Annotated in this window: 55 protein-coding genes (1 of these 55 running past the window's edge); 13 read left to right on the forward strand and 42 right to left on the reverse strand. The window is 49.0% G+C overall.

Annotation, left to right across the window (positions count from 1 at the left end; genetic code table 11):
* From V7D78_RS00060 to V7D78_RS00070, 3 genes are all read left to right on the forward strand, one after another.
* The coding region (locus tag V7D78_RS00060) for an OmpW/AlkL family protein (protein WP_333606372.1) at positions 1–403 on the forward strand (403 nt) is incomplete at its 5' end.
* 124 nt (positions 404–527) lie between these two features.
* The gene (locus V7D78_RS00065) at positions 528–2363 is read left to right on the forward strand and encodes a GNAT family N-acetyltransferase (RefSeq protein ID WP_333606373.1); all 1836 of its coding nucleotides are present in this window, start codon (positions 528–530) and stop codon (positions 2361–2363) included.
* Complete coding sequence (locus V7D78_RS00070) at positions 2363–3280, forward strand: histone deacetylase family protein (protein ID WP_333606374.1); 918 nt, start codon at positions 2363–2365, stop codon at positions 3278–3280. The genes V7D78_RS00065 and V7D78_RS00070 overlap by 1 nt, the downstream gene beginning before the upstream one ends.
* On the opposite strand, the gene V7D78_RS00075 is transcribed toward V7D78_RS00070, so the two are convergent.
* Both V7D78_RS00075 and V7D78_RS00080 read right to left on the reverse strand, forming a co-directional pair.
* Positions 3277–4200 carry an amidohydrolase family protein gene (locus V7D78_RS00075; RefSeq protein ID WP_333606375.1) on the reverse strand — a complete coding sequence of 308 codons (924 nt, stop codon included), beginning with the start codon at positions 4198–4200 and terminating at the stop codon, positions 3277–3279. The two genes, V7D78_RS00070 and V7D78_RS00075, sit on opposite strands and share 4 nt — an antisense overlap.
* Positions 4197–4934 carry an SDR family NAD(P)-dependent oxidoreductase gene (locus V7D78_RS00080; protein WP_333606376.1) on the reverse strand — a complete coding sequence of 246 codons (738 nt, stop codon included), beginning with the start codon at positions 4932–4934 and terminating at the stop codon, positions 4197–4199. Before V7D78_RS00080 ends, V7D78_RS00075 begins: the two co-directional genes overlap by 4 nt.
* Positions 4935–5118: 184 nt before the next feature.
* Between V7D78_RS00080 and V7D78_RS00085 the strand changes: the two genes are divergently transcribed.
* Positions 5119–5292, forward strand: coding sequence for a DUF3545 family protein (locus V7D78_RS00085; RefSeq protein ID WP_333606377.1), 174 nt, complete (start codon positions 5119–5121; stop codon positions 5290–5292).
* A gap of 102 nt (positions 5293–5394) precedes the next feature.
* Here the strand turns inward: V7D78_RS00085 and ung are convergent, their stop codons facing one another.
* The 7 genes from ung to V7D78_RS00120 all read right to left on the reverse strand — a co-directional run bounded on the left by ung (position 5395) and on the right by V7D78_RS00120 (position 12963).
* Positions 5395–6060 (reverse strand): uracil-DNA glycosylase, encoded by a 666-nt coding sequence (gene ung / locus V7D78_RS00090; RefSeq protein WP_333606378.1) that lies wholly within the window; start codon positions 6058–6060, stop codon positions 5395–5397.
* On the reverse strand, positions 6060–7343 hold the full coding sequence (thrC, locus tag V7D78_RS00095) for a threonine synthase (RefSeq protein WP_333606379.1): 1284 nt from the start codon (positions 7341–7343) through the stop codon (positions 6060–6062). Before thrC ends, ung begins: the two co-directional genes overlap by 1 nt.
* Before the next feature lie 9 nt (positions 7344–7352).
* Positions 7353–8318 carry a homoserine kinase gene (thrB, locus tag V7D78_RS00100; protein ID WP_333606380.1) on the reverse strand — a complete coding sequence of 322 codons (966 nt, stop codon included), beginning with the start codon at positions 8316–8318 and terminating at the stop codon, positions 7353–7355.
* Between the two features lie 5 nt (positions 8319–8323).
* Positions 8324–10783 (reverse strand): bifunctional aspartate kinase/homoserine dehydrogenase I, encoded by a 2460-nt coding sequence (gene thrA / locus V7D78_RS00105; RefSeq protein ID WP_333606381.1) that lies wholly within the window; start codon positions 10781–10783, stop codon positions 8324–8326.
* Between the two features lie 262 nt (positions 10784–11045).
* Positions 11046–11987: a sensor domain-containing diguanylate cyclase gene (locus tag V7D78_RS00110; protein ID WP_333606382.1), complete on the reverse strand. Its 942-nt coding sequence runs from the start codon at positions 11985–11987 to the stop codon at positions 11046–11048.
* Positions 11987–12601, reverse strand: coding sequence for a chemotaxis protein (locus tag V7D78_RS00115; RefSeq protein WP_333606383.1), 615 nt, complete (start codon positions 12599–12601; stop codon positions 11987–11989). Before V7D78_RS00115 ends, V7D78_RS00110 begins: the two co-directional genes overlap by 1 nt.
* Positions 12598–12963 (reverse strand): response regulator, encoded by a 366-nt coding sequence (locus V7D78_RS00120; protein ID WP_333606384.1) that lies wholly within the window; start codon positions 12961–12963, stop codon positions 12598–12600. The genes V7D78_RS00115 and V7D78_RS00120 overlap by 4 nt, the downstream gene beginning before the upstream one ends.
* Positions 12964–13163: 200 nt before the next feature.
* On the opposite strand from V7D78_RS00120, the gene V7D78_RS00125 reads away from it, so the two are divergent.
* Positions 13164–14912, forward strand: a complete 1749-nt coding sequence (locus V7D78_RS00125) for a sensor histidine kinase (protein WP_333606385.1) — start codon at positions 13164–13166, stop codon at positions 14910–14912.
* Between the two features lie 44 nt (positions 14913–14956).
* Positions 14957–15865: a recombination-associated protein RdgC gene (locus tag V7D78_RS00130; protein WP_333606386.1), complete on the forward strand. Its 909-nt coding sequence runs from the start codon at positions 14957–14959 to the stop codon at positions 15863–15865.
* Positions 15866–15867: 2 nt separating this feature from the next.
* On the opposite strand, the gene V7D78_RS00135 is transcribed toward V7D78_RS00130, so the two are convergent.
* From V7D78_RS00135 to V7D78_RS00195, 13 genes are all read right to left on the reverse strand, one after another.
* A complete protein-coding gene (locus V7D78_RS00135) occupies positions 15868–16704 on the reverse strand; it encodes an HDOD domain-containing protein (protein WP_333606387.1) in 837 nt (278 codons plus the stop codon).
* Positions 16701–19364 (reverse strand): ATP-binding protein, encoded by a 2664-nt coding sequence (locus tag V7D78_RS00140; protein WP_333606388.1) that lies wholly within the window; start codon positions 19362–19364, stop codon positions 16701–16703. The genes V7D78_RS00135 and V7D78_RS00140 overlap by 4 nt, the downstream gene beginning before the upstream one ends.
* 115 nt (positions 19365–19479) lie before the next feature.
* Positions 19480–19692 (reverse strand): (Na+)-NQR maturation NqrM, encoded by a 213-nt coding sequence (nqrM, locus tag V7D78_RS00145; RefSeq protein ID WP_333606389.1) that lies wholly within the window; start codon positions 19690–19692, stop codon positions 19480–19482.
* Positions 19693–19699: 7 nt separating this feature from the next.
* Positions 19700–20719, reverse strand: a complete 1020-nt coding sequence (locus V7D78_RS00150) for an FAD:protein FMN transferase (RefSeq protein WP_333606390.1) — start codon at positions 20717–20719, stop codon at positions 19700–19702.
* A gap of 70 nt (positions 20720–20789) precedes the next feature.
* Positions 20790–22016, reverse strand: a complete 1227-nt coding sequence (gene nqrF, locus V7D78_RS00155) for an NADH:ubiquinone reductase (Na(+)-transporting) subunit F (RefSeq protein WP_333606391.1) — start codon at positions 22014–22016, stop codon at positions 20790–20792.
* A gap of 19 nt (positions 22017–22035) precedes the next feature.
* On the reverse strand, positions 22036–22644 hold the full coding sequence (nqrE, locus tag V7D78_RS00160; protein WP_333606392.1) for an NADH:ubiquinone reductase (Na(+)-transporting) subunit E: 609 nt from the start codon (positions 22642–22644) through the stop codon (positions 22036–22038).
* Between the two features lie 10 nt (positions 22645–22654).
* A complete protein-coding gene (locus tag V7D78_RS00165; RefSeq protein ID WP_333606393.1) occupies positions 22655–23284 on the reverse strand; it encodes an NADH:ubiquinone reductase (Na(+)-transporting) subunit D in 630 nt (209 codons plus the stop codon).
* Positions 23277–24068 (reverse strand): Na(+)-translocating NADH-quinone reductase subunit C, encoded by a 792-nt coding sequence (locus V7D78_RS00170; protein WP_333606394.1) that lies wholly within the window; start codon positions 24066–24068, stop codon positions 23277–23279. The genes V7D78_RS00165 and V7D78_RS00170 overlap by 8 nt, the downstream gene beginning before the upstream one ends.
* Positions 24061–25272, reverse strand: a complete 1212-nt coding sequence (locus tag V7D78_RS00175; RefSeq protein ID WP_333606395.1) for an NADH:ubiquinone reductase (Na(+)-transporting) subunit B — start codon at positions 25270–25272, stop codon at positions 24061–24063. The genes V7D78_RS00170 and V7D78_RS00175 overlap by 8 nt, the downstream gene beginning before the upstream one ends.
* Before the next feature lie 2 nt (positions 25273–25274).
* Positions 25275–26609, reverse strand: a complete 1335-nt coding sequence (locus V7D78_RS00180) for a Na(+)-translocating NADH-quinone reductase subunit A (protein ID WP_333606396.1) — start codon at positions 26607–26609, stop codon at positions 25275–25277.
* Between the two features lie 342 nt (positions 26610–26951).
* On the reverse strand, positions 26952–28145 hold the full coding sequence (gene fabV / locus V7D78_RS00185; protein WP_333606397.1) for an enoyl-ACP reductase FabV: 1194 nt from the start codon (positions 28143–28145) through the stop codon (positions 26952–26954).
* 129 nt (positions 28146–28274) lie between these two features.
* Positions 28275–28607: a BolA family protein gene (locus V7D78_RS00190; RefSeq protein WP_333606398.1), complete on the reverse strand. Its 333-nt coding sequence runs from the start codon at positions 28605–28607 to the stop codon at positions 28275–28277.
* A gap of 130 nt (positions 28608–28737) precedes the next feature.
* On the reverse strand, positions 28738–29361 hold the full coding sequence (locus tag V7D78_RS00195; protein ID WP_333606399.1) for an alpha-ketoglutarate-dependent dioxygenase AlkB family protein: 624 nt from the start codon (positions 29359–29361) through the stop codon (positions 28738–28740).
* 32 nt (positions 29362–29393) lie between these two features.
* On the opposite strand from V7D78_RS00195, the gene V7D78_RS00200 reads away from it, so the two are divergent.
* The 5 genes from V7D78_RS00200 to V7D78_RS00220 all read left to right on the forward strand — a co-directional run bounded on the left by V7D78_RS00200 (position 29394) and on the right by V7D78_RS00220 (position 33547).
* On the forward strand, positions 29394–30563 hold the full coding sequence (locus V7D78_RS00200) for a methyltransferase (RefSeq protein WP_333606400.1): 1170 nt from the start codon (positions 29394–29396) through the stop codon (positions 30561–30563).
* Positions 30564–30565: 2 nt separating this feature from the next.
* Positions 30566–31120: a YajG family lipoprotein gene (locus V7D78_RS00205; RefSeq protein ID WP_333606401.1), complete on the forward strand. Its 555-nt coding sequence runs from the start codon at positions 30566–30568 to the stop codon at positions 31118–31120.
* Positions 31120–31698, forward strand: a complete 579-nt coding sequence (locus V7D78_RS00210) for a peptidylprolyl isomerase (RefSeq protein ID WP_333606402.1) — start codon at positions 31120–31122, stop codon at positions 31696–31698. Before V7D78_RS00205 ends, V7D78_RS00210 begins: the two co-directional genes overlap by 1 nt.
* A 54-nt stretch (positions 31699–31752) precedes the next feature.
* A complete protein-coding gene (locus V7D78_RS00215) occupies positions 31753–32073 on the forward strand; it encodes a hypothetical protein (RefSeq protein WP_333606403.1) in 321 nt (106 codons plus the stop codon).
* A 103-nt stretch (positions 32074–32176) separates the two neighbouring features.
* Complete coding sequence (locus V7D78_RS00220) at positions 32177–33547, forward strand: AmpG family muropeptide MFS transporter (protein WP_333606404.1); 1371 nt, start codon at positions 32177–32179, stop codon at positions 33545–33547.
* Positions 33548–33644: 97 nt separating this feature from the next.
* Here the strand turns inward: V7D78_RS00220 and guaA are convergent, their stop codons facing one another.
* Together guaA and guaB are read right to left on the reverse strand one after the other, a co-directional pair.
* Positions 33645–35222: a glutamine-hydrolyzing GMP synthase gene (gene guaA / locus V7D78_RS00225; protein ID WP_333606405.1), complete on the reverse strand. Its 1578-nt coding sequence runs from the start codon at positions 35220–35222 to the stop codon at positions 33645–33647.
* Positions 35223–35299: 77 nt separating this feature from the next.
* Positions 35300–36769, reverse strand: coding sequence for an IMP dehydrogenase (gene guaB / locus V7D78_RS00230; RefSeq protein WP_333606406.1), 1470 nt, complete (start codon positions 36767–36769; stop codon positions 35300–35302).
* A gap of 152 nt (positions 36770–36921) precedes the next feature.
* Between guaB and xseA the strand changes: the two genes are divergently transcribed.
* Both xseA and V7D78_RS00240 read left to right on the forward strand, forming a co-directional pair.
* Positions 36922–38259 (forward strand): exodeoxyribonuclease VII large subunit, encoded by a 1338-nt coding sequence (xseA, locus tag V7D78_RS00235; protein ID WP_333606407.1) that lies wholly within the window; start codon positions 36922–36924, stop codon positions 38257–38259.
* Between the two features lie 239 nt (positions 38260–38498).
* Complete coding sequence (locus V7D78_RS00240; protein WP_333606408.1) at positions 38499–39071, forward strand: gamma-glutamylcyclotransferase; 573 nt, start codon at positions 38499–38501, stop codon at positions 39069–39071.
* Between the two features lie 92 nt (positions 39072–39163).
* On the opposite strand, the gene V7D78_RS00245 is transcribed toward V7D78_RS00240, so the two are convergent.
* From V7D78_RS00245 to cysE, 18 genes are all read right to left on the reverse strand, one after another.
* Positions 39164–41419 carry an arginine/lysine/ornithine decarboxylase gene (locus V7D78_RS00245; RefSeq protein ID WP_333606409.1) on the reverse strand — a complete coding sequence of 752 codons (2256 nt, stop codon included), beginning with the start codon at positions 41417–41419 and terminating at the stop codon, positions 39164–39166.
* Between the two features lie 16 nt (positions 41420–41435).
* Positions 41436–42920 (reverse strand): ribosome biogenesis GTPase Der, encoded by a 1485-nt coding sequence (gene der / locus V7D78_RS00250; RefSeq protein WP_333606410.1) that lies wholly within the window; start codon positions 42918–42920, stop codon positions 41436–41438.
* A gap of 73 nt (positions 42921–42993) precedes the next feature.
* Entirely contained in the window at positions 42994–44178 is a 1185-nt protein-coding gene (bamB, locus tag V7D78_RS00255; RefSeq protein ID WP_333606491.1) for an outer membrane protein assembly factor BamB, read from the reverse strand.
* A gap of 6 nt (positions 44179–44184) precedes the next feature.
* The gene (locus tag V7D78_RS00260; protein WP_333606411.1) at positions 44185–44814 is read right to left on the reverse strand and encodes a YfgM family protein; all 630 of its coding nucleotides are present in this window, start codon (positions 44812–44814) and stop codon (positions 44185–44187) included.
* A 38-nt stretch (positions 44815–44852) separates the two neighbouring features.
* Positions 44853–46118 (reverse strand): histidine--tRNA ligase, encoded by a 1266-nt coding sequence (gene hisS, locus V7D78_RS00265; RefSeq protein WP_333606412.1) that lies wholly within the window; start codon positions 46116–46118, stop codon positions 44853–44855.
* A gap of 69 nt (positions 46119–46187) precedes the next feature.
* Entirely contained in the window at positions 46188–47291 is a 1104-nt protein-coding gene (gene ispG, locus V7D78_RS00270) for a flavodoxin-dependent (E)-4-hydroxy-3-methylbut-2-enyl-diphosphate synthase (protein WP_333606413.1), read from the reverse strand.
* A gap of 1 nt (position 47292) precedes the next feature.
* Complete coding sequence (locus V7D78_RS00275) at positions 47293–48192, reverse strand: RodZ domain-containing protein (protein WP_333606414.1); 900 nt, start codon at positions 48190–48192, stop codon at positions 47293–47295.
* Entirely contained in the window at positions 48189–50270 is a 2082-nt protein-coding gene (gene pilW / locus V7D78_RS00280; protein ID WP_333606415.1) for a type IV pilus biogenesis/stability protein PilW, read from the reverse strand. The genes V7D78_RS00275 and pilW overlap by 4 nt, the downstream gene beginning before the upstream one ends.
* Positions 50271–50285: 15 nt before the next feature.
* The gene (locus V7D78_RS00285) at positions 50286–51413 is read right to left on the reverse strand and encodes a bifunctional tRNA (adenosine(37)-C2)-methyltransferase TrmG/ribosomal RNA large subunit methyltransferase RlmN (RefSeq protein ID WP_333606416.1); all 1128 of its coding nucleotides are present in this window, start codon (positions 51411–51413) and stop codon (positions 50286–50288) included.
* 145 nt (positions 51414–51558) lie between these two features.
* The gene (gene ndk, locus V7D78_RS00290; RefSeq protein ID WP_333606417.1) at positions 51559–51990 is read right to left on the reverse strand and encodes a nucleoside-diphosphate kinase; all 432 of its coding nucleotides are present in this window, start codon (positions 51988–51990) and stop codon (positions 51559–51561) included.
* Between the two features lie 133 nt (positions 51991–52123).
* Entirely contained in the window at positions 52124–52462 is a 339-nt protein-coding gene (gene fdx / locus V7D78_RS00295) for an ISC system 2Fe-2S type ferredoxin (RefSeq protein ID WP_333606418.1), read from the reverse strand.
* A gap of 3 nt (positions 52463–52465) precedes the next feature.
* Entirely contained in the window at positions 52466–54322 is a 1857-nt protein-coding gene (gene hscA / locus V7D78_RS00300) for a Fe-S protein assembly chaperone HscA (RefSeq protein WP_333606419.1), read from the reverse strand.
* 8 nt (positions 54323–54330) lie between these two features.
* A complete protein-coding gene (gene hscB, locus V7D78_RS00305; protein ID WP_333606420.1) occupies positions 54331–54855 on the reverse strand; it encodes a co-chaperone HscB in 525 nt (174 codons plus the stop codon).
* Between the two features lie 29 nt (positions 54856–54884).
* Positions 54885–55208, reverse strand: a complete 324-nt coding sequence (gene iscA, locus V7D78_RS00310) for an iron-sulfur cluster assembly protein IscA (RefSeq protein ID WP_333606421.1) — start codon at positions 55206–55208, stop codon at positions 54885–54887.
* A 6-nt stretch (positions 55209–55214) separates the two neighbouring features.
* On the reverse strand, positions 55215–55598 hold the full coding sequence (gene iscU / locus V7D78_RS00315) for a Fe-S cluster assembly scaffold IscU (RefSeq protein WP_333606422.1): 384 nt from the start codon (positions 55596–55598) through the stop codon (positions 55215–55217).
* A 34-nt stretch (positions 55599–55632) separates the two neighbouring features.
* On the reverse strand, positions 55633–56847 hold the full coding sequence (locus tag V7D78_RS00320; protein WP_333606423.1) for an IscS subfamily cysteine desulfurase: 1215 nt from the start codon (positions 56845–56847) through the stop codon (positions 55633–55635).
* Between the two features lie 19 nt (positions 56848–56866).
* Positions 56867–57349 carry a Fe-S cluster assembly transcriptional regulator IscR gene (iscR, locus tag V7D78_RS00325; RefSeq protein WP_333606424.1) on the reverse strand — a complete coding sequence of 161 codons (483 nt, stop codon included), beginning with the start codon at positions 57347–57349 and terminating at the stop codon, positions 56867–56869.
* 149 nt (positions 57350–57498) lie between these two features.
* Positions 57499–57671, reverse strand: the 3' portion of a protein-coding gene (gene cysE / locus V7D78_RS00330) for a serine O-acetyltransferase (protein WP_333606425.1). Its footprint extends 637 nt past the window's final position; 173 of the gene's 810 nt are visible here — the last part of the coding sequence; its start codon lies off the right edge, out of view — the gene reads right to left on this strand; the stop codon is at positions 57499–57501.

Genomic DNA, 57671 nt, shown 5'->3' on the forward strand with positions numbered 1-57671 from the left:
TGATGGTTTAAAAGTAGGTAAAACTAAACATTTACCACCTACCTTATTAGCGCAATATTACTTTGCCAGCAAAGATAGCAACATCCAGCCCTTTGTTGGCCTTGGCGTAAACTATACTCAATTTTTCAGCACCAAAGTTGATGATCAGCTAGTCAGTACTTTAGTGACGCTGGGTGTACCTGAAAATGCCAATGTCAGCATGTCTCTAAAGAGCTCTTTTGGCCTGGCAGCCCAAGCAGGTGTTAATATCAAACTGGCCGACAATTTGGGCTTACACCTGATGGTCAGTAAGATAGATATCGACACTAAAGCCCAGGTTAAGGTTAACGGTACCACTATACAGGCCGTTGATGTTGCCATAGATCCGCTGGTAGCCATGATTGGGTTACGCTGGACGCTGTAATCTACAAACGCTGTATATAAGGCGCCACTCCTACCATAGTCGGGGTGGCGTCTTTGTCTTTGCTCAAGTACATTACATATTTGCAATAGGGCTCTAAGCGCTTTCAACAATATGATGACGAGTTATGACGCCAAAACTTAACTGGCAACAACTGCTCAAATCAGGCAACCGGATTTTTATTGGCTCCCATGCGGCCGTGCCCACGGCACTAATCGATGATCTGATTGCTAATGCCAAAAGCCTGCACGACATTGAAATTGTGCAACTGGTCACCTTGTCTGATAACAAATGGGCCGAGCCGCGCTTTGCTTCATTGTTTAAGGTAAATACCTTTTTTATTGGTGGCGACACCATCCGCCAGGCCGTGGCCGAAGGCCGTGCTGATTACACCCCCTGCTTTATGACCGATATCCCGGCGCTCTTTACCGACGGTATATTGCCACTGGATGCTGCACTGATTATGGTCAGCCCGGCCGATGAACATGGCTATCACTCACTTGGCGTATCGGTTGATGTGATAGCCGCCGCAGCCAAAGCAGCAAAAATAGTGATTGCCCAGGTCAACCCACAAATGCCCATCACCTATGGTCAGTCTTTTATTCACCGCGATGACATAGACGCGCTGTTTTATGCCAAGCAAGCGCTGCCAGAGGTGAGTCTGCCAGAGCTGGATCCACGCACAGAGCGCATTGGCCAGTATGTGTCCCTGCTGGTAGAAGATGGCGCTACCGTGCAACTGGGTGTCGGTAAAATTTGTGCGGCCGTTACCCGTTATCTGGCGAATCACAAAGATTTGGGCCTGCATAGCGAAATGTTGACCGATGGCATGCTGGAACTAATGAAAAGTGGGGTCATTAATAACCGCCGTAAAACCTTTCATCCGGGTAAGAGTGTGGTGAGTTTTTGTATTGGCAGTAAAGCACTGTACCAATTTGTGCATCAAAACCCCCATATCGGCTTTTACCCCAGCGAATATGTAAATTCTCCGGCCAATATTGCCCGCAATGAGCGCATGGTGTCGATTAACAGCGCCATTGAGGTGGATTTAACCGGCCAGGTAGTCTCAGATTCGATTGGCCATCAATTTTACAGTGGTGTCGGCGGCCAGGTTGATTTTAGCCGTGGCGCCTCTATGAGCCCCGGCGGTAAACCGATCATCGCGCTGCCTTCCACCGCTAAACAAGGCAGTATTTCCCGCATTGTGCCGCATATCCGCGAAGGCGCAGGCGTGGTGACGACCCGGGCCCATGTGCACTATGTAGTTACTGAGTTTGGTGTCGCCTCACTGCGCGGTAAAAGCATTCGCGAGCGGGCACTGGAGCTTATCCGGGTGGCCCATCCTAAATTTCGTAATCAGTTATTGGCAGAAGTCAGAAAACATTACTGGGTACCGCATTATCAGCTGCAAACACCGGTAGAAGTACCTGAGCTTGGTGCCGTGGGCTTTAAAACCCTGACTGTGAATGGCGATAGTTTTGATTTAAGGCCGTTAAATCCCTCTGATGAGCGGCGTTTGCAGGAGTTTTTTTACTCTCACACCAAAGAAACCCTGCAAATGCGTTATAACTCTGTGCCCACTCAGATGAACCGCGAAAAATCCTGCACTTTGGTCAGCGTCGATCAATCTAAAGATTTAGCGCTGTGTATTGTTAAACAGCATGGCTCTATCGTCGAAATTCAGGCGGTAGGCCGTTATTACCTGATTGAAAGCCAGAATAGTTGTGAAGTGGCCTTTGTCACCCGCGAAAAATTTCAGGGCAAAGGCATGGCCAAGCGCTTGCTGGCCGAGATGATTGCCATCGCAAAAATACGCGGTTTCAGTTCGATGCAGGCCTATGTAAGGTCAGAAAACAAACCCATGTTAAAAGTCTTTGAAAGTGCTGGCTTTGTGCGTTTGCGCAGTGATGAACCTTCCGAAGCCTATTTACAATTGGATTTAGCAACGACAGGAGCCAGCTGATGCCGATTACGATTTTTAGCCACCCCAGCTGTTATTACCATGAAAACGGCGTAGACCATCCTGAATGCCCAGAGCGGCTGTCGGCCATTAATGATCAGCTTATCCGCTCCGGTATGGATTATGTAGCGATGCAGCAAGATGCCAGCCCGGCCAGCATAGAGGCGCTGTATCTGGCCCATGGTAAACGTTATGTCGATGAGCTATTTGCCAAGGCACCCGCCGAGGGGCATATTTGGTTAGATCCAGACACCATTATGGGCCCGAAAAGCCTCACTGCAGCGCTGCATGCTGCCGGCAGTGGCATTAATGCAGTGGATAAGGTGCTGGCGGGCATTAATCAGCAGGCATTTTGTGCGGTGCGCCCACCCGGCCACCATGCCACGCGCGAGCAGGCCATGGGGTTTTGTCTGCTTAATAATATCGCCGTCGCCGCTGAGCACGCACTTAATCAATATCAGCTTGAGCGTATTGCCATTGTTGATTTTGATGTGCACCACGGTAATGGCACCGAAGATATCTTCCGGCATGAGCCAAGAGTGTTGTTTTGCTCTTCCTTTGAGCACCCATTGTACCCTTACACTGGCGTGGAGGATCAAGCTGACAACAGTATTAATCTGCCGCTGCCCGGCGGCTGTCGGGGTGCCAATTGGCGCGAGCAGGTGAACCGTCACTGGCTGCCGGCTATTGATGATTTTGCACCACAGCTTATTTTGGTATCGGCCGGTTTTGACGGCCACGCTGAAGATGACATGGCCCATTTTATGTTACGTGAAGACGATTATCAGTGGATAGCCACTGAACTGAAGCTACTGGCAGATAAACACTGTCAGGGCCGCATAGTGGCCATGCTCGAAGGTGGCTATGCGCTCAGTGCCCTGGGGCGCAGCGTAGTGGCGTTTTTAAAAGGGCTGAGTTAGCGCACAGCCTCAGCCAACTGATACCAATGCGCGGCGGTTTCGCCACTGAGTTGCCGCCAATCGTCACCGCTCAATCCCTCGTTCTGACACAATTGATGATAGCGCTGCCACAGCTGCTGATAACTGCCCTGCCATAAACACAGCGGAAAATTACTGGCCAGCATCAGTCGGCTACCTGGCCAGTAGTGCAACAATTCGCTCAGCACCCGGCGCTGCCAGTCTGGATCGGCCTCAGTGCTTTCTCCCGCGCGCTGAAGTTCCCAACCACTGAGTTTAAGCGCAATATTCGGATAGGCCGCCAGCTGTTTTATCGCACTCTGCCAGGCCAACCACTGTGCATTTTGTACCAACCCCGCGTGATTCAGCACCAGCTTAAGCTCAGGATACCGCTGGGCTAGCTGTTCAATAGCGTTAACATTTGCTATCGACGCCAACTCACACTGCACTTCAAGTAATAACTGGTGCTGCTGCAATAATCTGGCAATCTGCAGCATCTGGGGCTGCTGCAGTAAATGCTGGTCCGTCCCTTCAAAAATATGCCGCACCCCTACCGGTTGATAAGCAAGCAATGCCTGCAAAGCTGTCTCTATTGCCGGTAAGGGCTGAGCACAATCCAAAAAAGCCACGGCGCGATAAGGGCAACTAAACTGGAGTCGACGAAGCCAGGCCAACTCCCGCTCTGGCCTGGCATTATCAAAGCCTGCTTCAATATGCACCAGCCCGGCCAGTTGAAAGGGCGCGGTTAACTGCAAATCTTCAGGCAGAAAATCTTGTTGTAACAGGTTTTTTTCTGGCCAATATGGCGGGTTATGCTGGCGCAACCAGTGATAATGACCATGACTTAACTGCCACAGATGCAAATGGGGGTCAACAATCGGCAGTTGCTCGACAGCCTGAGCTGTTTCAGTTATCCCGTTCATTGCGCCGTGTAACCGCCATCGATAAGTTGCAGGCTACCGCTGATAAAAGCGGCCTCGTCACTGGCTAAAAAGGCCACCAGCGCCGCCACCTCTTCGGGTTGCCCTAAACGGTTTAAGGGTTGCAGCGCCGCTTCTTCAGCGACTACCTGAGCTTTATCTGCGCCGCTGTTAGCGCAATAACGATCTATTGCCTGATGAAACAATGGGGTTTCAATGGTACCGGGGCAAATCGCATTAGCGCGGATTTGATAAGGGGCATAATCCAGTGCCGTGGTTTTTGCCATTGAGGCCAGCGCATGCTTGGTCAGGTTATAAGCAAAAGAATGGCGCTTGCCAATCAGCGCCTGATCTGAAGCAATCAACAGTACCACCCCCTTTTGCTGCGCTTTCATTTGCGGCAATACCGCCTGAATTGCCGCATAGGCCCCCTTTACATTCAGCGCAAACAACGCATCCAGCATAGCTTCATCGGTCTGTTCAATAGTCGCACTTAAATGACGCCCGGCATTAGACACCAACAAGTCCAGGCGTGCTGTCTGTTGCAATACAGTGGCAATCGCCTGGTGCACTGCAGCCACCTGACTGACATCACACTGCACATAGTGGCCAACCCCAGAGGGTTTAACATCTAAATTAAATACCGCATAGCCCTCTGTCAGCAGCCGTTTTACTATCGCCAGGCCAATACCCGAGCTGCCACCGGTTACCACTGCCACTTTACTGCTACTGGTCATATTGTCTCCTGCTCATCGGCTCAGCCATGCATTTTTTACTCGTTGTAGTGTAAAGGTCCCGCGCGCCGACAACCAGAAAAAAATCAGCGTCTGTCATCACAATGTCACTAAAGTGTTTTATTTTGAGGAAAAATGTGGTAGAAGTTTTGTTGAAAATAACAACAACATCAGAAGAGGCCGTATTATGGAAAGCTTCGAAGACTTACTGAATATGTTGGAGCGCCCCGCTGCCAAACCTAAAGCAGTAAAGCGTAAATGGCGTGAAATTGAAGAGCTGAAAGATCGCCAGCGCCTTAAAAAGGAACTGTGCGACATTGACTGGACCATAGAGCCAGAACTCGCTGATATAGAGTTATAGTTAACAAAGCCCAATAGCAATATTGGGCTTTGTTGCTTTATTCTGTCACTTAAAACAGTGAGCTGTTGTCTAAGCGGTTTGCAATTTACGCTTATGGCAGAGCTATTGGCAAACTGAATGCCAGTTAATCGCGCCTTTACCAGAGGCAGTTAACAGGCTATTGGTTTGCAAAAAATGGCCACACCCCAAAAAACCGCGATGAGCAGACAGCGGTGACGGATGCGGCGCCTGCAAAATAGCATGCTGTTCGCCATTGATTAAGCGCGCTTTCTTTTGCGCGTGTGAACCCCATAACAAAAAGACGGTGTTTTCGGTTTGCGCACTGATTTGCCTAATGACCTGATCAGTAAATTGTTCCCAGCCCAACTTACGATGTGAATTTGGCTGATTGGCCACCACCGTCAACACGGTATTGAGCAGCAACACCCCTTGCTCCGCCCAACTGCGTAAATCGCCATGTGCCGGAATAGTAAAATCGGCATACTCCAGCGCCAATTCTTTATACATATTGGCTAGAGACGGCGGCACCCGCACACCAGGACGCACTGAAAACGCCAAACCATGCGCCTGATTAGGCGCATGGTAAGGGTCCTGCCCGAGGATCACTGCCTTGAGTTTATCCAAAGGCGTCAGCTTAAACGCATTAAACACATCGGCTTCTGGTGGATAAATTACGGTGCCCGCGGCGCGGGCTGCCTGCAACTGTGCTTTTAACTGCGCAAAGTATGGCGCTGCTCTTTCTTGTCCCAGCAGAGGTTGCCAACTCATCAGGCAGGTTCCAACTGACGGATAGCCTGCTCCAGCGCACTGAATTCAGCCGGAATATCCTTGCTTAAGCCCGGCTCTGCCGCACAGGCCGCCAGCGCGGCTGGCAGCGCAATAGGCGTTCCCAGGATATTCTCTACCTGCTCTTTAAATTTAGCCGGATGCGCAGTTCCCAGAAAAATGCCGTATTCGCCTGCTTGCAGGCTACGCTTTAGCGCCTTATAAGCAACAGCCGCGTGCGGCTCACTGGTATAGCCTTGCTGAGCCAATTGACGCATACCCAATTGGGTATCATCTTCATCCACCACCACAGCTTCAATGTCGCTACGCTGAATAACCCCCTGAGCTAACAGTGCTTCGACTCGGGGCCAGTTGTTAGGCGCGCTGACATCCATGGCATTAGACAAGGTCGCCACTGTTTTATTAGGCAGCCATTGGCCATCACGCCAATAGCGTGGCACCGTATCATTCAGATTGGTGGCAGCAATCAGGCGCTTAATGGGTAAGCCCAACGCCTTGGCAATCAGGCCGGCGGTCAGGTTACCAAAGTTGCCACTGGGAACCGCCACCACAACTTGCTGGCGTTTTTCTGCAGGCAACTGGGCAACAGCTTCAAAGTAATAACAAATTTGTGCAAATAAGCGACTGATATTAATAGAGTTAGCTGAATTTATATTGTACTCACTGACCAGCGCCCGATTATCAAATACCTGCTTAACCAATGCCTGACATTGATCAAAGTCACCCTCTACGGCCAGCGTGTGGATATTTTCGCCAAGGGTAGTAAATAATTTTTCCTGCAAGCTGCTGATTTTGCCCTTTGGAAATAAAATGACGACATTAACCCCCGCCTGACGATAAAAAGCATGGGCCACCGCCGCACCGGTATCCCCTGAGGTGGCAGTGACAATAGTAGTACGACGTTGCCCCTGAGCTTTGGCCAGCGCCTGCGCCATAAAACGGCCGCCAAAATCTTTAAAGGCCAGTGTAGGACCATGAAACAACTCCAGGCAGGCCAATTGCTCATCTACCGGTACCACGGGTGCGGCAAAGGTAAAGGCCTGCTCTACCATCTGCGCAACCGCCTCGGCTGGCAGCTCATCACCAATTAAGGCGTGTAAAATCGCACTGCTACGCTCAACTAAAGGCATAGCTAATAGTTGTTCCACATCTAGCTTTGGCCAGACGGTGGGAAAAAACAACCCTTGCTGCTGGCCCAGGCCCTGACGTACTGCTTGTAAAAAACTCACCTGCTCGGCAGGCACTTTTAAATTTGTTAATGGCATTCTGACTTCCTACAGCGCTCTGGCGCCAACGGGGGATAAACGGCAAATATGAGTTAAGGCATCCTGATTTTTAGCATAATGCTCTGCTAAGTAGGCTGCTGCTTCAGTGGCACTATCATCATCCTGACACAGTGCAAACAAGGTTGGACCGGCGCCAGAGATGCCTAAATGCAGCACTCCTTTGGCCAGCAACACCTGTCTTAACGCGGGCAATTCAGGAATAAGTGGTGTGCGCGCCGGCTCAGCGATAAGATCGCGCAAGGCAGCCACCGCATCGGCTTCATCCTGACAGTACAGCGCACTGACAAAACGGCTTAAACAACCAGCAAACTCAATGCTCTGTGCCAAACTGAGTTGCTGTGGTAATACGGCACGCGCCGCTTTAGTCGATAACACTGTGCCAGGATAGCTTAGCACCACCCGCCAATGCGAAAACCATGGCAAGCCACGACTGATAAGCGGACTGCCTGGTAACATCAGTTGCAAGCCGCCCAGGAAACTAGGCGCCACATTATCATAATGCACACTGCCACTGACGCCGCCCTCAGCCTGCGCCATTAACTCCAGCAGCTGCGCCTCGGTTAACGGCTGGCCAAAATATGCATTAAACGCATACAACGCCACTACTATAGAGCAGGCACTTGAGCCCAGACCGCTTCCTACCGGCAAGTTTTTATCCAGTTGCAACGCCAGACGCGGCAAGGGCTGGCCACCTGATTGCAATACTGCCTGCTCAAAGGCATGGTAGCATTTAAGCACCAGATTATCTGTGCTGTCCTGCGGTAACTGATGCCGGTAGCGGCCAGTGATATTAAGGCTTAACTCTGGCTGCTGCCGCAAAATATGCAACACATCCCCCAGCAAGTCGCCATTTAGCGGCTCAAAAGCCGCTCCCAGCAAATCAAACCCCACTGAGACATTGCCGGTTGACGCCGGTGCGAAATAACTTTTAGCTAAAGCATCTTGTTGTTGCATCGTTATTACACCTGTTGTTGCCAGCTAAGCGTACGCATCACATCACTGAATACGCCGGCGGAGGTCACAGCGGCACCGGCACCATAGCCCCTTAATACCAGCGGGATCGGCTGATAATAACGACTTAAGATAGCCAGCGCATTTTCACCCTCTTTCACCTTAGCCAACGCATGCTGTTGATCCAGCGCCTTAATGGCAACCCGACACTTACCCTCACGTATTTCACCAATATAGCGCAGCACCTGTCCTTTGGCGTTAGCCTCTGCCAGCAGGCCGGCAAAATAGCTATCCAGACTGGGCAAGCGCGCCATAAAGTCCTCTACGCTGCCACTGGCATCAAAATCAGCCGGCAACACAGACTGCACTTCTACATCAGCTAAATCCAGCATTAACCCAGACTCGCGCGCCATGATCAATAATTTACGGGCAACATCCATACCGGATAAATCATCGCGCGGATCCGGCTCGGTAAAGCCCAGCGTTTTGGCTTTCGCCGTCACTTGCGATAACGCCGCACCGGCTTCCAACTCACCAAAAATATAAGATAAAGAACCGGATAAAATGCCCTCAAACGCCAGTAATTCATCACCGGCATTCAGCAGACCTTGTAAAGTATCAATCACTGGCAAGCCAGCGCCTACGGTGGTTTCATATAAAAACCGCCGCCGCTGTTGCTGTGCTGCAAGGCGCAGTTGCCGGTAATAGTCCAGACTGGCCGTATTGGCCTTTTTATTGGGCGTCACCACATGAAAACCCGCTTGCAGAAAATCAACATATTGCGCAGCAATCTGCTCTGAGCTGGTACAGTCGACTAATACCGGATTGGTCAGGTGCTGCTCTTTTACAAAACGGTTGAGCGCCTCAAGAGAAAACTCCGCTTTAGCTTGCGACAATTGCTGCTGCCAGTCAGCTAGCGGTATGCCATCTTTGGCTAGCAATAACTGCCGGCTATTGGCAATACCATAGACGTTTAGCTTAACCTGACGCTGCTGTAAAAAACTTTGCTGACGGCCAATTTGCGCCAGCAACTCACTACCGACAACGCCACAGCCTACCAAAAAGACATCGATCGCCGGTGTGTGACTGAAGAAATTCTCATGACACACTTTTACCGCATCCTGACACACTGCTTGCTCGACCACCGCCGAAATAGATCGCTCGCTACTGTCTTGTGCTATGGCAACAACATTAACGCGAGCCTGAGCCAGTGAGGCAAAAAATTTAGCGGCCACGCCGCGATGCTGGCGCATACCATCGCCGACTAAACTGACAATCGCCATATCTGACAGAATAGATAAAGGCCGTAATAATTTACTATGTAGTTCGAGTTCAAATTCCTGCTCCAGCGCTTTTTTTGCCGGAGCCAGATGCAATTGCGATACACAAAAACTGATACTGAACTCAGAGGAGGACTGGGTAATTAAACTAACGGAAATCTGCGCCCGAGCCATAGAGGCAAACACCCGGCTAGCCATACCAACCACGCCTTTTAAACCTGGACCGGAGACAGTAATCAGCGACAAATGCTCTAAACTGGAGATACCTTTGACTAAGGCTGCGCCATCACCTTCGGTATCAATGCAGGTGCCGGGGGCGGCCGGGTTAAGGGTATTTTTGATATAACAGGGAATAGTAAAGCGGGCCAGCGGTCCTATGGTTTTGGGGTGTAATACCTTGGCACCAAAATAGGACAGCTCCATTGCTTCATCGTATGATAAGCGGTCAATCAAGCGGGTTTGTTTTACCTGACGCGGATCGGCGCTGTAAACGCCATCAACATCGGTCCAGATTTCGCAGGCTGAAGCGCGCAAACTGGCGGCAATAATAGCGGCTGAATAATCTGAGCCATTACGCCCCAACAAGGTAGTTTCACCCTGGCTGTTACTGGACACAAAACCCGCCAGTACATATACAGCAGCTGCTTTGGCGGCAATCGCCAGCTGTAATGCTGCTGCTGAGGCCTCAATATCGGCGGTGGCGTTTAAGTAATCACCCTGGCTTTTCACCAGTTGCACCGCATCCAGCGCCAGTGCATCAACATGTTGGGCTTGCAACAGCGCGCTCATCAAAGCCACACTGAATTGTTCACCAAGGCCGAGCATTTGTGCTTTGATATGATCAGGACAATAGCGTAACAATTGAATACCTTGTAACTGCCCGGCTAATTGCTGTAATTGCTGGCTAATTAGGTGCTGCAGGGATTGTTGTGGCAAAGCTGGTGCTATGGCCAGTGCTTCGCTGAGTAACTGCTGGTAGCGCTGCTCAAGTTGCTGCAATAAGCTCTGATAATCGGCCCCTAAATAGGCCAGATCGGTCAATTCAACCAGTAAATTTGTGACCCCTTGTGGTGCAGATAACACCAGACATACCGGCTCAGTGACGGCTTGCTGTTTCACTATCTGCGTCACTTCTGAAAATCGCTTCAGCGATGCCAGTGATGACCCACCGAATTTTAGCACCCTCATGTTATACCCCTTTGCGCGTTAGCTATTAATTACGTTGTTTACGCAGACCTGGTGCCAAATGGCAAAAAAAAGACCCGTGACAGTTGAGGTCACGGGCCTTTATACAGACAACACACCGCCGACCTCCTACCCCGCAGGGTTGGTGGTAATAATAATGGTTGTGAGTACAGTTGTTTTTATTTTCATCGACACACTATGCACAGACTTATAGACGTCTGTCAAACGTTTTTGTACGCTAAGCGCATTTCAGACTAATACGGGGCTAAACTAACGGAGCAAACTGTTTAACCTGATTACGTCCGGCTTTTTTTGCCGTGTACAGCGCCACATCGGCTTGTTGCACCAGCTCATCGGCTTGCTGGCCGGCACTATATTCACTGACCCCTATGCTTATGCTGGTAGTCAATACTTGCTGCTGGTAGTTTAAGCGTAAGGCGGCCACTTCTCGGCACAAACGCTGTGCCAGGGTAATGGCACCTGACAGCGGCGTATCTGGCAAAATAATGGCAAACTCTTCACCACCATAACGACCAAACAAATCAGTATCACGCAATAAAGTCCCCACCAGTCTGGCGACTTCAATCAGCACCAAATCACCAGCTTGATGACCATAGTGGTCATTTAACAGTTTAAATTTATCTAAATCAAATAACAGCAGCGACAGCGGATGCTGATAGCGATCGGCGCGCTGCACTTCATAGCTCAATTGCTGTTGCCAATAACGGCGGTTGAGTACGCCCGTCAGACCATCAGTGCGGTTAGCGAGCTCCAGTTGCTGGTTGCTCTGCTGCAACTGGCTCTGGTAGACATAGGCATCAGTGGCATCTTCAATTAACAAACACAAATAAGCGGTACCATCGGTAGCATCATTTAACGGCAGCATGGTGCAATTTTGTGCCATCACATCTGCGCCATGGCTCAAAGGCCGCAAATGTGGCAGTTTTATCACATACAGCCGCTGTTCCCAGGAACTAAAAGCCGCGCTCTGCAGCGCTAAAACCGTCGACAGTTTGCGACTTAGCCAGGCTTCTGGCGCTTCAGGAAACACCTTAAATAAGGATTTGCCCTGCACGTCCGCTAACTGTAAACCAGCATGGCGGCATATAAATTGATTTAAATACACAATAGAAAATTGTTGATCCAATACCACAACGCCAACATGAAATTGACGCAGTAAAGGCTCTAGTAGGCTGGAAAGATTCATTAAAAGTCAGCCAGGATCTTATCCAGCATACCTTGCAATTTAATCACCGCTTCACCGGGTATAAGTAAAATCATATTGCAATCGAAACTGTGCGCCGTTAACTGATAGCGGATATCAACCTTTAAGGCGAGATCCCAGTTAAACGCCGTTTGCGCCAGCTTATCCGCAAAGTTAGCGTCACCAGAAGAGACGATGCGCGGTGCAGCATAAGAAAAATTATTATTCAGTTGCTCAGCCAGGCCATTTAAAAAGGTAGTAGTTAATACTGAACTGATATCGGTTAATAATTCAGGCTCAGACATTTCTTCTGCCTGATAACCCAATAAAGCGGCAATTTTTTGCGAGTTATCCAGTTGATACAACAAAATGGTTTCACCGCGAAGACCATCATCACCAAAAAACCCCAAGCTGACCATAGCGGCACGACGATCAGGAAACTGTAGCCGGAATTGCTCAGGGATTTGATCGGCCCGCACTAAATGAATGGCTGGCACCTGTAAATGCACCAGGGTGCTTAAAAATCTCGCCAACTTATCACTGGCCAGCCCCATAGCCACATTAATCAGCTCTTGCAGGCAATCGCGTTGTTCTTCCGTGAAACTGAATACTGTCATAGGATGCCATACTGCTTCAAAACCGCACCCAGCTTATCGCTATTTACTGGTTTATGGATAAAAGCCAGCGCACCAAGTTCCATCACCCGCTGTTGCATTTGCGGCTGAATATCAGCTGACACCACAATCGCAAAAGTATCGATCTGTTCAGCTTTTACGGCTTCCAGCACACCAATGCCATCGAGCTCGGGCATGGTTAAATCCAAAAACATAATACCCACTTCCTGTGAACGTAAAATAGCCAATGCTTCCAAGCCATTACTGGCGGTCAGGATAGTCGCATCAAAATCAGCTGGTAAGGATTTTTTCAGCTGATTACGGGCTAGCATGGAATCATCACATATCAAAGCGGTTAACGGCATGAATAGGGCCTGCTTATTCTGGTTGTTATGAGGCTATAAAGTGAAAAAATATATAGCTATGCCCGGCTTAATGCAACCGCAGTGGGCTAAAAAGCGGGAAATACTGCTGACTATTTTTGAAAAGCTATTTGCATTACCAAGGTTATTGGTTAAGGTAAGCTTAGGCTAAACCTATATAAGAATGAAGACAAGGCACTGGCATGCAGCAAAAGAGTTTGTCCCGTAAGCTGTTAACAAAAGTATTGTCGGTCTATTTTATTCTGACCTTTATGGTGACGCTTGGTCAGATCGTAGCGGAATATTACAATACCAAAAATTATATAAATAGCGAACTGGAAACCCTGCAGCAAACCTTTTCCGGAAGTTTAACCCGCGCTATCTGGGAGTTGAACACCCCTCAGGCACTGGTAATTGCTGATGGATTACTGGCTATCCCAGCGATAGAAGGCATTATTGTGCGTGATGATAGCGGTACCGTTATTACGCAATTGGGCCGCTATATTGACATCCAGGAACGCTTCAGTACCCAGCTGGTACGTGAAGGCTTGCGCCTTACCGAACAGAAATCAGGCATCTTTGGCTATACTTTTCCGCTTATTTTCGAGTTTTCTGGCCGCGCGACCCAAGTTGGTGATGTGACGCTGTTTTCCAGCCGCGCCATCGTTATTGATCGCATAAAAGTAGGCATTTACTTTCTCATCGGCAATGCCATGCTGAAAACCACTTTTTTAATTATTTTATTTTTAATCGCCTTTCGTCAGCAACTGACTATACCGCTTGCGCAGCTAAGCCAGCAAATTGAAGATTTAGAACTGGATCAGCTGGACGGTGCCAAGGTGGATATGCCGCCCGGCCAGGCCACTGAACTGAGTTTGATGGCCGAAGCCTTTAACCGCTTGATCAACCGGGTGCAAGATTACCGGGCGCAGCTGCAAAATACCCAAAAACAATTAATGGTATCCAATGAAAAGTTGGATCAGCAGAATTTGCTGCTGGAGCAAGAAGTCTCGCGCAAAACCTCTGGTTTAAGTCAGGCGATGATGGACTTGCAACAACAAAAACAAGAGTTAGAGGTTAAACAGCAATCGCTGCGTGAAGAAATAGAGCGCCGCAGACACACTGAAGCGGCCTTGCGCGGTAAGCAAGCAGAGCTGGAAAGGCTGGTCGAAGACTTAAAGCAAGCACAAGACCGGCTGGTGCAGTCTGAAAAGATGGCGGCGTTGGGAGGTCTGGTAGCGGGGATCACCCATGAAGTAAATACCCCTGTAGGTATTGGTGTAACGGCTACCAGCTTTTTAACTGAAAAACTGCAGGCCCTGTCTCAGGCATACCAGGATAAAACCCTGACGCCAAAAGCACTGGAGCATTTTATTGATGAAGCCAGCCAGGGTGCTGAGTTGCTGCAATCCAATCTGGAGCGCGCGTCAGAGTTGATAGCCAGCTTTAAACAAATTGCTGTTGATCAAGCCAGTGAAGCAATACGTACCATCAATTTAGCCGAATATCTTCAGGAAATTATTCGCTCGCTGCAACCTAACTTCAAAAAAACCAAACACCAGATTGAGGTTAATTGTCCGGATAATATCATTCTGAGTTGCCCGGCCGGGGCTATTTCGCAAATCTTCACTAACTTACTGATGAATTCGCTTATTCATGGTTTCGAAGACACTGATGAAGGTTCTATCCGCATTACCGTGCTGGAAGAGGATGACAATGTCGATATAAAATACAGCGATGATGGTAAAGGACTATTACCAGAGCAATTGGAACAACTGTTCCATCCGTTTTTTACCACTAAACGCGATCAGGGTGGCAGTGGTCTGGGTACCCATATTACTTATAATCTGGTACGACAAACTTTAGGTGGCAGCATAGCGGTTACCAGTGAGCCGGGCAAAGGCCTGCATTACCATATGCACTTCCCAAAAAAGCTCAAACTTAAGTCTTAAACCACGTTATACTCGCCGGCTTGAGTGATAAGGAACAAGCTATTATGTGGTTTAAAAATGTACGGGTTTATCAGCTGGCTAGCCCGCTGACACTGGATCAGGCAAGCTTAGAGCAAGCGTTTGCAGAATATAAATTTGTGCCCTGTAGCGGCCAGGAAGCCGTTCGCAGCGGCTTTAGTTTTCCATTGCATCAAAGCATTACTCAGTATTGTCACCTGCAGGCCAATCGCTGGTTTTTTGCTGTAAAGCGCCAGGAAAAAGTCTTGCCTGCGGCGGTGATCAACGAAGAGTTACAACCTAAAATTGATTCGATGGCGCAAGAGCAGGGGCGTCCGCTCAGTCGTAAAGAAAAACAGGCGTTAAAAGAAGAACTGATACAGACTTTATTGCCACGCGCCTTTAGCCGCTCGTCGTTAACGCAAGGCTACTATGACAGTGAGCACAACTGGCTGGTGATCAATACCGGCGGTGCCGGCAAAGCAGAAGACATTCTGGCCCTACTCAGAAAAGCACTGGGCTCCTTACCCGCCCTGCCTTGGCTGGATAACCATAAACTCAACAATAGCCTGCAGCTTTGGTTGCAACATCAGGCGTTGCCTCAGGGTTTTGTGCCAGGTTCAGATGTCGAATTAAAGGCACCAGATGAAGAAGGCGCCAAAGTAAAATTCAGCAACCATTTACTCAGTGCCGAAGAAGTACAAACCCACCTGCAGGACAAGTTGGTTACACGCATTGCCTTGCAACAAACAGATGGTTTGAGCTTGACGGTAAGCGATGATAATGGCATTAAGCAGATACGCTATCCAGACCTGTTGACTGAACAACATGAAGAATTAGGCTGGGAAGATTTAGCGCTGCGTCTGGATGCTGATTTACTGCTGATGGCCGATAGCCTGAATAAAGCATTATTGGCCATTCAACAACAAGTTGCTGGCCAGCAGGACAGCATCTGACGTTAATGAAACAGTGCCTGGACATCCTGATAGATTTTCTGGATGTCCTGTTGTTGCATAAAGTCTTCAGCTGCTACCAGACCTTGCTCGACATAATGAGCTATCAAAGCCGATTTATCCTCAGCTTTATAAAAGCCCTGGCTTAATGCCGCCAGGCGGATAAAGTCAGTGTAGCTTACCTCAGCATCGGGCCTGGGCAGGCGCCAGGTTTTAGCCGCTTGCTGAAATTCAGCTTCAAAATTCCATGCTTGTAATACTTTCATGCTAATTAAAGGTGCGGCTTTATCAATCACCTGGGTTAAAAACACCGGGTGACCAAATACCTCCTGATGCCGCTCAGCTTCAGTCAGCACCGCTAAAGCACCAATATTGTGTACCAGCGCAGTAAGCGCCATCACGTCCTTATTTAAACGGCATTTAGGGTGAGACGCTTTATACCATTGCAAACAGGCCACCGAAATAGCCGCTATCTGCACACTGTCCCGCCAGAGCTGATCGAGCTTCTGCTGCACTTGCTTATACTCGGAAACAAACAGCTGCTCCAACGCCATGGCGATAGCTATATTTTTTATCTGACTCAAGCCTATGCGCGTTACTGCCTGTTGCAGCGTATTAAGCATAATGGAGCGCCCCATAAAGGCGCTATTGGCCACTTTTATCATCCGTGCTGCCAGCGCCGGATCCTGACTGATAATCTCCGCCATTTGTGCCAGACTCACGTCAGGATCTTCAGCTTGCTCACGAACTTTTAAAGCAATCGCTGGTAGCGTAGGTAACACTAATCGGTCAGCCTTAATCTTCTCTTGTAAAATAGTTAACAATGCCTGTTGTGCACTCATGCTTTTTCTCCAATGTCATTGGCCGTCAGGCTGCCAGTCATATCCGCCAGGGTGGCGTTGATGATGCGGTAATCTTGCATTTTCAGCTGTCGCTCCAGCTCGCCCGCTAATCGTGTCAACTCCGGATAGCCCATACTACCGGCACTGCCCTTCAAATTATGGGCAGCAAAAGCCAGTGCTTGCCATTCTTCAGCTGCAGCCAGCTGTTGTAACTGCATCAATACATGGGGTAATTGCTGTGTAAATTGTTCTTTTAGTGCAACCATCGCCGGATCATTTGCTAATTGTTGTGCGGCATCTTGTGCAGCTAAGTCGGGCTTTTTAACAACAGGTATAGCGGCGTATTTGATCAGTATCGCCATAAAGTCATGATGAACGACAGGTTTACCCAACAAACCATTACATCCAGCTTGCTTGTAACGTTCTAAATCAGCCGTCATCACATTTGCCGTAACAGCAATAACAGGTACTTCTACCCCGGCATGACGAATAAGTCGGGTGGCTTCTTCCCCCCCCATTACCGGCATTTGCATATCCATAAAAATCAGGTCAAATGGCTCATCTAACACTTTTTGTACGGCTTTATGACCATTTTCCACTAACACAAAATCCACACCTGCCTGTTGCAGCATCAAGCTAAGCAACAGTTGATTATCCGGATTATCTTCCGCAACCAAAACCCGCAGTGCCATTTTATCAGGTAAACTTAGAGGCTTAGCTAGCTGACGCAGACCGCTGCTGTAACTTTCAACCAACTCAGGCTGCTGTGTTAAATTAAATACCAAACTAAAACAGCTGCCGATGCCTTTGACACTGTCGACCTGAATATCCCCGTCCATCTGCTGCATTAATTTCTTAGAAATGCATAACCCCAGACCGGTGCCGCCAAAATGTCGGGTCACCGTCGAGTCAGCTTGCACAAAAGGCTGAAAAATTCTGGATAACTCCTGGCCAGTCATACCGATACCGGTATCTTTTACTTTAATACAAAATTGTTGATGTAATTGGTCATAACTGACCTGAATAATCACCTTACCTTTTTGTGTAAATTTAACGGCATTACTGGTTAAGTTAAGCAGTACCTGCCGAAAACGCAGGCTGTCATTATGCAGTATCTGCGGTAAGGGTAACTGCCAATCCAAACGGCAATCGAGACCTTTTGCTATTGCCTGTGTTTTGGCCAGCTGAAAAACATCATCAATGATGGCTAGCGCATCAAAATCTTCAGTATTTAATTCCAGTTTTTCCGCTTCAATTTTTGACAGGTCCAGAATATCGTTAATTAACCCCAGCAAATGATCGCTACTTTTCAATACCCGCTGCAGGTAGTCATTCAGTACCTGCGGATCCGTTTCCGTTAATGCCTGTTGGCTAAAACCAATAATCGCCGTCAACGGAGTGCGGATCTCATGACTCATGTTGGCTAAAAAAACACTTTTCAGCCGGTTCGCCTGCTCCGCGGCTTCTCGCGCTAATATCAACTCCTGATTCGCTGATGCTAAATCGTCGTTTGCTCTGGCCAAGTCCTGGGTGCGGCGTAATACTTTATCTTCTAACTGTTGTTTATAAGCTCGCTCACGCTCCCGGTATACTCTTAACTGGCGAACCATCACATTAAAAGCAGCAAACATATCACCCAGTTCATCCTGCTTCTTCACTTCAAGTAAAATCGACAAGTCACCACGGCCTACCGCAGTTTTGGCGGCGGTTAGCTGCTTAACCGGTGCAAATACGTGTTTTATTAACAACCAATAGACTAACAGTGGCAATAACACACTTAATAACACCACCAGCGCCAGAATGACACCAGGCCCAATAGTATGACCAGAGTACAATTGTTGGCGGTCAACACCATAGAGCAACTGATAATTGCCCGGTAAACTGCTACCCAGTAATAATTTCGGTTGCCCCAGAAGTAACTCCTGCCGAAACTTATCGGCATCAATACTTTGCTGAATCGATCTGAAATTACTGGGAGCGAAAGCGCTACCAATCAAAGCTTGATTAGCGGCATAGGCTATAGTGGCCGAGCGATTGATGATAAGGCTGACACTGTTATCAGAAAATGGGGCATCAACAATGTGCTGTAGCAAATCTACCGATACCTGCAGCACCAGATAACCCCAGAGCCTGCGCGATTCAGTATGCGAACTTTGATAAATTTTTTGTGCAAAATACAAATGCATTTGCCGAGAATCAGCATCAGCAGCAAGAAAAAAACCACGATCTTCAATGAGCCCTTGTAACGAGGAATAATAATCATTGCGAAATCGATTTGGAATATTGGACTGGGTCAACGGCGGTGGTACCCGCAAGTTGTAGTCGCCATTGAGTTTCAGTAACTTGACAGAACGCAGCGTGGGCTCCTGCTGCTGAAACTGCTCAAATTGTTGTCGCAGCGCCAGCAGACTTTGCTCATCAAAACTCATCAGGTGCTGTTGCAATAGCGGGCTTTCAGCCAGCATACTGAGGCGGTGTTGGTGAAAAAGTAAAAAGTCACTGAGTTGCTGCTGTTGTTGCGCAAGCCGCACCGTCACCTGATGCAAGGCTTGTTGCTGCAAATACTGCTGACTAAACTGATAAGCTAAATAGCCAAACAACCACATTGGTAGCACTAACAGCGGCAACATATAGGCAACCAGTGTCTCGCGTAACCTCATGTTAGTAGCTTCCTGCCTTGTGCGACATCATCAAATGCATACCAGCATACCCAGCTATGGGTCCAGCGACAAGTATTGCTTTTAACCCCGCCAATGTTAAAACGGGGTGCAACCGTTAAATAATCTTATTATCTTGCCAGAATTTTTCTTTCGCCAGCCGTTTCTGCTGCTTTTCACAAGGCTTATCGCAATCACAGGCCTTATCAATACCCAGTTCACCTAAGCCACCACAGCTCCCCGCCAGCGTCTTGCGTTGTAATAAATAGCCCAGGGCCATCGCCACGACTACCAGCAAAAATAGTGCAAAGGTCAGTAAAAATACAGTCATGGTTACCTCAGTGTTCAATGATAAAAGGACTAAAAGCTGAACTTATCCGCTCGACAAAGCCATCAGCCGTTTTTTCTATAATCAATACAGCTATGCCATGCTGCTCAGCAAAAGCCAGCGCTTCATCTGCAGCCATTACATTTAATGTTGTCGCATACGCATCTGCCGTCATCGCGTTTGGGTGCAGTACTGTGCTGGATACTGTCCTGTGCTGAATAGGCTGGGCGGTACGTGGATCAATTAAGTGCGAGAAACGTACGCCATCCTGCTCAAAATAATTGCGATAATCGCCAGAGGTAGCCAAAGAAATATGCTCTAAATTTAAAATACGCTGCACGGCCCGACCTGACGAAATAGGCTTTTCAATGGCCAGCCGCCAATGTCCGTCTGGTTTGGCCGCCCCTATACGCATATCACCACCAATATCCACTAAAAACTGGCTGATACCATGGCTTAGTAAGATATCGGCTAAGCGGTCAACACCATATCCCTTAGCAATGGTCGATAAATCCAGCGCTACCCGAGGGTCCAACTTACTCAGCCCTGCCCCAGTTAACTGCAATTTATCTATACCTACATAGGGAGTAATAGCGTCTATCTGCTCAGCCGTCGGTGCCCGCTCGATACGGCCCGCTGCACCGAACCCCCAGAGTTCAACCAAAGGTCCAACGGTAATATCCAGAATACCGGCAGTTTGCTGACCAATACGTATGGCTTCTGTGACCACTTCGGTCGTTTGCGCACTTAATTGTTGTGGTTCGGTACTGGTTAACGCATTAAACCGCATTAACTCTGAATCAGGCCTGTATGTCGACATTAAGTCGTTGATTAGTTCCAGCTCTTTATCTAACTGCTGCTGCAACTCAGCCAGCACCGGTGGCGTGTCAGTATAAAACTTGACACTGTAATAGGTGCCCATGGTACTGCCCTGCAAATGATGTTGCTGCGCACCTTGTGGAGCCTCGTTGCAGCCACTTAGCAGCAACAATAACGCCATAGCCAGAACTGCGATGTAACTTTGTCTCATGTTGCTTCCTGATAACATAAAGGGGTAACGCTAACGTTACCCCTTTGCTTGATGGCATCCTGCGCTGAAATTAACCGCCGAAGTCGTCTAACAAAATGTTATCGTCTTCAACACCCAAATCTTTGAGCATGTTAATCACGGCTTTGTTCATCATCGGCGGTCCACACATGTAGAACTCGCAGTCTTCCGGTGCCTTGTGGTTCTTCAGATAGTTTTCATAGATGACGTTGTGGATAAAGCCAGTATAGCCCGTCCAGTTATCTTCCGGTTGCGGATCAGATAAGGCGGTATGCCAGACAAAGTTGTCATTTTCTGCTGCCAGCATATCGAAATCTTCCACATAGAACATTTCGCGCTTAGAGCGGGCACCATACCAGAAACTGATCTTACGCTTAGATTTCAAGCGGCGTAACTGGTCGAAAATGTGTGAGCGCATTGGGGCCATACCAGCACCACCACCGATAAACACCATTTCTGCTTCAGTTTCTTTGGCGAAGAACTCACCAAATGGACCTGAAATCGTTACTTTATCACCTTCTTTCAGGCCCCAGATAAAGGAGGACATCTTACCGCAAGGCAGGCTCAGATTATTTGGTGGCGGCGTAGCAATACGCACGTTCAGCATAATAATGCCTTCTTCTTCGGGGTAGTTAGCCATTGAGTAAGCGCGGATGGTTTCCTCGTCTACTTTTGACTCCAGGCTGAAAAAGTTAAAGCGTTCCCAATCACCACGATACTGCTCAGGGATTTCAAAATCCTTGTACTTAACATGGTGCGCAGGGGCCTCAATCTGAATATAACCACCAGCACGGAAGGGAACAGACTCGCCATCCGGGATTTGCAGTTTTAATTCTTTAATAAAGGTGGCTTTGTTATCGTTAGAGATAACCGTACAATCCCATTTTTTGATGCCGAAAATTTCTTCTTCTACTTCAATGTCCATATCAGATTTAACCGCAACCTGACAGGATAAACGGCAACCACCACGAGCTTCGCCCTTGGTAATATGGCCAAGTTCAGTAGGCAGAATTTCACCGCCTCCAGCATGGATGTGCACTTTACACTGGCCACATGAACCACCGCCACCACAAGCTGAAGATAAGAAAATGCCGTTATCAGCCAGGGCACCTAATAACTTGCCACCGGCTTTGGTTTTAATCGCTTTTTTGGGATCGCCATTGATACTGATGGTAATGTCACCACTGGCAACCAGCTTAGATTTTGCTGCCAGGATGATAAACACCAGCGCCAATACCACTACGGTGAACATCCCAACGCCAAGATAAATCTCTTGCATTGTGCTTTCCTTTTACTGCTTACAGTGAAACGCCCGAGAAAGACATAAAGCCTAACCCCATTAAACCTACCACCAAGAAGGTAGTCCCTAAACCACGTAACCCATGAGGAATATCGGCATATTTCAGCTTTTCGCGGATACCAGCCAATAAAGTGATTGCCAGCGCCCAGCCCACACCACTACCCAGGCCAAACACTACGCTCTCACCAAAGTTATAATCACGCTCTACCATAAAGGCTACCGCTCCAAAGATGGCACAGTTAACAGTGATTAACGGCAGGAAGATACCCAGGGCGTTATAAAGTGCAGGGAAGTACTTATCCAGAGTCATCTCCAGAATTTGTACTAAGGCTGCAATTACACCAATGTAGGTTAAAAAGCCCAGGAAGCTAAGATCCGCTTCTGGAAATCCAGCCCAGGTTAAAGCGCCAGGGGCCAGCAGATTGGCATACACCAGGTTATTTACCGGTACCGAAATACCCAGTACGACGATAACTGCCACACCTAAACCAAAAGCGGTTTTGACTTTTTGCGATACCGCTAAGAAAGTACACATACCAAGAAAGAAAGCTAATGCCAGATTCTCGATAAATACCGCACGCACAAACAAACTTAAATAATGTTCCATCTGAGTCCCCTTATGCCTTTTCCACTTGTTCCGGGCGGAAAGTACGCAATACCCAGATAAACAAACCGATAATAATAAAGGCGCTTGGTGCAATCAGCAGGAAGCCCATTGGCTGGTACCAGCCGCCTTCACTCAGTAATGGCATAATTTGCATACCAAATAATGAGCCAGAACCACCCAGTTCGCGAATAAATGCCACCACTAACAACACAACGCTATAGCCCAGACCGTTACCAATGCCGTCCAGGAAACTCATACCTGGCGAGCTTTTCATCGCATAAGCCTCAGCGCGACCCATGACAATACAGTTTGTAATAATTAAGCCAACGAAAACCGACAGCTCTTTTGCCAGGTTAAAGGCATAGGCTTTCAGGAATTGGTCTACGACTATTACCAAAGAAGCAATAATGGTCATTTGCACGATGATCCGCACACTTGATGGAATATGATTACGGATTATAGAGATAAACAAGTTAGAGAAAGCCACCACAAAAGTCAGTGCAAAACACATAACCAGGGCGGTATCCATCTTAGTGGTTACGGCCAGCGCCGAACAAATCCCTAATACCTGCAAGGCTATCGGGTTATTCGCAAACACCGGCCCAAACAGTACGGTTTTAATTTCTTTTGCATTAGCCATTGTTTAAGGCTCCTTGACGCACCTTGGTTAAAAAAGGACCGAAGCCATTCTCACCAATCCAGAAGTTAAAGGTATTTTGCACACCGTTTGCAGTCAGCGTAGCGCCAGACAAACCATCTACCTGGTGCGGCGATGCCGGATCGGCATTACCTGGCTTAAGAATGGTCAAAGCAAGTTCACCTGCTTCGTTCGTCAGCTTTTTGCCTTCAAACTGTGCTTTCCAGCGCGGGTTCTGAATCTCCGCACCTAAGCCCGGAGTTTCACCCTGCTCATAGTAATTCAGAGCCAGTACGGTGTTACCGTCAGTTCCCAGCGCTAAAAACGCATGCATGGTAGACCACAAGCCATAACCGTGTACTGGCAGCACAATGGCGGTCAGATTACGGTCATCGTCATAGGCCAGATAAACCGGCGCTAATTGAGTAATGCGACGGATAGACGCTTTGTCTTGATCCGACGCTAATGCTGAACTTTCGTCAGGGTCTTTCATCGCTTTGCGATAATCAAAGCTGGCAGGATCACGCTCGACAAATTCACCCGTGCTTAAATCCACTAAGCGGGTTTCAATATGCTTACTAAACAGCTCGCCAACTTCTGCCGAAGATGCTTTGCCTTTTACCAAACCAACACTGCGTAAGATATTGATCTGTGAATCCAGCAACATATTGGCTTGCTGCAACGGCCGCAGCTGCACAGCTGCAGTGGATACCACTACAGCACAGACTAAACATAAAGAAATTACTACGATCAGCGTTTTGCTGATGCTGTCATTATTACTAGACATTACGTACCAGCCTCCGCTTGATATTGGCTTGTGCCACGAAGAAATCAAATAAAGGTGCAAACAGGTTAGCAAACAGAATAGCTAACATCATGCCTTCCGGGTAAGCCGGGTTCACCACCCGAATCATCACCACCATAAAGCCGATTAATAAGCCATAAGCCCATTTGCCCTGATTGGTAAAGGACGCCGACACTGGATCCGTTGCCATAAAGAACATACCGATAGCAAAGCCACCTAATACTAAGTGCCAGTGCCAGGGCATCGCAAACAGTGGGTTAGTGGTAGAACCAATGGTATTAAATAACAGGGCTGTCAGTACCATACCCATCATTACACCACCGACAATACGCCAGGAAGCAATGCGGAAGTACATTAATGCCAGACCACCGATTAATAGCGCCAATACTGAGGTTTCTCCAACGGAGCCAGGGATAAAACCAAGGAAGGCATCCCACCATTGTTGTGAACTGGCTGCCCAGCTGTAGTCTACTTCACCCATTTGCGCTTTGCTTAACCAGGTTGCGCCTGTGTAACCGTCAGCCACTGTCCATACTGCATCACCGGAAATTTGTGCCGGATAGGCAAAAAACAGGAAAGCACGACCGGCTAGTGCTGGGTTTAAGAAGTTACGGCCAGTACCACCGAACACTTCTTTCGCCACGACCACACCAAAGGTGATACCAAGAGCGACTTGCCACAGCGGAATCGTCGCCGGTAAAATTAATGCAAACAGGATGGAGCTGACGAAGAAGCCTTCATTGACTTCGTGCTTGCGCACTGAGGCAAACAGGACTTCCCAAAATCCACCAACCACAAAAGTTACAGCGTAGATAGGCAGGAACCAGACGGCACCATAAAACATCTTGGCACCCCAACCGGAGGCCTCAGTTAGATTTCCACCGAACAACTGGAACAGAGCAACCTGCCAGCTGTCTGGCATGCCATAACCGGCAACCAATGCTTCAACTGCCTGTTGACCGATATTGTACATACCAAAGAACAAGGCCGGGAATAATGCCAACCACACAAAAATCATAATACGCTTTAAGTCGATGCTGTCACGGACGTGAGTACCGTTCTTAGTCACCAGACCTGGCGTGTATAGTACCGTCGCCACGGCTTCGTATAAGGCGTACCACTTTTCGTACTTTCCGCCTTTTTCAAATTGCGGCTCAATGCGCTCTAAGAAATGCTTTAAACTCATGATTAGCCTTCCTTCTGGATGGTCGTCAAGCAGTTGCGCAGAATAGTACCGTAATCATATTTGCCCGGACACACAAAGGTGCACAGTGCTAAATCTTCTTCGTCCAATTCCAGACAACCCAGGGTTTGTGCACTGTCGGTATCGCCAGATACCAGATCACGCAACAACAAAGTAGGTAAAATATCCAGCGGCATCACCCGCTCGTAGTTACCAATTGGCACCATGGCACGTGAAGAACCATTAGTGGTTGTTGTCATGTTAAACAGTTTTGTCGGGTTCAGATGTGACAGATAGGCACGGGTCACGGAAAACTTGTTAGCACCAGGTGCTATCCAGCCCAGAAACTCTTTGTCATAGCCTTCGGCCAGCACAGAGATCTGAGTGTGGTAACGACCAACGTAGCCATGCACGCCATTAGCAGCATTACCTGCCAACACTGAACCTGAAATAATACGGTTCTTACCTTCGGCAAGTTCATTGGCAGTTAACTCGGCAGTAGAAGCACCCAGCACGGTTTTCACCAAACGTGGATTTTTCACTACAGGACCGGTAAGCGCGATAACGCGCTCTGAACTCAATTCACCGGTGGTAAAGAGTTTACCAATGGCGATCACATCCTGATAACCAATATGCCAGACGATTTTTTTGCTGCTTACCGGGTCAAGAAAGTGGATATGGGTTCCCACTAAGCCTGCCGGATGCGGGCCAGCAAACTCAGCAACTTGCGCCTGACTGATAGAAGGTACCTGAGCACCGGCTTTCTTGGTGAGGTACAGTTTGTCGGTTAGCCGTGACAGCACGGTTAAACCCTGCTCAAAGGCTTGCGCGTCAGCGTTGATAATCACTGCAGGATCAGCGGCCAATGGATTGGTATCCATAGCGTTAACAAAGATCGCACGGGGTGTACTGTCAACCGCCGGCACCTGCGAGAATGGCCGGGTGCGAAGTGCAATCCACAAACCTGACTCAATCAGGTTTTGCTTAACCTGTTCGGCAGACAACCCTGCCAGCTGCTCAGCGCTGTAACGCTGGAATTGCTCAGCCGCATCGCCTTCAACATCAATAACGACCGATTGCAAAACCCGCTTAGCACCACGGTTAATCTCTTTAACGGTTCCTGCTAACGGTGCGGTGAATTTAACGCCAGGGTTTTTCTTGTCTTCGAAAAGCACCTGACCTTTTTTCACGCTGTCGCCCACTTCAACCGCCATGGTCGGACGCATACCAACAAACTCTTCGCCTAATACAGCGACAGTGTTGATAGCATTGCCCGTCGTGATCTCTTGTTTAGGACTGCCTGCAAGGGGAATGTCCAAGCCTTTTTTGAGTTTTATCATACGTACTTGCACTACTATTTTGGGAAGAAACAGGGCCTAGTTTTTCAGCTGCTCAGTTGGCAGCACACCTGATATTCTGCTTGCTGGCAACAGCCCGCTCACATTTTAACCAGGTACACGTATTAAAGTCGCGAATTCTAGCATTAATGCGACTATCTATCCATGCCAATACTAAAAATTATCTGTTAATTGCATCTGTTTGTGGAGCTGGTTTTGCGCTGCTACATAAGCTATTGCCGTTATGCTCAAACAAGCTGTCATCGTCAATCTTAGCTGACATCAGCCCCTTTTCCAGTAAACAAAAACCGCCTGTTGGCGGTTGTTGTTAGCTTGTCAATACGACTAATTACGCAGATGCGTTAACGGTACGGCTGGAGACAAGTCCTCATCATAATCGACATGGCTGTAACCAAAACCAAATAAGCGTAAAAACTCGTTATGGTACCCCTCATAATCCGTCAGGCTGTCAATGGTCTCCGTAGTAACCTGACCCCATAACTCTTTTACTGCGTGTTGTACTTCATCGCTTAATTCTTTGCCATCCATACGCAGGCGGCCGGCGTCATCCAGTATTGGGCTGTTGCTATATAAACCCTGACGGAATAAGCCATTAATCTGCTCGATACAGCCTTCATGGCTGCCGTCCTTTTTCATTACCCGGTACAACAATGAAATATACAACGGCATAATCGGAATGGCTGAGCTGGCCTGCGTCACCAGCGCTTTTAATGAAGCCACATAGGCTTTACCCTGAATACCAGCGAGCTTAGCGCTAATGGCCGCTGCGGCGCGGTCTAAATCCTCTTTGGCTTTGCCAATGGTAGCTTTGCCATAAATGGGCCAGGTCAGCTCTTTACCAATGTAGGTATAAGCCACGGTTTGGCACTCTGGTGCCAGCACACCGGCGGCATCCAGTTGATCTAACCAGCGCTCCCAGTCTTCTCCGCCCATCACCTTAACGGTATTGAAAATTTCTTCATCATTGGCCGGGTCTACGGATACCTGCTCAATTTCACGCTTGGTGGTATTCAGCGTTTTCGCAGTATAGGACTGGCCAATCGGCTTTAATACTGAGCTGTAGACTTCGCCGCTGACCGGATCTTTGCGCCTTGGGGCCGCCAGGCTGTAGACCACTAAATCAATTTTGCCCATGTCACGGCGGATGATATCAATGGCCTGTGCTTTTAATTCATCGGTAAAGGCATCGCCATTTAAATGCTGGTTCCATAAGCCTTCGGCATCTGCCGCCTGCTCAAAGGCAGCGGTGTTGTACCAGCCGGCTGAGCCGGTTTTGCTGTCAGTCGGCTCTTTTTCAAAAAAAATACCCAGAGTTTTAGCTCCTGAGCCAAAGGCAGCAGTAATTCGCGATGCCAGGCCATAACCGGTAGAGGCACCAATCACCAATACATTTTTAGGGTCATTAGCCACCGGGCCTAACTGTTTAACATAGGCAATTTGTTCTTTAACGTGCTCGGCACAACCCACCGGATGGGCATTGGTACAGATAAAACCACGAATTTTGGGTTGAATAACCATAGAAGATCCTGCTTTATTTCGGAAAATTGACGCTAGTGTAAAACTTTACTGCAGAAAACAGGTCTGATCAGCTAGTTTTTTATGGAACAACATTTTAAGCCTTAACCCGCAGCAGGCGAAAAAAAAGTGTCATACCGACACTTTTTCTGCTTTTGCACCACCAAAACATTTTGGCGAAGGGGGCGGCGTCTCAGCATAATACTGATACCACTCAGATGGGGTGTAAGTATGTAGCGCTAATGCATGTATTTTTTCAGCTAACTCTTCTGCCACTACCGCATTAACTGCCCGGTGTCGTTGTAACAGGCGCATTCCATCAAACTGCGGAGTCACTATTACTACTTTGAAATGTGATTCCGAGCCAGCCGGCACATTATGGTTGGCACTTTCGTTTATCACTTCAAGGAATACTGGCTCAAAAGCGTGCAGTAATTTTTGTTCTATCGACGTATGTATCAACATGGTCTTCATTCCTTTAATCGCCCATTCAACTCAATACTAGCTAATCGCTATACGCTTGTCGCTGCTTATCGACGCGATATACCCGGCTCTGAGGTTAAACTGCTGGGGCCACTCGATAAAATAATTTTATCTAAAAAGGTGGTTTTATATAGCGAAATGTCAGGTTGATTCGCTCAGCAGTACAGCGAGCCTGCTTGGGCAACCGATGTAACCAGTAACGCTGACAGCCGCCAGCCATCAGTAATAAACTGCCATGCTCCAGCGTTAATTGCAGTTGGCAATCCAGTTGCCGGTGCTTTAAATCAAAACGCCGTGGCTGCCCCAGGCTAAGAGATGCAATCAGCGGCTGTGGGCCAAGTTCAGCTTCATTATCGGCATGCCAGCCCATATGTTGCTGGCCATCAATATAGCGATTCAGTAATACCGCATTAAATGGCTGACCTAAAAACTGGCTTAATTGTTGCGCCAACTGCTGCACCTGAGCATGCCAGCGCTGCGGTTGAAACAGCGTGCCTGAATAACGATACGAGCAATGTGGCTCCCCCATCCATACCTGAGTGCGCGGGATGGCCACCTTCTTGCCGAACATCAAAATATTTTCTTGCTGCCAGTCTAACTCTGTTGTCAGTTGCTGTTGCAACTGACTGGCTGCCGTGGCCTTTAAAAAGCCCGGCCACAGGCTCAGCTCTGCCCCTGGCAGCTGAAACTGCAGCGGTGTTGGATTAAAGTTGTCGCTGTGCGCCGGGCGTGTCAAAATGCCGTTCTCTCTTTATAAAAGTTGTTAATATGACTAGCCACTTTCATAGTGCCAGCGGTGAGCTTAGCTTAGCGCGCTGGCCGCTCGAGCAACCAAATCGAAGTTTACAAGCCTGGGATGCGGCAGATGAATTATTGCTGCAGCAGGCTGTTGTCACTATTGCTGAGCTCGAACTCGCATTACAGCGGCCAGTTAAGCTGCTTATTCTTAATGACAGCTTTGGTGCGCTTTCTTGTGCGCTCAGTGCCTGGCCACAAGTCTGGGTCACCGACTCTTACCTGTCTGAGCTGGGCTGCCGCTATAATCGTCAGCATAATGCCAGCTCAAGCGCCTCCAGCGCCACCTTTAGCAGCCAATCCAGCTTAGCACCGCTGCCTGCAGATGCCGATCTGGTGCTGTTAAAATTACCCGGCAATCATAGCCTGTTGCACTATCAGTTGCAGCAGTTAGCCACGGTAGTACAGCCTCATATGCAAGTGCTGGCCAGTGCCAAAGCTAAAGATATTCACCGTAATGTACTGGCGCTGTTCCAACAGCATTTAGGGCCGGCCAGTGCTTCGCTTACGGTAAAAAAATGCCGCTTGATCACCTGTACACCCGATTTATCTTTACCGCCTGGCGCCTCGCCATTTCCGCTGCGCTGGCCACTGGATGACAGCCCCTTTACCCTGGTCAATCATGCCAATGCGTTTTCCCGGGAAAAACTCGATATAGGTGCACGGTTTTTTTTGCAGCATTTACCTGAGGTTGCCGCTAACAGCCAGGTTATTGACTTAGGTTGTGGCAACGGCGTACTGGGGCTGATGGTATTAGCCAGAGCACCACAAGCACAGCTGTTGTTTTGCGATGAATCCTACATGGCGATTGCTTCAGCCCAAGCCACTATTAGTGAGAACTTGCCGCAATCGCTGGCGCAGTGTCGGTTTGTGGTAGACGATTGCTTATCTGCCCAGCAAGACAACAGTGCCGATTGGGTCATTTGTAACCCGCCGTTTCATCAGCATACGGCGGTCACAACACATATAGCCAGCCAGATGTTCAGTGAAGCAAAACGGGTATTGCGCAAAGGCGGCAGGCTCAGAATTGTCGCCAACCGACATCTAACCTACCAGCAGCCGCTGACCCGCTTATTTGGCCATTGCCAACAGCTGGCAGCCAATCCAAAATTTGTTATATTAGAAGCCATTAAGAGGAGTTAACTATGCGCTATCTGTTGGTGTTAACGTTTTTACTGGCCGGCTGCAGCAGCCCGGCCCCACGTTTTATTCTGGAACCTCAGGTATTCTGGCCGCAAGAGCAACGGCTGACCCAAACTGAGTTTAGTTTTGCTTTAAATGATCAGCGCCCTTACCGCCATACCCTTACCATCCGGCGTGGCGACAGCAGTCAGCAACAAGCCACCAGTAACGATTTACGCGCCACCCTGGAGCAAAATTTACAGCAAGCTCTTATGGAACAAGGCGCTCGCATTAATGCCAATAGCAGCGTTAAACTGACTATTCAACTAAATCAGCTGCAAGCGACTATTAATCAGCGGCCATTAGATCATGAAGTGATTAATCAGGTGGCCATGACCGTAATGGTGCAACACCCTGATGGCCAGTTTAGCAAACCTTATGGTGGTGACAGCCGCTTTACTGCGCCCTTCAGGGCCGACATTGCGGCGGTAGAACGTGAACTTCGGATTTTAACCGAACAGGTCATTAACCAAATATTGCAGGATAGCAGCTGGCAAACCGAACTGCGGAGGCGCTAATGCGGTTTTCTGTATGGATCTTGCTGGCCTTGTTTGCCAGTTGCACTCAGGCTGGCCAGTTTATGCAACCGGATAACTTGTTTCCCAAAGTACAGCTGGTGACCAGCCATGGCGATATTATCATTGAGCTGGACCGCAGCCGGGCGCCACTCACGGTGAATAACTTTTTGAGTTACGTTAAACGTAATGCCTATAACAATACGGTATTTCACCGGCTGATTCCTGACTTTGTATTGCAGGGTGGTGGCTATACGCCTGATTATAAAGAAATTGATGCACTCCCAACGGTGTTTAATGAATCCGGCAATGGCCTGAAAAACCAACTGGGCTCAATTGCCATGGCCAGGCTTAGTGATCCGCACAGTGCCACCAGTCAGTTTTATATTAACCTGAACGATAACACCAGCCTGGATCCTGGGATGCGCTGGGGTTATGCGGTCTTTGGTCAGGTTCATAGCGGCATGGAGGTGCTGAGCAAAATTGCGGAGATTGAAACCGGCATGTCTGAGCTGGGTTGGCCTGATGTGCCGCTTGAGCATGTGATATTAAAAACGGTGATCTTACTGCCAGCCTCGTAAAAGCGGCTATACTTGTCTTAATTGCGGTACGCTTTGCCGCAGTTAAGGCCAGGTATGATTGAAACCTTTATCGAACAAAAGACACAACAGCTGATATTTTATGTATCACGCTTTCTGCGCGGCCGCCTGGCGCATCAGGAGCTGCATTTGTTTGTCTGGGATACCCTGGAAGAATGGGCGCAGCTTAGCTGGCGTCCTGCCAGTAACCTGAGTTACCGTGAACGGGTGTTCTGGCATCTGCTACACCAACTTGAATACTGGCCTGAACCTTTTTTGCGTGACGACAAATTACTGCGCAGCAATATTCAAGACTGCATATGTTACCTCAAAGGCAAAGGCCGGATCCCACGGAACTGTGTCGGCGTGCGTCCATGAGTCCCCCTTCATTTAGCCTTATTAACCTGCTCATTACCGCAAGCGCTTGACCTCTTGGTGCACAAAGGTAAGCTAGCAATATCTTGAGCAGAGGAATACTCCCTTGTCTTCTTTTTTCGGCTGGCTTAGCGCCTTAAACATTTATTGGCATAAACGTGTTTTAATCATTTTTGTGTTGGGTTTTTCCAGTGGCTTACCGCTAATGCTGGTGTTTGGCGTGCTGTCTTTCTGGCTGCGGGAAGCCGACGTATCGCGCGCTGAAATTGGTTTTTTCAGTTGGGTTGGCATGGCCTACGCCATTAAATGGTTGTGGTCACCGCTGGCCGATCATCTGGCCATTCCTAAGCTCAACCATTGGTTAGGCCGCAGACGCAGCTGGTTGTTTTTATCCCAGCTCTGCTGCATTTTGGCGATACTGGGCATGGCCACTAACGATCCGCAGCAAAATTTAGCCTTAATGGCCATTTTTGCGGTGATGTTAGCCTTTTCTTCTGCCACTCAGGATATCAGTGTAGATGCCTTTCGTATTGAAAGTGCGCCACAGCAATTACAAGCGGCTCTTGCCGCCGCTTATTTAACCGGCTACCGCCTGGCGATGATCCTGGCTTCTGCCGGCACCTTATGGTTTGCTGCTGTCTTTTCTACTGACAGCAGCCAGTATGAACTTCAAGCCTGGCAGCAGGCTTATTTCGTGATGGCGCTGTTTATGCTTCCTGGCATTATTGCCACCCTGTGCAGTGCAGAGCCGGTTAGCGTTATTCAGCAACATACGGCTATTGCCGGCAGCGCGCTGCACCGTTTTCGTCATTGGTTAAAACAGGCGGCCGTTGAGCCCTTTTTAGACTTTTTTAACCGCTACAAATGGCATGCCTTGCTGATCCTGGCTCTGATTGCCTGTTACCGTTTAACCGATATAGTAATGGGCGTAATGGCCAATGCCTTTTATGTTGATATGGGTTATACCAAAGAAGAAGTCGCCGCGGTATCTAAGGTATTTGGCGTGATTATGACCTTACTGGGCGCGGGCTTGGGTGGCGTGTTGATTAATAAATTCGGCATTTTGCCCATCTTGTTTAGCGGCGCCTTATTAAGCGCCCTGACCAATATATTGTTTTCGGCGTTAAGTATTATTGGGCATGATATGTTCTGGTTAACTATGGTGATCTCGGCGGATAATCTCAGTGCCGGCATTGCCACCAGCGCCTTTATTGCCTATTTGTCTTCATTAGTCAATTTAGCCTTTACCGCCACCCAATATGCGATGTTCAGCTCGCTGATGCTGTTACTGCCTAAATTTGTCGGTGGTTTTTCAGGCGGCTGGGTAGATATGATGGGCTACAGCCAGTTTTTCATCTTCACTGCTATCTTAGGCATACCCGCGCTGCTCCTGATCATAGCGGTATCCCGCTCGCCCTTTGCCAATATCGCCACAGTGCAAACCGGGCGCGCCGCAGAAAAGCAAAGTGAAGGCTGAGCTGTCGAGCCGATCAGCTCCGGCAGCATACAGATAGTATGTGACCGGAGTGAACGGCGAACACAATGCCGTCTGCGTGGCAAGGATAACGGTTAAATTATTCCCATTCGATAGTCGCTGGTGGCTTGCCGCTAATATCATAGACCACACGGCTAATGCCGTTGATTTCATTGATAATACGGTTAGACACCTTACCCAGCAGCTCGTAAGGCAGATGCGCCCAGTGCGCGGTCATAAAATCGATGGTCTCTACTGCGCGCAGTGATACGACCCAATCGTATTTACGGGCATCACCCATGACACCCACAGATTTCACCGGCAGGAATACCGCAAACGCCTGGCTGACTTTGTTGTACAAATCGGCCTTGTGCAGCTCTTCAATAAAGATAGCATCGGCACGGCGCAGGATATCGCAGTATTCTTTTTTGATTTCGCCCAGTACCCGCACGCCAAGGCCTGGGCCCGGGAACGGATGACGGTATAGCATGTCGTATGGCAGGCCTAACTCTAAACCGACCTTACGCACTTCGTCTTTGAACAGCTCGCGCAGCGGTTCTACCAAGCCCAGTTTCATGTGCGCCGGTAAACCGCCCACGTTGTGGTGCGATTTAATCACATGGGCTTTGCCGGTAGCAGAGCCTGCAGATTCAATCACGTCAGGATAAATGGTGCCCTGTGCTAACCACTTGGCGTTTTCCAGCTTTTGTGATTCTTCATCGAACACTTCTACAAAGACGCGGCCAATAATTTTGCGCTTGGCTTCCGGTTCGTTTTCACCGGCTAAGGCGTCTAAAAAGCGCTGCTCAGCTTCTATTTTAATAATGTTCAGGCCAAAATGGTCACCAAACATATCCATTACCTGCTTACCTTCGTTTAAGCGCAGCAGGCCGTTATCAACAAAGACACAGGTCAGGTTTTTGCCAATGGCACGGTGTAACAGCATGGCCACTACCGAGCTGTCAACGCCGCCAGATAAACCTAAAATAACCTTGTCATCACCAATTTGCTGCTTTAAGCGGATAATAGCGTCTTCAATAATCGAGGCCGGTGTCCACAGTTTGTCGCAACCACAGATGTCGACGACAAAATGCTCCAGCATGCGCAGGCCCTGACGGGTATGCGTCACTTCCGGATGGAACTGCACGCCATAAAACTGGCGAGCTTCATCGACCATACCGGCATGTGGACAAGTTGAAGTCGTGGCGCAAGTGAGAAAGCCCGCTGGAATTTCCACCACTTTATCGCCATGACTCATCCATACATCTAACAGCGCATTGCCGTTACTACCAATGTGATCTTCAATCTTGGCAAATAAATCGTTGGCCGCTACCACTTCTACCTGTGCATAACCAAACTCGCGCATATCGGAGCCCTGCACCTTGCCGCCCAGTTGCTCAGCCATGGTTTGCATGCCGTAGCAAATGCCCAGCACCGGCACACCGGCTTCAAACACATACTGTGGTGCGCGCGGTGAGTTCATTTCGTGCACGCTTTCCGGGCCGCCAGATAAAATAATACCGGTGGGGTTAAAATCACGAATTTGCGCTTCGCTGACATCCCAGGCCCATAGCTCACAATAGACGCCAATTTCGCGCACCCGGCGCGCAATTAGCTGAGTGTACTGGGAACCAAAGTCGAGAATAAGGATGCGGTGGTGATGAATGTTTTTGTTCATAGCGACCTTTAAAAACGTTTAATACTTTTAAAAAGTAAAGTGGCTGGGGTTAGCCAGCCACATTAGCAAAACACCAGTTAACCTAAGCGGTAGTTTGGTGCTTCTTTGGTGATTTGCACATCATGCACATGTGACTCGCCCATGCCTGCTGCGGTCACTTTGACAAACTCAGGCTTGGTGCGCAGGGTGGTCATATCCGGGCAACCGGTTAAGCCCATGGCTGAGCGCAGGCCGCCCATTTGCTGGTGAATAATGTTTTCAATCGGGCCTTTGTAAGCCACGCGGCCTTCAATGCCTTCCGGTACCAATTTTTCGGCGTTGTTACTGCCCTGGAAATAACGATCTGACGAGCCATTGCGCTGTGCCATAGCACCTAATGAGCCCATACCACGGTATGATTTATAGTAACGGCCCTGATACAGCTCAACGTCGCCTGGCGCTTCTTCAGTACCGGCAAACATAGAGCCGACCATCACGCAGTGCGCACCGGCCACTAAGGCTTTGGCGACATCACCGGAGAAGCGGATACCGCCATCGGCAATAATACACACATCAGTACCTTGCACGCCTTCTACCGCATCGGATATCGCGGTAATTTGCGGTACACCACAACCGGTAACAATACGGGTGGTACAAATGGAGCCCGGACCTATGCCGACTTTCACGGCATTGGCACCAGCGTCAGCTAAGGCTTTGGCGCCTTCAGCTGTGGCGACATTACCGGCGACAATTTGTAAATCCGGGTACTGGGCACGGGTTTCTTTAACCCGATCAATAACACCTTGCGAGTGGCCATGTGAGGTATCAATTAACAATATATCGACACCGGCTTCTACTAAGGCGGCAATACGCTCATCAGTGCCCGGGCCTACGCCAACTGCCGCACCCACGCGCAACCGTCCTAATTCGTCTTTACAGGCGTTAGGCTTGCTGGCCGCTTTATAGTAATCACGAACCGTGATAAGCCCTTTTAATTTATAGTTGTCATCGACCACCAGCACTTTTTCAATGCGGTGTTTGTGCATTAGCTTTAAGGCATCTTCACGCGGGGCATTTTCATTCACTGTGACCAGCTTGTCGCGCGGCGTCATAACTTCGGTCACTTTAGCTTGCAGATTAGCTTCAAAGCTCATATCTCGGCCGGTAACAATACCCACCAGATCGCCTTGATTATCTAATACCGGAAAGCCGGAAAAACCATGTTGCTGTGCAAGGGCTTGCACATCACGTACTGTCATATCGGCCAGTGCGGTGACCGGATCCGATACCACGCCGCTTTCATATTTTTTCACCTTACGGACATTCGCGGCCTGCTCTTCTATGGTCATATTCTTGTGAATAAAACCCAGACCACCTTCCTGCGCCAGCGCTATGGCTAAGCGGGCTTCGGTTACCGTGTCCATAGAGGCCGATACCATTGGAATATTCAGCGTGATGCTTTTGGTCAGTTGAGTGCGTAAATCCGCAGTGTGGGGTAGTACGGTAGAGTGCGCCGGCACCAATAACACATCGTCAAAGGTAAGGGCTTCTTTCTTGATCCTGAGCATTGCAACAATCTCGCTGTGAAGGATGAAAAGATAGGGAATGTTGCGGCGCAATTTTAGCGGAAATGCAGCAATAGAACAATGGGTTTTTTCTTTTTGTGCTGATAGCCAGCCATAGCGTACACTAATGCCAGTTCAGTCACTCAGGGCCCGGCATGCAAAACCCCGATATTTATACCGTTTCCCGCTTAAACAGCGAAGTCAGGCTTATTTTAGAGCTGCAGTTTCAGCGGCTGTGGCTGGTGGGTGAAGTGTCTAACTTTGTGCAGGCCGCCTCGGGCCATTGGTATTTTTCACTGAAAGATCAGGCCGCCCAGGTAAAGGTAGCGATGTTTAAGCAGGCCAACCGCAATGCTACGGTAAAGCCACAAAACGGCCAGCAGGTGTTAATCCGGGCGCGCATAAGTGTGTATGAGCCACGCGGTGAGTATCAGTTACTGGCCGAGATGATAGAGCCGGCCGGTGATGGCCTGTTAAAACAGCAGTACGAGCAGCTAAAAGCCCGGCTGCAGGCCGAGGGCTTATTTGCTGAAGAACGTAAAAAGCCATTGCCGCCACACATCAGTCGGGTAGGCATTATCACCTCTCCCACCGGCGCCGCTGTGCGTGACATCAGTACCGTATTACAACGCCGAGCCCCGGGCATAGCGGTTATAATCTACCCCTGTCAGGTGCAGGGCGATACCGCCGCAGCGCAAATGCACGCTATGCTCAGCACCGCCATTAGCCGCAATGAAGTGGATGTACTGATTATTGGCCGCGGCGGCGGCTCATTAGAAGATTTATGGTGTTTTAATGACGAGCAGCTGGCCCGCGCCGTTGCCGCCTGCCCTATCCCTATTGTCAGCGCCGTGGGGCACGAGATTGACTTTGCGCTCACCGACTTTGTCGCTGATGTGCGCGCCGCAACACCGTCTGCCGCGGCCGAGCTGGTATCGCCCGATCAAAGCCATTTGCTGGAACGGCTACGCCGCCTGCAAAGTGCTCTGGTGCAAGCACAGCGCAATCAGTTACAACGCTTAGCGCCCAGCCTGAAACAATTGGAGCAACGCTTATTAGCGCTGCACCCGAAACGGCGCTTACAACAACAGCAACAACGCTTAGACGAGCTGCAACTGCGTTTAAACCGGGTTATTGGCCAGCAGCTAACTAACGCCAAACGCCAACAACAGTATTTGCAGCAAAGCCTGCAGCACCTATCGCCGGCTAAAGCCATTAAGCAGCAGCATGACCAGCTGCAGCAACTGCAACAACGGCTGCAGCGTGGCATAAGTTTGCAACTAAAGCAGCAGCAACAAACCCTCTGCCGCTTAAGCAACCAGCTAAACACCGTAAGCCCACTGGCGACTTTAGCGCGTGGTTACAGCATTACCTTTGATGACAAACAACAGGTAGTAACCTCCAGCAGCCAGCTAAAAGCCGGGGAGAAGGTAGCGATTAAACTGGCAGAGGGTGGTTTTGATGCAGAGGTAATAAAACTGAATGAGCCATAGGCCGCTATACGCTGGGTTAAAAACTAATGAGTTTTATCCAAACAGAAAAAGAGAAAAAGGGGTCGGAGCCAATAATCACCATGCCGGTACAAAGCACTGAAATACATAGAGTTATTATGGCTCGTTTTTAATTATCTCCGACCACTTTTTCCTTGAGCCTGCACTGTCGCCAGAATATTGCTACCATGCTTGGCCATCCCTAAAATGTACTTTTGCCAACAGTGCCAGTCTGGAGAGCTATGTCACACAACACTATCGCCTTGAACAAGCAGAACCAGCCGTTGGATCATCTGGATTCAGTCTGGTTGTTTGGTTATGGCTCACTGATTTACAAAGCCGATTTTCCTTTTCTCAAGTGTAAGCCTGCCTGTATTTATGGCTGGCAGCGCCGTTTCTGGCAGGGCTCGCATGATCATCGCGGCACACCAGAGGCACCAGGGAGGGTATTAACCTTAGTTGAAGCACCGGGCGCGCGCTGCGCCGGCATGGCCTATAAAGTGACACCTGATACCTTTGAACACCTGGATCACCGCGAAAAAAACGGCTACCTGCGGGTGTTTACCGAGTTGCACTGGCTGGATGAACCTGGACAAACAGAAGGCCTGGTATATGTAGCCAGCGCCGATAATGAAGCCTTTCTAGGACCGGACACCGATGCCGCCATCGCCGCACATATTGCCAAAAGCCAAGGCCCAAGTGGCCCCAATAGCAAGTACCTGTTGAAGCTGGCACAAGCACTACGCGATATGAATGAGCATGATGAGCATGTGTTTGCCATTGAGCGCGAGCTGATAAAGCGAGTACAGTGCTAAAAACGTCAGAAATGAAAAACCGGGCAGTGCAGCACACCAACCCGGTTTTATTTAGCGTTTAGCACATAGCTTTAACACTCAACATTTAGCACTTACTCCACCACCACATCAATAAAGTAATGACTTTCACCGGCAATGGTTTCGCGCACTAAACCGTGCACATCGGTTTCAAAGCCAGGGAACTGGCTATTAAACGCCCGGGTAAATTGCAGATAGTTGATAATGGTTTTATTAAAGCGCTCGCCTGGCACCATCAACGGTATACCTGGTGGGTAAGGCGTAACCAGCATTGCTGTGACACGACCTTCGATATCATCGATTGACACCCGCTCAATTTCGCGGTGGGCCATTTTCGCCCAGGCATCAGCCGGGGTCATAGCGGTGTCTATGGTCGACAAATACATCTCGGTGGTGACTTTCGCCACGTCAAACTGCCGGTAAATATTATGAATTTGCTGACATAGATCGCGCAGGCCGACTTTTTCATAGCGCGGATTTTTAGCAACAAATTCCGGCATTACCCGCCACATCGGCAAGTTTTGATCGTAATCGTCTTTAAACTGCTGCAACTCAGTGACCATAGAGTTCCAGCGGCCTTTAGTAATACCAATGGTAAACATAATAAAGAACGAATAAAGGCCGGTTTTTTCAATAATAATACCATGCTCAGCCAGATACTTACTGACGATAGTAGCCGGAATACCCCACTGATCAAACTGCCCCTGCAGCGTCAGACCCGGCGTGATAATAGTGGCTTTAATCGGGTCAAGGATATTAAAACCAGAGACAATATCACCAAAGCCATGCCAGCTGTCGGCAGCATGCAGCATCCAGTTATCGCGCTCACCTATGCCCTCTTCCGGCAAATGCTCGGGGCCCCATACGGTAAACCACCAGTCATTGTCGCCAAATTCTGCATCCACCTTGCGCATGGCACGGCGAAAATCTATGGCTTCAAGCAGGCTTTCTTCCACCAGCGCGGTACCACCCGGTGCTTCCATCATCGCCGCTGCTACATCGCAGCTGGCAATAATGGCGTACTGCGGGCTGGTCGAGCTGTGCATTAAATAGGATTCGTTAAAGCGGTGCGTATCCAGGCTACGGTGCTGGGCATTTTGCACCAAAATTTGTGATGCCTGCGACAAACCGGCCAGTAGTTTATGGGTAGATTGCGTAGCGAATACCAGGGTTTCTTCTGAACGCGGCCGGTCTTTACCTATGGCATGCATATTATGGTAAAAATCGTGGAAGCTGGCATGCGGCAGCCAGGCTTCATCAAAATGCAGCGTATCTATGGTTGAGCCCAGCTGCTGCTTTATTTCTTCCACATTATACAAGATACCATCGTAGGTACTTTGGGTAATGGTTAAGATGCGCGGCTTTTTATTTTTGGCATTACGGGCAAAAGGGTTGGCTTCAATCTTTTTAGCGATGGCTTCGGGCGAAAACTCGCTTTTCGGAATAGGGCCAATAATGCCGTAATGGTTGCGGGTCGGCATTAAAAATACCGGTATGGCACCGGTCATAATAATAGAATGCAAAATCGATTTATGGCAGTTGCGATCCACTACCACTATATCACCTGGTGCGACCACGGAGTGCCAAACCATTTTATTCGAGGTTGAGGTACCGTTGGTAACAAAAAACAAATGATCGGCATTAAAAATACGGGCCGCATTTTGCTCACTTTGCGCTACCGGCCCGGTGTGATCCAGTAATTGCCCCAGTTCATCCACTGAGTTACAGACATCGGCCCGCAGCATATTCTCACCAAAAAACTGGTGAAACATCTGGCCCACCGGGCTTTTTAAAAAGGCCACGCCGCCGGAGTGCCCCGGGCAGTGCCAGGAGTATGAGGAATCCTCTGCATAATGCATTAACGCATTAAAAAATGGCGGTGCCAGCGCATCCAGGTACTTTTTGGCTTCGCGGATAATATGCCGGGCAACAAACTCAGGCGTATCTTCAAACATATGAATAAAACCATGCAGCTCACGCAAAATATCATTGGAGATATGGCGGCTGGTTCGGGTTTCACCGTATAAAAAAATCGGAATATCGGCATTGCGCTTACGCACTTCTTTGACAAAGGCGCGTAGCTCAGCCAGCGCGGCACTGACTTCGGCATCAGTACCACTGCCAAATTCTTCATCGTCAATCGACAAAATAAAGCAGGAGGCACGGCTGGCTTGTTGGGCAAAGGCCGTTAAATCAACATAGCTGGTGTAACCCACTACCTCAAAACCATGGCTGCCAATGGCCTCGGCTAAATCACGGATACCTGAGCCTGAGATATTCTCTGAACGAAAATCTTCATCTATCACGATTACCGGAAAACGGAATTTCATCTGTTAATCCTTAGTATTAATCTTTTTTAGCGATTTTTTGCCGGGCTTTCATCAGGCGCTCGCGCTTGTACTTTTGCAATGCCGTTTCCGTGTTCTTTTTAGTCGGGGTAAAGGGGTTCTCACCTTCACGGAACTCCACCCGGATCGGCGTGCCCATCATCTGCAAGGCTTTGCGGAAATAATTCATCAGGTAACGCTTGTATGAGTCGGGTAAGTCTTTTACCTGATTACCATGAATAACCATAATAGGTGGGTTATAACCACCAGCATGCGCATATTTCAGCTTAACACGACGACCATGCACCATCGGCGGCTGATGATCTTCCTGTGCCATTTTCATGATCCGGGTAAGTAAGGATGTACTAACGCGCTTGGTGGCAGAATCAAAGGCCTCTTCTACCGACTCAAATAAATTGCCCACGCCTGAGCCATGTAATGCAGAAATAAAATGCAACCGGGCAAAGTCGATAAAGCCCAGCCGACGGTCCAGCTCGCGCTTCACGTCCTCTTTTACCGACTCATCCAAACCATCCCATTTATTCACGGCAATCACCAGCGAGCGGCCGGCATTTAACGCAAACCCCAGTATGCTTAAATCCTGATCAGAAATGCCCTGACGCGCATCCAGCACCAGGATCACCACGTTGGCTTCTTCAATCGCCTGTAAGGTTTTAATGACCGAGAATTTCTCAACCATATCATCAATTTTGCCGCGACGACGCACACCAGCGGTATCAATCAGGGTGTAATTACGCTCATTGCGCTGCATCGGAATAAACACTGAATCACGGGTGGTACCGGGCATATCAAATACCACTACCCGCTCTTCCCCTAAAATACGGTTGGTCAGCGTTGATTTGCCGACATTTGGCCGGCCGACAATCGCCAGCTTAATGTGCTCAGAGCGTAAACGTGCCGCTTCTGCATCGGCTTGCTCTTCGGTCAGGGTTTCCAGGGCAGGAGCGTCTTCACTCAGCGTTTCAATGTCGTCTTTGGTTTGCAGTTTATCCGCTAAAAACGGCAGCAGTGCATGTTGCAATAACGATGACACGCCACGACCATGTGCTGCGGCTATAGGGTATACCTCGCCTATGCCCAGGCTATAAAAGTCAGCCACAGCGGTATCGGCATCCAAACCATCGGTTTTATTGGCGACCAGAAAAACCGGCTTTTCTACACGGCGAATATGATCGGCTATGGCACTGTCACCTACCGTCGCGCCAGCGCGGGCATCCACCATAAACAACACCACGTCAGCCTCGGCAATGGCCTTAAGCGACTGCTCAGCCATTTCCACTTCGATGCCTTGCTCATTGCCATCGATACCACCGGTATCTACCACAATAAATTCCATGCCCTCGAAATTTACTGAGCCATATTTACGATCCCGGGTTAGACCGGGAAAATCTGCCACTAAGGCATCACGGGTGCGGGTTAAGCGATTAAACAGTGTGGATTTGCCAACGTTGGCACGGCCCACCAGGGCCACTACAGGTAACATGTTGTCAACCTCAAAAATAACAAAAACAGGTCTGTACAGACCTGTTTGTTAGGTGTTTAAAAAAAGGTACCGGTTAAGGTGTTTTTAATAAGACTAGCTCACCATCACGGCTTGTCACTAACAGGTAGTCATTATTCGCTACCGGATCAGCATAAAAACCTGATGGATCAAACAGCTGCCGTGATACTAAATCGCCATTAGCACGATCCAGCCAATGCAGATTGCCTTTGTTATCACCCACCACCAAATAATCTTTGTATACGGCAGGGCCAGTCAACATATGGCGATGTAAGCCAGTCTGGCTCCAAATTTCAGTACCATTGCGCCGATCAACCGCATGGATCCTGGCTTCAGAATCTACGATGTAAAGGGTATTACCTGACACCGCCATATTGCGGAAACTGGCGTAATCGCGTTTCCACAGTTGCCGGCCAGTTCGTAACTCCAGCGCCATCAATTCGCCATTAAAAGCAATGGTGTATATAGTCCCTGCAATGACCAGAGGCTTAGCTTTGACATCTACCAGCCGCGATAAATCGGTGCTGCCTTTAGGGGTAGCCACCACTTCTTCCCAGGCCTGAAAGCCCCGGTCTACCACCAGTACACCAATTCGACCAGAAGCTGTGCCATAAACAACACCACCACTATCAATAACAGGCTGGCTTACCCCACGCAAGCTCAGTGCCGGCATTTCGTTTTCAAATAACCAGCGTTGTTCACCCGTTTGTGGATCTAGCGCGACAATGCTGCCGGACCCCAGCGCAACCACCACCAGATTATCACCCGCTACCGGGGTTGCCAGCACTTCGCCTTTAACCTTGGTGCGCCATAGCAGCTCGCCACTGTCTTTATCCAGCGCTAATACTTCGCCATTTTCAGTGCCAACAAACACTTTACCATAGCCGTAACCTACACCACCGGCCAGCAATGCTGTTTTATCAGACCAGGTCATCAACACTCGGCGTAAGCGTGAAATCGTTTCCCCCTTGCGCGCATCAAAGGTCCAGTTGCGTTTTCCGCTGCTCAGTTCAATGGACGCGACTATGCCTTCACGGCTGGCGGCATAAATAGTATCTTCCGTCATTAATGGCGTCAGGGCTGAATCGTAATGCGCTACGCCCTTACCTACCTGAGCATCCCACACCCGATCAGGCGTAAAACGATTCTCTACCTCAGGTAACAGCAATTTTTCTTTATTCGAGCAGCCGGCAATAGCCAACACCAGCGCCAGCGCAGCCAGCCGTTTAACAGTTACCACCAAAATCTACCCCTTAGTGGCTGCAATGTGCGCCAGCTCATCTAATTTAATTTGTAGTAACGGCTGTTGCTGAGTACTGCTCTCTAGTGCCTGCTGATAGCTGACCTTAGCCTGGACGAACTCGCCTTGCGCTAACAACACATCACCTTTAATTTCTGCCAACTGCGCATTAAAGCTTTCCGGTACCGGCTGTGCTAACACTTGCAGTGCTGCAGCATATTCGCCGCGCTCCAGCTGCACTCTTGCCAGTCTCAGCTGAGCCAGAGCACGCACCGCAGGTTCTTTACTGTGCTGCTGCACAAAGCTCAATTGTTGGGCTGCCGCGGCCAGATCACCGGCGTTAACCGCCTCTTTAGCGGCAAGTAGAGCGGTAAACTGTGCATAATTATTGCTACCTTGCTCAGCGATAAATTGCTGGGCTTGTTCCAGCCATGCTTCATTGTCCTGTTGTTGCAGCAATTGGCTGTAAGCTGAGGATACGCGCTCGGCACTGGCCCTTTGTTCGGCCTGATAGTAACGCCAGCCATATAAGCTGACTAAACCAATCACTACCCCACCAACAATAGCTTTACCATATTCATGCCAAAAACGTTTAATCGCTTCAACCTGTTGTTCTTCGCTGCTGTATATTTCCACGTTACTACTCCGTTAATTCAATCGACCTGCATGCAGGTTCAGGCCAGTTGCTCAGTCAGCTTACTGAGTTCAATCGTTTGTTGAGGGTGTGACTCACGCAACCATTTCAGGGTAATTTCGCCCCGCGCCAGCTCTTCATCGCCTAAAATCAGCGCTATGTCAGCACCCGATTTATCAGCCTTTTTAAATTGTTTTTTCAGGTTACCACCGCCGCAGTGCAAGATAACACGTTTTGCCGGTAACTCGCTACGCAGCCTTTCGGCAACAGCAATAGCTGCAAGTTCCGCTTGCTCTCCTACTGCCATCAGATAAATATCCGCAGTAGCAGGTAAAGCGGGGACTAAATTCAGGCTTTGCAACAGTAAGACTAAACGTTCCAGCCCCAGGGCAAAGCCTACCGCAGGTGTCGGTTTACCGCCGAGCTGCTCCACTAAACCATCATAGCGACCACCAGCACACACTGTGCCCTGGGCACCCAGCTCAGTGGTCACCCACTCAAATACCGTTTTGTTGTAATAATCCAGGCCACGAACCAGCCGTGGATTGATCTCAAATTCAATACCGGCAGCACTTAAGCGACGCTGTAATTGTGCAAAATGCTCAGCAGACTCTTCATCCAGGTAGGCCGATAATTGCGGTGCTTTGGCTAATACCTCTGCCAGCGCCGGGTTTTTACTATCCAGCACCCGCAATGGGTTAGTGTATAAACGCCGACGGCTATCTTCATCTAACAGTTCAAGATGCTGTTCTAAATACGCCACCAAGGCTTCGCGGTATTCGGCACGCGCCTGATTAGACCCCAGCGAGTTTAGTTGCAACTTAACATAAGGCGCTAAGCCCAGTTGCTGCCAGAATCGGGCACTAAGAATAATGACTTCGGCATCAATATCGGCGCTGGCAATGCCAAAGGCTTCCAGACCAAACTGATGGAACTGCCGGTAACGGCCTTTTTGTGGCCGTTCATGGCGAAACATCGGGCCGGTATACCACAACCGTTGCTCCTGATTGTACAGTAATCCATGTTCATTACCTGCCCGCACACAGCAAGCGGTCCCTTCCGGGCGCAAGGTTAGGCTGTCGCCATTGCGATCGGTAAAGGTGTACATTTCTTTTTCGACGATATCTGTTACTTCACCGATAGAGCGCTTAAACAGTTCCGTCATCTCCACTATGGGAAAACGAATTTCGCTATAACCATAGCGGCTGACGGTATCACGCAGTGTCTGCTCAACAAATTGCCACAAAGCAGTGTCTTGCGGCAGGCAGTCGTTCATGCCGCGAATGGCTTGAATAGATTTTGACAAGGTTAGGTTTCCTGTAATCTGGCCGCTAGGCTGAAAATGGCGCTATTCTATACGTAACTGGCGCAAAAGTTAATCCAACTGCCTTACCGCAATGCGCTGTTGCAGATATTGCCGCACCTGCTGCTCTAGTTCACTGGCAATATTACCGTTATCCAGTCGCAGTTTTTGCCGCTCACCATTTACATAGAAGCCACTTTTTTTACTGGCACCGGCCACGCCTAAATCAGAAATCAATGCTTCGCCAGGGCCATTTACCACGCATCCAATCACTGACACAGTCAGCGGCTCAATAATATCTTCCAGCCGTTGCTCCAGTTCGTTCATGGTTTTAATGACATCGAACTCCTGCCGCGAACAACTGGGGCAGGCAATAAAATTAATGCCACGCTGGCGAATACGTAATGACTTTAAAATATCAAAAGCGACTTTCACTTCTTCTACCGGATCAGCTGCCAGCGAAATACGTAGCGTATCGCCGATACCCTCGGCTAACAGCATGCCCAAGCCAATAGCCGATTTAACGGCACCGGCACGGGCGCCACCTGCTTCGGTGATCCCAAGATGTAAAGGTTGCTTAATTTGTTTCGCCAGTAAACGATAAGCACCCACCGCTAAAAATACATCTGACGCTTTCACACTGACTTTAAACTGATCAAAATTCAGCCGATCCAGAATATCCACGTGGCGCATCGCTGATTCTACCAACGCCTCGGGCGTAGGTTCACGGTATTTTTCCTGAATATCTGCCTCAAGCGAGCCACCGTTGACCCCAATACGAATAGGAATATTGTGATCGCGGGCACAATCTACCACGGCGCGAATGCGATCTTCGCGGCCAATATTACCCGGGTTAATCCGCAGGCAATCCACGCCATATTCAGCCACTTTTAAGGCGATACGGTAATCAAAATGGATATCAGCAACTAAAGGCACCGTCGATTGCTGTTTAATTAATTTAAAGGCTTCAGCAGCCTCCATAGTAGGTACTGATACCCGCACTAAATCGGCGCCTGCCGCGGCAATGGCACGTATTTGTGCCACAGTGGCGTCCACATCAGTGGTACGGGTATTGGTCATGGACTGCACTGCGATCGGCGCATCGCCACCAATCAGTACTGAGCCTACTTTAATTTGCGTGCTGATACGACGCTTTATCGGGTTATCTGCAAACATGCTACTCTTGTCCGGGAAGGCTGAAACGGGCGACCCTGCCACCGGGCAGCGCCGACATATCAAAAGGTTGACGATTTAATTCAATGCTGACCACACTGGGATTACCCAGGGTGATTAAAAACGGTGCCTGACCAGTCAGTTCCATCACATAACCGGCTTGCTTAGTACCATAGGCCACACGATTACCGGTGGCATCTACCACATCTATCCAGCAATTATCATTAAATCGCATTAAGAGACGGTCGACAGCTAATTGGTCCTGACTGCTGAATTGTTCGGCTTGCTGCCAATCACCTGCCACACTTGATATGGCTACTTCTAACGATTCAGTCAATTGCTCAGTTTCAGTGGCAACCTCAGAAACTTCGGTAAATTGCTGGACTGAATGAGTGGTCAACGTTTGATCCGATTCAACTAGCGTTTGCCGCTGCTGCACCTGTGGCGGCATTGCTTGCTGCTGCACCTGGTCCTGTTCAATAGCGGCTTGCTCCAGACTACCCTGCTGCATACTTTGCCAACCCCAGACCAATAACGATAAAATCAACAGACCAATAATGGCGTAGGTTAACCACATAAAGCGGTTTTCTGTGACTTGATTGGCCGTGCGGTTAGAGAATGTCTGCATGGGTTTCGCTTTTACTGCAGGCACAGCATTCGTTTGCTCTAACGCTTGTATCACCTCACGTTCGGACAATTTTAATAAACGAGCATAGGCTTTTACATAACCACGGGTAAAAGTAGGCAATGTTGCTGCATCGGGTTGGTCCTGCTCAATTTGCTGCAGTACTGATACCCTAAGATTTAACTGCAGTGCCACCTGTTCCAGGCTAAGTTGTCTCTGCTCCCGGGCCTGACGCAACAACTGACCCGCCGTCAGGACAGTGTATTCAGGTTCGCTCATGGTTCGATACTTTCCGGATCAACCAGCCAAAGTTTTTGCCCAACCCTTAACCGGCTACTGTCCGTCAGGTTATTCCAGGCCATAATACGATCAAGCCGGATATTATACTGAAAAGAAATAGCAAACAGCGTTTCGCCCTCAGCGACCTGATGAAATGGTGAATCTGGTGTTATTTGTTGCTGCTGTGGTCTGGTCTCAACGTTTACCCGTTCCCCACCCTCTGCTAACCATATTTTATCCCCGGCTTTAATTCGTGCTTCAGGAGTTAGCTGGTTCCACTCCATTAAGCGGGCTAAACGTATATTATGCTGCACCGAAATGCCATATAGAGATTCGCCAGCGGCCACAACGTGGTAGGGCAGCGTTTCTAAGTCAGACAGTTCAGTTACCAGCTGAGGCTCTGTTGCTGGCTCGGTATCAGCATCTGTTTCAAAAACCGTTTCTGGCGTTGCAGTGGTGTGTACTGAAGCCAGTATCGTTTCTTCAGGCAAAGCCGGACGCACCTGGGCGGCTTGCACCGCCTGCTGTTGCGTTGCCGCCTGTGCAGCCAATTCTTCGTCACTCAACTGGCGAATAGTCGGTTGCAGCTGATAGCTTGGTGGCGCATTCGTCGCATTTTCAGTAGTGGCAGCGCCAAGCTCAGCGGCAGTGACGCGGCCAGCAACTTGCTCGCCTGTTTGCTGAACAGGGAATTGTTGAGCATCATTGGCAGGCTCAATCACTGCCTGCTGCTCAACTGTAGCTTCCTGTGCATTAACCAGCGCTTCTGCCGCCAGTAGCTCCGCTTCGGTTAATTCTCTGATCACCGGTTGCATCACATAAGTCGGATTTACTGTAGCGCCATTGCTTTGCAATGTGCCATCAGTTGTTTCAGCCTGGGTTGCCGGCTGAGGTTGAGCGACAACTATGCGCCCGGCTTCTTGTTCTGCAGGTGGCAGGCTATTTACAGGTTGCGAAACCACAGGCGTTGAGGCACTGCTCAAACCTGAAGCAATAGCACTGGCAGAATGGCTTGGGGCAGCAACAACCTGCTCTGCTACCGTTACTGCCGCAGTAGCGTTTTCAGTTGCTGGGGTAGGACGCTGAGCGCGACGACGCACTGGCTCTGCAGGCGTGCTCTGTGCGGAAGCCTGCTCACTGGCAATTTGTTCCGGGCTTTTACGTCGAACGACACGCATTTGCGGGTTGGCCACGGCGGGTGTCGGCTCACTGCGGTTAAAGTCGGCCGGCATGACAATATTGGCCATCAGGCTTTCTTTGTATTGTTCACGTAACTGCTCAAACTCACTGTCCAGCAAACGCTTTTGCAGAAGTAAACGGGCTTCAGCACTGTCAATGTATAAGGTCAGCAATAATTGTTCGGCATGCTTTTGCGTGGCAACATCACCCTGTTTTTCTGCCACCAGATAGTTTAACAGGGTGCTGCGTGCCGACACCCGGCCCAGTCGCTGAATACGCTGTAATTCAGTTTTCGCACCGACATTATTACCCATAGCATAATGCACCGAAGCTAAATTCATCAGTGACGTGATGCGGGTAGCATTGTGCGCAACTGACGATTCCAGATAGACACGGGCTTTATCAAAACCCCGCAGCTCTAACTGACACAGCGCCAGGTTTTCATAACTTTCAGCTACCCGGATATACCCAGGGCGCGAAATAGCAGTTAACAGCAACCTTTCGGCTTCTTCATACTTACCAATCTGACATAAAAAGGCGCCATAGTTGTTGTAGGCATCCGCATTGTTATTGTCTTTAGCAAGTGCTTGTTTATAAGCGGCTTCGGCCTGAACGTTTTCGCCAACTGTCTGAAAATAAAATGCCAGTGCGCTATAGACTTCAGGTAAATTGGGAGCAAAGCTGCGTGCCCGTTCCAGGTTATATTTTGCCTGAGTCGTATCACCACGACGTAAATAGTTCAGGCCAAGCGAGATACGGGTACGGGCCGCTTCAGTATTATCAACGGCGCGTTGTCCAACCTGCCGATCACTGCCGACATAACTGCTTTGTGAGACGCAACCACTTAGGCCGATAAGAGCAATAAGCGTTGTTGCAACGGAATATTTCTGTAATAACACTGGCCATCCTTTGAGTTATTGCAGCGTTTTTACCAGTATTTCCTGGCCTTTTTGCTGCTTTTTAATCAGCCGTTTTGTACGGTCAATAACATCGCCTACCAGCTGACCACAGGCCGCGTCGATATCGTCGCCCCGGGTCTTTCTTACCATAACGGTAAAGCCGTGTTCCTGCAGCACCTTATTAAAGCGATCGATGCGCGAATTGCTTGACCTTTTGTAAGGTGAACCCGGGTAGGGATTGAAGGGTATCAGATTAATCTTTGACGGCGTATCACGCAAGGCTTTCGCTAATTCATGCGCCTGCTCCATGCTGTCATTGATCCCTTCAAGCATCACATACTCTACTGTGACCTTATCATTGGCCTTAGAGTTCTCAACATATCGTCTGGATGCCGCTAAAAATTCTTCCATCGGGTATTTTTTATTCACTGGTACCAATTCGTCGCGCAGAGCATTGTTAGGCGCATGCAACGAAATAGCCAACGCCACATCAATCCGCTCCCGCAACAAATCTAAGGCTGGTACCACACCTGAGGTACTTAAGGTAACACGGCGCTTGGATAAGCCAAAGCCATAGTCTTCCAGCATCAGCTCCATTGCCGGCACCACATTATTCAGGTTTAACAGTGGTTCGCCCATACCCATCATCACCACATTGGTCACCGGTTTTTCACCGGTATCACCATAGCTGCCGATGATTTGCGACACCCGCCATACCTGGCCGATAATTTCAGATACCGACAAATTGCGGTTAAAACCCTGCTGGGCGGTGGAGCAAAAAGTACAATCCAGCGCGCACCCCACCTGGGACGACACACAAAGGGTGCGGCGGTCTTTTTCTGGGATCCAAACGGTTTCGACTTCCTGCCCCCCGGCTAAGCCCATGACAAATTTAATGGTGCCATCGCTACTGTCCTGACGGCTAACCACCACCGGCGCTTTAATCACGGCCAGCGTTTTTAACTTGTCTCTGAGTACTTTATTGATATTGGTCATTTTATCGAAGTCATCGACGCAATAGTGGTAAATCCATTTCATGACCTGATCGGCACGAAAGGGTTTTTCCCCGAGTGACACAAAAAATTCCTGCATTTGCGCGCGGGTAAAATCTAATAAATTCACCTGATTCTCTGACTTACTCATACCCTGACCACTCCTGCTGACATCTATCAATAACACACTACGTAAACTTCATCTGACTGGCTAAGACAAAAAAGGGGCTGACGCCCCTTTTGTTTCAGCTGTTGTTTTACGTTAACCTCGTTAACGCTAAACCTTGCCACCGTAATTAACGGGTACGGCTACACAGCTCAGCTTCAGTAAAGAAGTAAGCAATTTCACGGGCCGCTGAAGCGGCAGCATCTGAACCGTGAACTGCGTTTTCATCGATGCTGTCAGCATAATCAGCACGTAAAGTACCGGCTAGCGCATCTTTCGGGTTAGTAGCACCCATGATTTCACGGTTTTTACGTACCGCATCTTCACCTTCTAACACCTGAACCATTACCGGGCCAGAGGTCATGAAGCTCACTAACGCTTTAAAAAATGGACGCTCTTTGTGCTCAGCATAGAAGCCTTCAGCTTGTTCCTGGCTTAAGTGTAACATTTTAGAGGCAACGATCCGCAGACCTGCTGATTCAAAACGGTGATAGATAGCACCAATCAGGTTTTTAGCTACAGCATCAGGTTTGATGATCGAAAAAGTACGTTCTAAGGCCATGTCAGGCTCCTGTCGTTAAAGGGTTAAAATTTTGAGGCGGCAAATTATACGCTAAATGCAAAAAAAAACCTACTTAGCCCGCTTTTTTAGTAGGTTTTTAATGCAATAACATAGCCTGCGTAAGATAACGCCGTTAATGACCTTCGCTGACCATATTGACGGTATATTTAGGGATTTCCACCACCAAATCTTCATCAGCAATACGAGCCTGACAACCCAGCCGAGATTCCGGCTCCAGCCCCCAGGCTTTGTCCAGCATGTCATCTTCTAATTCATCGCTGGGCGCAATCGAATAAAAGCCTTCACGTACTATGACGTGGCAGGTAGTACAGGCGCAGGATTTCTCACAAGCATGTTCAATACTAATGCCATTACGCAGCGCCACATCCAGCACGGTTTCGCCGCGCTCGGCTGGCAGTGCTGCCCCCTCCGGGCAAAGTTCAGCATGGGGTAAAAATACAATTTGTGGCATAACTTAAACCTCGTCTACCTTATGGCCTTGCAAGGCTAACCGGATTGATTTATCCATACGACGAGCGGCAAACTCATCAGTTAGCTTATTGGTTATTTCAATAGCGGCCTTAATGGCTGCGGTATCGTCTTGTTGCCGCACCTGCTTTAGCTGTGCTAAGGCCGCGGTAATATCGGCCAGCTCAGCGGCATTTAATAAGGCAGCATCAGCATTAAGCGCTACCCCTACGGCATCCAGCACCCGATCGGCTTCTACTTGCTGCTCACGCAATAAACGTAACTGCATATCTTGTCTGGCGTATTGCATAGAACCTTTAATCATCTGCGCAACCTGATCATCCGTTAAGCCATATGAAGGCTTAACCTGAATACTGGCCTGCACACCGGTAGATTTTTCTTCAGCACTGACGCTCAGTAAACCATCAGCATCTACCTGAAAAGTCACACGAATATGGGCGCCACCGGCAGGCATTGGCGGAATGCCACGCAGTTCAAAACGGGCCAGTGAGCGGCAATCATCCACCAACTCGCGCTCACCTTGTAATACATGAATAGCCATTGCTGTCTGGCCATCTTTGAAAGTAGTAAATTCCTGCGCGCGGGAAACCGGTATCACCGTATTACGAGGGATGATTTTTTCGGTAAGGCCGCCCATCGTCTCAATGCCCAACGACAGCGGGATCACATCCAGCAACAGGGTATCGCTATCAGCTTTATTACCCACCAGAATATTGGCCTGAATTGCCGCGCCTAAGGCCACCACTTTGTCAGGATCAATAGTGGTTAACAGTTCTGAACCAAACAGGGCGTGAACTTGCTGACGTACTAAAGGCACCCGGGTAGAACCGCCAACCATCACCACAGTGGCAATATCTTCAGCGCTAAGGCCTGCATCACGCAGGGTTTGGTTACAGGCTTTGAGGGTTTTACGCACCAGCGGTTGAATTAACGCTTCAAACTGACTGCGGCTAATGCTGCCGCTAAGTTGTTGCTGATCCGCACTAAACTGATAGGACACTGACTCCTGGCTGCTTAGTTGCTCTTTCAACTGCCGGGCCTGCTGCAAATATTGACGCCGGGCACTATGGCTAAGTTCAGTCTGCTGATGCTGCGCTTGAATATAACTGACCAGCATCTGGTCAAAATCATCACCACCCAGCGCCGAGTCACCGCCAGTAGCCAGCACTTCAAATACGCCGCGTTGCAGGCGTAACACCGAAATATCAAAGGTGCCACCGCCCAGATCATAAACGGCAATCAACCCTTCCTGACCAGAATCCAGGCCATAGGCCAGGGCTGCGGCGGTGGGCTCATTTAATAAACGCATTACATTCAGGCCGGCTAATTTGGCCGCGTCCTTGGTAGCCTGACGCTGAGCATCATCAAAGTAGGCGGGTACCGTAATCACCACCCCGGTCAGTTCCCCCCCCAGGGTTTCACTGGCAGTATTGGCCAGGGTGGCCAGAATTTCTGCTGAAATTTCAACCGGGTTTTTCAGGCCCTGTACCGTTTTAATCGCGACCAAGCCTTGCTGCTCAGCCAGCTGATAAGGCAAAGGCTCTGCGAGTGCCAACGTCTCCTGATAGCCTTTGCCCATTAAACGTTTCACTGAAACGATAGTATTTTCTGCATCGGTAACGGCAGCAGCCTGAGCCTGACTGCCCACGACAACAGCATCAGCCAGATAGCGTACCACTGAGGGCAGCATCTGCTCACCTGCCTGGTTGGCTAGTGTACTGGCCTGGCCGCTGCGTACAGTGGCCACTAAAGAATTAGTGGTACCCAGATCAATGCCTGCTGCCAGCTTATGCTGATGCGGCGCGGCGCTTTGTCCTGGCTCGGCAATTTGTAATAAGGCCATAATGGAATTCAGTCTTGTAGTTGCTGTTCAATTAACTCCAGCTCTTGCTGCAGTTTGAAGAAAAATTTAAGTTTACGCACCAACTCTGCAGCCTGCTGATGCTGCTCTGGCGTATCTTCATCCAGCGAGGCAGCAAGCTGACGCAACAACTGCTTTTTATGTTGTTGCAGCTCAGCTTCAATCGCATCAATAGCGGCATCCGGATCCGATTGTTGTGTAATCTCTGCCAGTTGCTCACGCAGGCTCATTTGCTGCATTAAAAACACCGGATCGGTAAAACTACGTTGCTCATGGCTGATTTTTAAGCCACGCAATGCCAATAAATGCTCAGCCCGCAACAAAGGTTGCTTCAGGCTGTGGTAAGCATCATTAATGTTGGCGGTTTGTTGCACCGACAACAGCTTGTCACGAGCCGAGCCGGCAGCAAAATTATCCGGGTGAAATCGCCGCTGCAATGCCAGATAACGCGAGCCCAGTTCGGTGACATCCAGCTCAAAGCGCTCTGGTAAATCAAATAGCTGGAAATAATTCATCTGGCGCCAACCTTAGTGCAATCGGGGGATTAAACGGTAAAGCTCTCGCCACAACCGCACTCGCCATTGACATTCGGATTTTTAAACTGAAAGCCTTCGTTCAGGCCTTCTTTTACAAAATCCAACTGAGTGCCATCGATATACACCAGGCTTTTTCCATCGACGATCAGCTTTAAATCCTGATGTTCAAATACTTGATCATCATCGTTCAGCTCATCGACAAATTCCAGCACATAAGCCAAGCCAGAGCAACCGGTGGTTTTTACGCCAACGCGTAAGCCCAGCCCCTTACCTCTGTTTTGCAAAAACAGCCGTACCCGCTCTGCCGCGGCACTGGTCATCGAAATTGCCATGCCGCACTAGCCCCCGTGTTTTTGCTTATAGTCAGCAATGGCTGCTTTAATGGCATCTTCTGCCAGAATAGAGCAGTGAATTTTTACCGGAGGTAATGCCAGCTCTTGCGCAATATCGGTATTTTTAATTTGCTGAGCTTCATCCAGGCTTTTGCCTTTAACCCATTCAGTAACCAGTGAACTGGAAGCGATAGCACTGCCACAACCATAGGTTTTAAATTTGGCATCTTCAATGATGCCTTCAGCACTGACTTTTAACTGTAATTTCATGACATCACCGCAAGCCGGTGCGCCAACCATACCAGTAGCAATAGTTGGGTCATCTTTATCAAAAGAACCAACGTTGCGCGGATTTTCGTAGTGATCTATTACTTTATTGCTGTATGCCATAATCTTTTACCTCAAATGCGTCTTTGTTTGGTGGTTAATGTGCCACCCAGGCCACTGAATTTAAATCAATACCGTCTTTGTACATATCCCACAGCGGTGACATAGCGCGTAATTTATTAATAGCGTCATGCACAATCTTAATGGTGTGGTCAATTTGCGCTTCAGTGGTAAAACGGCCGATACTAAAACGAATAGAGCTATGTGCCAGTTCATCATTTAAACCCAGCGCACGTAACACATAAGACGGCTCTAAACTGGCAGAAGTACAGGCTGAGCCTGATGAAACAGCGATGTCTTTTAGCGCCATTATCAGTGACTCACCTTCAACATAGTTAAAACTGATATTGGTAATCCCCGGCACGCGCTGCTGAGCATCGCCATTTAAAAACACCTGCTCGATATCTTTAATGCCATTCCATAAGCGATCACGCAGCACAGCAATGCGCTCACGCTCCGCAGCCATTTCTTCTTTTGCAATGCGAAAGGCTTCACCCATTGCCACAATTTGGTGGGTCGGCAGAGTGCCAGAACGCATGCCGCGCTCATGACCGCCACCGTGGGTTTGCGCCTCTAAACGAATACGCGGTTTACGCCGCACATAGAGGGCACCAATGCCCTTAGGACCATAAGTTTTATGGCCAGAGAACGACATTAAATCGACTTTCAGGCTTTGCAGATCAATATCCACTTTACCGGTGGCCTGTGCCGCATCAACATGAAAAATAATGTTTTTACTGCGACATAATTCGCCAATAGCAACAATATCCTGCACGACACCGGTTTCATTGTTAACAAACATAATGCTGATAAGGGTGGTGTCCGGGCGAATCGCTTGCTCAAGCTTAGCCAGATCGATCAAGCCGGTGGCTTCAACTTCCAGATAACTGACCTCAAAGCCTTCGCGCTCTAACTGGCGCATGGTATCCAGTACCGCTTTGTGCTCTGTTTTAAGGGTGATCAGATGTTTACCTTTTTTATGGTAAAACTGCGCCGCACCTTTTATCGCCAGGTTATTAGACTCGGTGGCGCCTGAGGTAAACACGATTTCCCGAGGATCGGCTTGCACTAAATCGGCAATTCGACTGCGGGCAATGTCTACTGCTTCTTCTGCCTGCCAGCCAAAACGATGCGAGCGCGAGGCCGGGTTACCAAAGCCACCATCCAGTGTCAGGTATTGCATCATTTTTTCCGCCACACGCGGGTCTACCGGGGTGGTCGAGGCATAATCCAGATAGATAGGTAACTTCATCTTGTGCTCCGTTTAGCGCTTACAGCTGGCAACTGATTTCAATATCAGTCGCCGGATTTTTTACATTTCGGCTTTGCTGTTGCTTAGCAACCTGCCGCACATCTTGCTGGTTAACCAGTTCGCCTAAGCTGATACTGGTAAGAAAATCTTCGATACGACGGCTTAAATCACTCCACAGCGTATGGGTTAAACAACGTACACCACTATGGCAATCTGACTTGCCCTGACAGCGGGTTGCATCTACCGATTCATCTACCGCCGCGATCACTTCTGACACAGAAATAAGATTGGCCGCTTTACCCAGCTGGTAACCACCACCTGGACCACGTACACTACTGACTAAACCATGTTTACGCAGACGGGCGAATAATTGTTCAAGATAAGACAACGAAATACCCTGACGCTCAGAAATATCTGCCAGCGGTACTGGCCCTTTAGCAGTATGCAGTGCCACATCCAACATGGCGGTAACCGCATATCGGCCTTTTGAGGTAAGACGCATAAAAGGTTCCTTTGGCAAGGCCTGAGTGAATAGCAGCTATTGTACATTCCTGACTATTTTAGTCAAGTATTAAGCCGAGTGTTTTAGTCAGGTATTACCGCTATCCCCTACCATAATAGGGACTAGCAAAGCGTTTTTTATGTCAGACGTTAAATACCCGGATCAAAAGAGTCCACTTCTTTGCGGCGTAATTCAGCAGCACGCTGCTCTGCCTCGCGGAACTCCTGCTCAGCAATATTCACTGCGGGCAATTCTTCACAAACATTGCCGCCTAATTCATTAACACTGTGACAAAGCTCAGCTACTTTGCCATCCAGCATAT

The sequence above is a fragment of the Arsukibacterium sp. genome, from assembly GCF_036735525.1.
Taxonomy (GTDB): Bacteria; Pseudomonadota; Gammaproteobacteria; order Enterobacterales; family Alteromonadaceae; genus Alishewanella.

Coding starts and splice junctions, on each gene's coding strand:
- V7D78_RS00065 (WP_333606373.1), top strand. CDS start 528: ATGACGCCAAAACTTAACTGGCAACAACTGCTCAAATCAGGCAACCGG.
- V7D78_RS00070 (WP_333606374.1), top strand. CDS start 2,363: ATGCCGATTACGATTTTTAGCCACCCCAGCTGTTATTACCATGAAAAC.
- V7D78_RS00075 (WP_333606375.1), bottom strand. CDS start 4,200: ATGAACGGGATAACTGAAACAGCTCAGGCTGTCGAGCAACTGCCGATT.
- V7D78_RS00080 (WP_333606376.1), bottom strand. CDS start 4,934: ATGACCAGTAGCAGTAAAGTGGCAGTGGTAACCGGTGGCAGCTCGGGT.
- V7D78_RS00085 (WP_333606377.1), top strand. CDS start 5,119: ATGGAAAGCTTCGAAGACTTACTGAATATGTTGGAGCGCCCCGCTGCC.
- ung (WP_333606378.1), bottom strand. CDS start 6,060: ATGAGTTGGCAACCTCTGCTGGGACAAGAAAGAGCAGCGCCATACTTT.
- thrC (WP_333606379.1), bottom strand. CDS start 7,343: ATGCCATTAACAAATTTAAAAGTGCCTGCCGAGCAGGTGAGTTTTTTA.
- thrB (WP_333606380.1), bottom strand. CDS start 8,318: ATGCAACAACAAGATGCTTTAGCTAAAAGTTATTTCGCACCGGCGTCA.
- thrA (WP_333606381.1), bottom strand. CDS start 10,783: ATGAGGGTGCTAAAATTCGGTGGGTCATCACTGGCATCGCTGAAGCGA.
- V7D78_RS00110 (WP_333606382.1), bottom strand. CDS start 11,987: ATGAATCTTTCCAGCCTACTAGAGCCTTTACTGCGTCAATTTCATGTT.
- V7D78_RS00115 (WP_333606383.1), bottom strand. CDS start 12,601: ATGACAGTATTCAGTTTCACGGAAGAACAACGCGATTGCCTGCAAGAG.
- V7D78_RS00120 (WP_333606384.1), bottom strand. CDS start 12,963: ATGCCGTTAACCGCTTTGATATGTGATGATTCCATGCTAGCCCGTAAT.
- V7D78_RS00125 (WP_333606385.1), top strand. CDS start 13,164: ATGCAGCAAAAGAGTTTGTCCCGTAAGCTGTTAACAAAAGTATTGTCG.
- V7D78_RS00130 (WP_333606386.1), top strand. CDS start 14,957: ATGTGGTTTAAAAATGTACGGGTTTATCAGCTGGCTAGCCCGCTGACA.
- V7D78_RS00135 (WP_333606387.1), bottom strand. CDS start 16,704: ATGAGTGCACAACAGGCATTGTTAACTATTTTACAAGAGAAGATTAAG.
- V7D78_RS00140 (WP_333606388.1), bottom strand. CDS start 19,364: ATGAGGTTACGCGAGACACTGGTTGCCTATATGTTGCCGCTGTTAGTG.
- nqrM (WP_333606389.1), bottom strand. CDS start 19,692: ATGACTGTATTTTTACTGACCTTTGCACTATTTTTGCTGGTAGTCGTG.
- V7D78_RS00150 (WP_333606390.1), bottom strand. CDS start 20,719: ATGAGACAAAGTTACATCGCAGTTCTGGCTATGGCGTTATTGTTGCTG.
- nqrF (WP_333606391.1), bottom strand. CDS start 22,016: ATGCAAGAGATTTATCTTGGCGTTGGGATGTTCACCGTAGTGGTATTG.
- nqrE (WP_333606392.1), bottom strand. CDS start 22,644: ATGGAACATTATTTAAGTTTGTTTGTGCGTGCGGTATTTATCGAGAAT.
- V7D78_RS00165 (WP_333606393.1), bottom strand. CDS start 23,284: ATGGCTAATGCAAAAGAAATTAAAACCGTACTGTTTGGGCCGGTGTTT.
- V7D78_RS00170 (WP_333606394.1), bottom strand. CDS start 24,068: ATGTCTAGTAATAATGACAGCATCAGCAAAACGCTGATCGTAGTAATT.
- V7D78_RS00175 (WP_333606395.1), bottom strand. CDS start 25,272: ATGAGTTTAAAGCATTTCTTAGAGCGCATTGAGCCGCAATTTGAAAAA.
- V7D78_RS00180 (WP_333606396.1), bottom strand. CDS start 26,609: ATGATAAAACTCAAAAAAGGCTTGGACATTCCCCTTGCAGGCAGTCCT.
- fabV (WP_333606397.1), bottom strand. CDS start 28,145: ATGGTTATTCAACCCAAAATTCGTGGTTTTATCTGTACCAATGCCCAT.
- V7D78_RS00190 (WP_333606398.1), bottom strand. CDS start 28,607: ATGTTGATACATACGTCGATAGAACAAAAATTACTGCACGCTTTTGAG.
- V7D78_RS00200 (WP_333606400.1), top strand. CDS start 29,394: ATGACTAGCCACTTTCATAGTGCCAGCGGTGAGCTTAGCTTAGCGCGC.
- V7D78_RS00205 (WP_333606401.1), top strand. CDS start 30,566: ATGCGCTATCTGTTGGTGTTAACGTTTTTACTGGCCGGCTGCAGCAGC.
- V7D78_RS00210 (WP_333606402.1), top strand. CDS start 31,120: ATGCGGTTTTCTGTATGGATCTTGCTGGCCTTGTTTGCCAGTTGCACT.
- V7D78_RS00215 (WP_333606403.1), top strand. CDS start 31,753: ATGATTGAAACCTTTATCGAACAAAAGACACAACAGCTGATATTTTAT.
- guaA (WP_333606405.1), bottom strand. CDS start 35,222: ATGAACAAAAACATTCATCACCACCGCATCCTTATTCTCGACTTTGGT.
- guaB (WP_333606406.1), bottom strand. CDS start 36,769: ATGCTCAGGATCAAGAAAGAAGCCCTTACCTTTGACGATGTGTTATTG.
- xseA (WP_333606407.1), top strand. CDS start 36,922: ATGCAAAACCCCGATATTTATACCGTTTCCCGCTTAAACAGCGAAGTC.
- V7D78_RS00240 (WP_333606408.1), top strand. CDS start 38,499: ATGTCACACAACACTATCGCCTTGAACAAGCAGAACCAGCCGTTGGAT.
- V7D78_RS00245 (WP_333606409.1), bottom strand. CDS start 41,419: ATGAAATTCCGTTTTCCGGTAATCGTGATAGATGAAGATTTTCGTTCA.
- der (WP_333606410.1), bottom strand. CDS start 42,920: ATGTTACCTGTAGTGGCCCTGGTGGGCCGTGCCAACGTTGGCAAATCC.
- ispG (WP_333606413.1), bottom strand. CDS start 47,291: ATGTTTGCAGATAACCCGATAAAGCGTCGTATCAGCACGCAAATTAAA.
- V7D78_RS00275 (WP_333606414.1), bottom strand. CDS start 48,192: ATGAGCGAACCTGAATACACTGTCCTGACGGCGGGTCAGTTGTTGCGT.
- V7D78_RS00285 (WP_333606416.1), bottom strand. CDS start 51,413: ATGAGTAAGTCAGAGAATCAGGTGAATTTATTAGATTTTACCCGCGCG.
- ndk (WP_333606417.1), bottom strand. CDS start 51,990: ATGGCCTTAGAACGTACTTTTTCGATCATCAAACCTGATGCTGTAGCT.
- fdx (WP_333606418.1), bottom strand. CDS start 52,462: ATGCCACAAATTGTATTTTTACCCCATGCTGAACTTTGCCCGGAGGGG.
- hscA (WP_333606419.1), bottom strand. CDS start 54,322: ATGGCCTTATTACAAATTGCCGAGCCAGGACAAAGCGCCGCGCCGCAT.
- hscB (WP_333606420.1), bottom strand. CDS start 54,855: ATGAATTATTTCCAGCTATTTGATTTACCAGAGCGCTTTGAGCTGGAT.
- iscA (WP_333606421.1), bottom strand. CDS start 55,208: ATGGCAATTTCGATGACCAGTGCCGCGGCAGAGCGGGTACGGCTGTTT.
- iscU (WP_333606422.1), bottom strand. CDS start 55,598: ATGGCATACAGCAATAAAGTAATAGATCACTACGAAAATCCGCGCAAC.
- V7D78_RS00320 (WP_333606423.1), bottom strand. CDS start 56,847: ATGAAGTTACCTATCTATCTGGATTATGCCTCGACCACCCCGGTAGAC.
- iscR (WP_333606424.1), bottom strand. CDS start 57,349: ATGCGTCTTACCTCAAAAGGCCGATATGCGGTTACCGCCATGTTGGAT.